Source organism: Veillonella tobetsuensis, assembly GCF_001078375.1.
Taxonomy (GTDB): Bacteria; Bacillota; Negativicutes; order Veillonellales; family Veillonellaceae; genus Veillonella; species Veillonella tobetsuensis.
The window spans coordinates 57,672-115,342 of record NZ_BBXI01000003.1; the positions used below are offsets into that span (position 1 = coordinate 57,672).

Consider the following 57,671-nt stretch of genomic DNA (forward strand, 5'->3'; position numbering starts at 1 on the left):
GCATTAACAATTGCCGGTACTGACCCGAGTGGTGGCGCTGGCATTATGGCTGATTTAAAATCTTTTCAAAGCCGTAACGTATACGGCATGGCTGTTGTTACGTCCGTGGTAGCTCAAAATACAACGGGTGTACATCATGTAGAACATTTATCCTTAGAGAGTATAGAAAAACAGTTACACGATGTGTACTCAGATATTATGCCCCAAGCCGTTAAGACGGGCATGATTGCTTTGCCGGAGATGATGGACCTTATCTATCCTTATGTGCGTAAGGGAATTCCGTATGTAATGGATCCCGTTATGATTGCTACTAGCGGTGATCGACTCGTATCGGATGAGGCGGTACATTTCTTAAAATCTAAACTGATTCCTACCGCAACGGTTATTACTCCAAATCGCAGTGAGGCAGAGGTCTTAGCCGATATGTCTATCACTTGTGAAAGCGATATCACAACTGCGGCCAATCGTATCTTACAGGACTTAGGTCCTCAAGTGGTCATCATTAAAGGTGGTCATATTGGCGAAGATGCAACGGATTATGCTTTCACCAAGGATGGTAGTGTTCGTACGTGGACGAGCCCCAAATATGATACTGTGCATACTCATGGAACGGGCTGTACCTTCTCTGCAGTGATTACGGCGGAGCTTGCAAAGGGCCGTGACGTAATGGATGCCATTGGTATTGCCAAGGACTATATTGCACTTGCCATTAAGCATAATCCTGGGCTGGGAAATGGCTGTGGTCCCGTTAATCATATGGCTTATGGACTGCTATCTAATGGACCTGAAACAATGGATAAGCTTTTGAAAAGCGATGAGAGGAGACTGTAATATGACTCATGAAAATCCATATATGACTGGCCAAACAGGGACAGAACTTAATATATTAGAAACATTGCGTCATCGAAATCCTCTCGTTATTTGTATTACCAATGATGTGGTGAGGACCTTTACGGCCAATGGTTTACTTGCTATTGGTGCATCGCCGGTGATGAGCGAATGCAGTGAAGACTTGAAAGACCTCATCGTTCACGCCTCAGCACTACTCATCAACATCGGTACTGTTACACCAGATAAGGCCGATTATTATAAAGAGGTTACCAAACTTGCAAAGGATCATGAGGTGCCTATCGTTCTTGATCCAGTAGGCTGTCATGCAGGGGCTTACCGCTTGTCTGTGGTTTTAGATTTGATTAAAACTGGTTCTATTTCATTGCTTCGTGGAAATCAAAGCGAAATTAAAGCGATTTACGATGCCCTAAGTGCTAATGATGAGAGTGACAATTCTACTACCGGCAAGGGTGTAGATGGGGCACAGATTGAGGATAGTGCCGTTATTGCCTATCGACTATCTCGTCTAATTAATTGTCCTGTCGTAGCAACGGGAGAAGAGGATTATGTTTCTGATGGAACTCGCGTATTTGCAGTACCTCACGGACATCCTATTATGACTGCTGTAACGGGCACAGGCTGTTTATTGGGCGCTGTGTTGGCGGCTTTCTTTAGTGCCTATTATCCCTTTAAAAATCAAATGCCTATGGCAGAATTCATTGCCTACGCACTAGCATACTATGGTCTTGCTGGTGAAAGGGCCGTTAAAGAATGTGGTATCAAGCCTGGTAGCTTTAGTGTGGCCTTTATGGATGCCTTATATATACTTGATGATGCAGTACTTTTATCGAAACAGCACATACGACCTATAGTAGTTCCCGATCAATTACAAGTGTATTTCATAGCTGGTACACAGGATGTAGGGCTAAACGAAGATCGATTGCTAGCTGTTGTAGAAGCGGCCTGTCGGGGTGGGGTGACCTGTTTCCAATTTAGAGAAAAGGGAACGGGTACCTTAGAAGGTAAACAAAAATTAGAACTAGCTCAACAGTTAAAACAAGTCTGTGCCATGTATAACGTACTTTATATTATCAACGATGATGTAAATTTAGCCATTGCGGTTCATGCTGATGGTGTCCATGTCGGACAGGAAGATATGAAGTTAGAACAGGTGCGTAATCTTGTAGGGCATACAGTGGTAGGCATATCTATTCACTCTGTGGAGGAGCTGCATAAGACAGATGTGGTTTATGCAGACTGTGTAGGCGTAGGCCCTATGTACGCTACAAGCAGTAAGTCTGATGCACAAGAACCATGCGGACCAGCTAGAATTACTGAACTACAAGCAGCAGGGCTAACATTACCTTGTGTTGGGATAGGTGGTATTACTTTAGATAATACGAAATCTATATTACAAGCAGGGGCCTGTGGTGTGGCCGTTATATCTGCTATCGCTCATGCAGAAAATCCTTATGAAGCAGCACAACAATTTAAAGGATTGATAGATAGCGGAAAATAATCAAAGAAATCTTTAAGCGTTTATAGAACACAAAAAAGACGATGACCGAAGTCATCGTCTTTTTATTTGAGGGTGTCTGTACATACAGTTAGGAAAATCTGCACTTGCAGTCTACATGTCTGTATTTATACTTATTATTTTTGTCTAATCTATGTTTATAGATTATAGAGCTTCAATGTGACGTTTGAAGAATGCTTGTGGGTGAGCACATACTGGGCATAATTTAGGAGCTTCTTCACCGATGTGAATGTAGCCACAGTTAGCGCAAATCCATGCTACAGGTTGATCGTTATTGAATACTTTGTGACCTGCAACGCGAGCTGCTAATGCAAGGTAACGTTCTTCGTGACGAGCTTCGATTTTACCAACTTCGCGCATTTGGTAAGCGATTTTTGCAAAGCCTTCTTTTTCTGCTTCATCAGCGAAATCTTTGTACATTGTAGTGTGTTCGTAGTTTTCGCCAGCTGCTGCATCACGAAGGTTAGCTTCGATATCAGCGGAAACATCGCCACCATGAAGAGCTTTGAACCACAATTTAGCATGTGCAGATTCGTTGTGAGCTGTTTCTTCGAAATAATCAGCGATTTCGTTCATACCAGCTTTGCGAGCTGCTGCTGCGTAGAAAGTATATTTTTGGAATGCTTGGGATTCGCCAGCAAATGCTGCTTGAAGATTTTTTTCAGTGTTTGTACCTTTTAATTCAGCCATTTTTAGATCTCCTTTGTACTTACAATATGTTTTAAATGATTACTTAATTGATATATTCATAACCACTTGGTTGTGAATGCGATAATTGGTAACTCACTTGAGTTAAGTTAAATAAAAACTTATTTGTAGATTGGTAGATAGACACTTGTCTATACATAAAAAAAGCACTTGCTTATTAACTAAATGAGTACTTACCTATATTTTGTAAAGAGGCACTTGCCTGTTATTTACAATCCAATGTTTTTGATTCGTATACTTAACGAATAATCATTGTTGACTATATTGTATCATACTAAATGAGAAATGCAAGTGTTTTTGTAAAAATTTATTTCGAAAATTTTCTAAATGATAAATGTTATCAATGTAGTAAATAAGCGGTTTTTGAAAGCCTGTTAAGTAATGGATTTATTAAAAATAGAATTACTGATAATGAGAATGAGAATTACATGGAAAATCATTATTGTTTGTGGAACTGTTTGTTTTTGGTAATAATTCTGATTAAGCTGATAGATCTTATTAGTCAAAGTGTACTTTTACCTATATTGGAGAACATATTTTAAGTATAATAAGATATATATAATAGAAATAGTATAAGGAGGCGCTATGGCGTTTATTAGATATTATGTGGGCGATGTAGTGCAAATGAAAAAAGCCCATCCTTGTGGTAGTGACGAATGGGAAGTTAAGCGCATCGGCACAGATTTTCTTATCGTATGTAAAGGTTGTGGACATCAATTGTTGATGCCTCGCCCTAAGTTTGAAAAGGCTGCAAAGAAACTTGTATCTCGTTTGCCTAAACATGAGTAGGAGGTCTTATGGTACGACTTACTGACTATGTTACGAGCGGGGGCTGTGCGTGTAAGATTGGGCCTCATATATTGGAGCGTGTATTGAAATCAGTTACATCTGTAACCAATGAACGAGTTCTAGCAGATATGACAGGGGCTGATGATGCAGGGGTATATAAAATTTCTGACACATTAGCATTGGTACAGACATTAGACTTTTTTACACCTGTAGTTAATGACCCCGTTTTGTTTGGGAAAATAGCGGCCGCTAATGCACTAAGCGATGTATATGCTATGGGAGGAACTCCGTTGACTGCCATGAATATTGTAGGGTTTCCTATATCTCTTGTTGAACAAGGCGTTTTAACAGACGTTCTAAACGGAGCAGCTTCTATCGTGGCCGAGTCTGGGGCTGCAATCGTAGGCGGTCACAGCATTGAAAACAAAGAGCCTATATTTGGTATGTCTGTAACAGGACAAGTTGACCCAAATCATATTTGGAAAAATAAAGGTGCCCAAGTAGGGGATGTACTAGTGCTAACAAAACGCATCGGCACAGGTATTATGAATAATGCGTTGAAAGCTGATTTATTTCCTACTGGTACTGCGCAGGCGGTCGCTAGCATGAGTACGTTGAATCGTGTGGCTGCTGAGGTGGCCCATAATTTTACAATTCATGCGTGTACTGACGTGACGGGCTTTAGCCTTATGGGTCATTCTGTAGAAATGGCGAGTGCCTCTAATGTAACAATTCATATCAAGACTTATGATATTCCGCTCTTTGATGATGTCATTGAGGCTGCGCAAATGGGGTTGGTCCCTGCTGCATCCTATGGTAATCGCAAGGCCATAACTGATGTACAGGTTGATGCGAATTTAGATGGGGTATGGACGGATATTTTCTTTGATCCACAAACATCAGGCGGACTTTTATTCTCTGTGCCTGCTACAGAAGGCGCGGATTTGGTGAAAGCCTTACTTGATGTGGGCGTTGAAGGTGCCACTATAGTTGGTGCCGTTGAAAGCTTTAGTGGCTTAGCGGTACGTGTAACTAAATAAGATATAGTACAATTTTGGTTTTAATAGTATATAGAGTAGTTGTGCGTTGATGCTTTCACAAAATATATAATAGTATTGAGGTAAATGATGAGTAATACGAATGAATTAACTGTAGATGTGCGTGGCAGTTTGTGTCCAAAACCTGTGATTGAAACGAAGAAGGTAAGCGATGCAAATCCAGACGCGATTATTACGACCATTGTAGATAACGAGGTGAGTCGCGATAATATAGAGAAATTTGGGAAGTCTCGTGGCTATGATGTGGCAATTGGACAAGATGGTATAGATTTTTTTATTAAACTTACGCCGAATGTAGAAACTGCACCGGAAACTGGTTGCAAACCTATGAATTATAGTGACCGCATCATTTTGATGACGAAAGATTATCTTGGTGAAGGTAGTGAAGAGCTTGGCCGTAATTTGATGAAAACCTTCTGGGTGTGTATGGTTGAAGCCGACGTGAAGCCATCTACAATTTATTTTATCAATAGTAGCGTTAAAATGGTAACCAACGATTCTGTTCATTTAGACAATATTAAAAAGTTAGCTGATCTTGGTGTTGAAATTGCTGCATGTGGCATTTGTCTCGACTATTATGGTCTAAAAGATCAAGTGGGGGTAGGCTCTATTACAAACATGTATGCGATTACAGATGCTATCGTTGGGGAAAATCTTGTTAAACTATAATACTCGTATCTATGTTGTAAATGATTAAGCAATATTATTGGAGGTGAGGCATTGGGCGATAAAAAGTTGCTTGTCGTTTTTACATCCTATTATTTTGGGGATAAAGCAGATAAGATATTAACAGAACTTTCGGTGCCTCACCAACTGATGGCTACACCGCCAGAATTGAATGATATGTGTGGTTTGTCCATTCAAATAGACTTGAATACTGTAGAACAAGTTCAGACTATCCTAAAAGAACATAAGATTAGTAAATCAGGTTTATTTTGGTATGAAAAGGGGAAACCAGTTTTAGCTTATAAAGATTAAATTGATTTTTAATATCGAAATATATCGATTTATGATAAAATTAATATATAGAGGATATTATATTGTAAGGAGATTTATATGGTTGATTTTACCTTGCCTCGCGAATATATAGACGATATGGTCGTCCGTATGGCCCATCATAGTACAGCAATCGAGGGAAATACGTTAACACAAGGGGAAACAAAGAGTATCCTATTAGATAATATGATACCCCGTAAAATGGATTTGCGTGAGTTCTATGAAGTATCTAATTATCGCGACTATTTAGTATTCTTGATGGAATCATATCAAGAAGTAATTACCATAGATATCATAAAAGAGACACAACGATTGTTACTAGCACATATCCGTGATGATAATGGGCAATTTAAGGTTGTTCAAAATATGGTTATTGGTGCTGATTTTGAACCAACAAAACCATATCAAGTACAAGAAGCTTTAAAAAACTGGTGTGATACATTGCAATATCGTTTAGAGATATCCCAAAATGATGAAGAGCGGGTGCGTGCCATTATGGAGCAACATTTGCAATTTGAACGTATTCATCCCTTTGCTGATGGTAATGGCCGTACGGGAAGAGCTCTTATTGTACACGCTTGTTTACAACAGAAATTAGCGCCTATTATCATTAACAAAGATGATAGAGGTGAATATATGACTCTGTTAAATGATGGTGATTTAAATGGCTTATATAAGTTAGGTCTTAATTTATTTTATAAGGAAAAAGAACGTATGATTCTATTTGGTCAAAATTTTGGCTAATGAGCATCATATGTTATGTATCTAGGTTAAGTTTTTGAAATTAATATAATGAAAGGTTGAATTTCAATGAGCAAATATGAAATAGAAAACGTAAAATTAACGGCCCCTAAATTGGATCGTAACGATTTAGAATATGCTATGACCTATCGTTATGCATGCAAAAAATTTGATAGCACTAAAAAGATTTCTGAAGAAGATTGGAATGCGATTCTGAATGCAGCGCGTTTGTCTCCAACATCACTTGGCTTCGAGGCGTATCAATTGTTGGTGATTCAAAATCCAGAAATCCGAGAAAAGATGAAAGCTTATGGTTGGGGTATCTTAGCAGGGCTTGAAGCTAGTCATGTAGTGGTTTTCTTAGCTCGTAAAAAGGCAGATCTTGAATTCGATTCATCATATATCCGTCATATTCAAGAAGAGGTGAAACAATTACCAGCTGAAGTTGATGCGGCATATCGCGAAAAATATGCTCAATTTACAAAAGAAGATTACAAAACATTTGAATCTGAACGTGCGGCCTTTGACTGGGCGTCTAAACAAACGTATATTGTTATGGCGAACATGATGACAATGGCTGCTTATGAAGGCTTAGATTCTTGTCCATTAGAAGGCTTCAATCAAGATGATATGACCGCACTCTTAGGTGATGAACTCGGCCTGTTCGATACTAAACACTTTGGCATTGCTGTAATGGCGGCCTTTGGTTACCGTGATGAAGAGCCTCATCGCAATAAAACACGCCGTACATTAGATGAAATTGTAACAGTAGTTGAATAGAACCTTACATCAAACAGTAAATCGAATTTCTTCATTTAATCTTTAGGGTTGAATGTTATATTATAAATATACACAAATTCTAAAATATTTATAAGGACTATTATATTTAGTAGAAATTATAGATATATTGATATATAGGAAGGAGTGATTGTATGCTTTGGTCAATTATTGTTGGTGGTTTTATCGGCTTCCTAGCTGGTGCCATCACTAGCAAAGGCGGTGCAATGGGCGTTATCGCTAAAGTTGTTGCTGGTTTAATTGGCTCGTCCGTAGGTCAGTCCCTATTTGGAACATGGGGCCCTAGTCTTGCGGGCATGTCATTAATTCCATCTGTATTAGGTGCAGTGATTGTTGTTGCTGTAGTTTCATTTTTCTTTGGAAAAAAAGGATAGCCATCTACTTATAAAAGTAGATTTTATATGGTTAAACGTGATTTTACATGAAAGGAGTCACAATTATGGCATTAGAAGATAAATTAGATCAAGTTAAAGGTGCAGTAAAAGAAAATGTTGGCAAATTAACTGATGACAAACAAATGGAAGCAGAAGGCGTTGTTGAAAATACAGTAGCAAAAGTAAAAGATTTTGCTAATACTGTAACTGAAGATATCAAAAAAACTGCAGATGATGCTAAAGATGCTGTAGAAGGTGCGATTAGTGGCCTTAAAAATGCATTGGGCAATGATGACAAATAAAATTAAATAAAAGCTTTTTGTAGCATTAAAAAAACCAGTAAATCGATTGATTTACTGGTTTTTATTGCTATTAATTTGTATTATACGTTGAAGCGGAAGTGTGTTACGTCGCCGTCTTTCATAACATAGTCCTTACCTTCTAGGCGTACAAGGCCTTTTTCTTTAGCCGCATTTTGGCTGCCGCAAGCTTGTAAGTCATCGAAGGATACGATTTCAGCACGAATAAAGCCTTTTTCAATATCGGAGTGGATTTTACCAGCCGCTTGAGGCGCTTTTGTGCCGTCTACAATTGTCCATGCACGGGCTTCCATTTCACCAGCCGTGAAGTAGTTGATAAGACCTAAGAGTGCATAACTTGCCTTGATAAGTTTAGTTAAGCCAGATTCTTCAAGGCCAAGATCTTCAAGGAATGCAGCGGATTCTTCTTCAGATAATTCAGCAATTTCAGATTCGATACGAGCAGAAACAACAACGATGCCAGCGCCTTCGTTTTTCGCATATTCCTCTACGCGTTTTACATATTCATTACCGGAGTAATCAGATACTTCGTCTTCAGAAATATTGGCTACATAAAGAGATGGTTTTGCTGTAAGCAATGTCAACTCTTTGATCATTTCTAATTCTTCTTCTTCGAGACCTTGTGCACGAACTGGTTTAGCTTCGCCAAGACCTTCGATGATGCGGTCTAACAATGGCAATTCAGCACGAGCATCTTTATCGCCAGATTTAGCGATTTTTTCAATACGTTGTTTGCGTTTTTCTACGGACTCAAGGTCAGCAAGACAAAGTTCAGTATTGATGATCTCGATGTCGCGGATTGGATCGATAGAACCTGCAACATGAGTGATGTTAGGATCCTCGAAGCAACGGATAACTTGTGCAATAGCGTCTACTTGGCGGATATGGCTTAGGAATTTATTACCTAAACCTTCGCCTTTGGATGCACCTTCTACAAGGCCTGCAATATCTACGAAGCGCATAGCAGCAGGAAGGATGCGTTTAGAATTAAACATTTCAGCCAATACAGCTAAACGATTATCTGGAACGTCAACGACACCTACGTTTGGTTCGATTGTACAGAATGGATAGTTGGCAGCTTCAGCGCCGGCTTTTGTAATGGCGTTGAATAATGTACTTTTCCCAACATTTGGAAGGCCTACGATGCCTACTTCTAAATTTGTGCTCATGGTACCACCTTTTATTAACTAATTGATTTCGTTCTTTGTGAAAGCTTCCGTAGAAACTCTATCAAATAAATATTATATCATATAGACACTATAAATTTGTACTAAAAAAGTGACACCATTAGTCACATAGGTGAATAGTAGTGTCACTGAACAAAATCCCACACATCAGTGCGGGATTTTTGTTATGTGTCTTATAGAGAATGTGCTCTCAAGTCCGCAGCGGATTGTGTAGAAATCCAAGCTGGTGGAATGTCGAATACTGTGTAGCAACCTGTGCCGCCGTGTTTAGCAAGGCGGTAGATGCCACGTGCATAAGCAACGAGGGCAGAACCAGTGAATTCAGGGTTAGAGTCGAGTTTCAAGGAGTACTCGATAACGTGACGAGTGCCATCTGTACTTTCACCAGAGCGAAGAACGAAGCCACCATGTGGAATGCCTTTGTGGTCGCGGTCGAGTTCCTCTTGGGAAATGAAGTGAACTACAGTTTCGTAACCTACGAAGTAGTTTTCCATAGTTTTGATTTCGTTTTCAATTTTAGCTTTGTCCGCATCAGGAGCAGCTACAACGTAACATTCACGAAGGTGACCTTTGTAGCCATCAACGTCAGGAGTTTGACCGTTGCGGATCTCTTCTAAGTATTGTTCTTTAGGAACAGTGTATTGACGAGCATCAACTACGCCTTCAAGGCGACGAATTGCGTCAGAGTGACCTTGGGATACGCCACGGCCCCAGAATGTGTAGGATTTGCCTTTTGGCAAGATTGCTTCAGCGTAAACGCGTTGCAAGGAGAACATGCCTGGATCCCAACCACAAGAAATCAATGTAGCAGTCTTAGCTTCTTTAGCTACTTTGTCTACATTGGCAAAATGCTCAGGGATACGTGCGTGTGTATCGAAGGAATCGATACAGTTGAAGTATTTAGTTACCATTGGTGTTTGTTCGATAAGGTCTGTTGCGGAACCGCCACAAAGAACCATAACATCGATTTTACCTTTGAAATTAGGAATATCTTCCATAGAGTAAGTAGGTACACCAGACACAGTTTCAATACCTTGACGGCGAGAGAATACGCCTACGAGCTCCATATCAGGTTGTAATTGAACGGATGCTTCTACGCCACGTGCCAAGTTGCCGTAGCCAACGATACCAATACGAATATTCATATTAGCCTCCTATATAATTTTAAAATGTAATGTAATAACTAATATAATTATTATAGCATAAAATCGTCATTTTCAATAATATTCTATAGAGTTTGTGACTATATATTAGGAGATACTATAAAGCGCTTATTGATTATACAGAGATATATCGATACATAGCGTTTTGTTATTTTCGGTAAAGAAAACATCATATGTCCCAAAATTGACACATATACCCTCTGTATAGATACAATAGAGATATGCAAACTTATTGTGCGTAGTTTGAGGAGGTTAATATGAGAAAAAAAGTAAATCTTGCTGTAATAGCTGCTTTGATTATTACAGGTGCAAGTGCGGATGTTATGGTATCTGCTACAACCGTTGAAAGCCATACTGATGGTAAATCTATTGGTCTGAATTTATGGGGCGAAAATAAACATTATACAGATGATTTAACTGTCAATGTATCTGGCCTCGGTGTAAATGGAAATAAATACCATAATAACGTTACAGGTATTTATGCCCTTGATGGATCTCAGGTTGCCATAGATAAAAATGTAAATGTAACAGTTGTAAATCCAGCACCTGCGGAAAGTGGAGAGAAGCGCAGACCAGACTTAGCACACTATTATATGAGTGGTATATATGCTGGTTATGGTGGGGTTACAAATGATGGTAATAATGATGATACCCGTATTACCGTACAAGGTAATGCCAAAGTAGATGCCATTGGCGTAGGTTTGCAAGCTAATAAGGATGGATACATTCGGATTCTAGGTGGGGCAGATGTAAAGACACATCCTTTAACGACATCTGATACATATTCTGCACTTTCAGAAGAAGGATTTGTCTATGTGAATACTGGCATGGATGGATTGAAACCAGGTGCTAAGGACGTCAATATGTATGGTAATATTGGTTTTATCAATAAAAACTATGGTATTGATAATAATCCACACAATCATGGATCAGAAATTTCATTGGGTTTAACGACGCCTAACTCTAAATTGGTAGGCGGTGTGCTTAATGAATTTGATGAAAGTAATAATAATCCATACCACGGCGGTTTGCGATTGTACTTGCAAAATGGTGCTACATGGCGTAATGAATGGTTAGGAGCTGAACGTGTGTATCCTACACAAGGTCGCCCTGACAGTGCTAACTATTTATATACCGGTAGTAAGGTAGAGCATCTTATAGGTGGTGCTACAGAAGGTAGCCGCGGCATTATCCAAGCCGTAGATGCACGGCCTATTACGATTAATAATTATGCTGATCATACGGCTATTGATTATCTAAATGGTTCACCAGCCGCAGAATATGGCAAGGGTGAAGTGGTCATTAATCATGCTGACCCCGGATCCTCTGTTACATTGCGTAGCTCTGTAGAAGCACTGAAAGAACAAGCCAATGCTGAAATTCCGGGATTAGCAGAAAATCAATTTGCTAAGAAGTTGGTATACACTGGTTATACAAAAGGCGAGAAAAATCTAGATGTAAATCTAAAGTTAGACACCGGTGTTATTAGTCCTACGTTAAATGCTAAACTTAGTGCTGACGATTTTGATAAAGATGGACGTGCGATGGTATCTGATAAAACTACTTTGACAACTAGTGAAAGTGATATCGTTTCAGGTGCTAAGAGTGCGTTAGCATCCTCTGTGATGCAGATGAGAGCTGACACAAATGATTTACAACGTCGTCTAGGTGATGTTCGTATGAACTCTGATAATCAAGGCATATGGGGCAAATATATTGGCGGTAAATCTAAAATCACAGACTCTGCTTATGTAAATCAAACGTATAATATGGCTCAACTTGGGTATGATACAAAACGAGGCAACTGGATTGTAGGTGGTGCTTTCTTGTATGGCACAAGTAACAGTGACTATGCTTTGGGTTCTGGCTCAGGTAAAACGGCGGGTCTAGCAGTATATGGTTCCAAACAGTTTAATGATGGTCGTTATTTAGATATTATTGCTAAAGGCAATCGTTTGAAAAATGATTTTACCGTACATAACAGTTTAGGAACGTCGTTGAGTGGTGACTACCGTAATACGGGTGCATCTTTGAGCCTTGAATATGGTAAACGTATCAAGAGAAATAATGGTTTCTATATTGACCCTAGTGCGGAATTGATTCTTAGCCGCTTATCTGGTGAAAGCTTCGATGCTCGTACGAATACTGGTAGCACAGTTCATATTAATTCTGATGAAGTTAACTCTGCTATAGGCCGCTTAGGCATAGGAATTGGCAAAGAAGCTAACAATAGCAATACCTTCCTTAAAGCAGCATTAGCACATGAATTCTCTGGTAAAATGAAATCCACTTATAGCATGGCAGGTGAACCAACTACTAATAGCGTAGTCAATTTGAAAGACACATGGCTTGATCTTGAACTCGGTGGTTCCTGGAGCTTCCGTCCAAATACATATTTGTACGGTACTTTTACTAAAAACTTTGGTAGTACAGTTGATACATCCTATCGTGTAGATGCGGGTATTCGCCATAGCTTCTAGCTGATATAAATCTATTATTTAGATATTACATGTAAGATTATATAAAAAGACCGATTATGGTAGCTTTCGTAATGAAAGTAGCCATAACCGGTCTTTTTTAGATATTAGAATTGTAAAGTTTTAATTCTTTCGATAGCACGAATTGTATTTTCGCGGCTGCCAAAAGCTGTTAAACGAAGGTAACCTTCGCCGTGAGGACCAAAGCCAGAACCTGGTGTAGATACGATTTGTACTTGTTCGAGCAAGATATCGAATAATTCCCAGCTAGTCATGTTGCCTGGTGTTTTAAGCCAAATATATGGTGCATCAACGCCGCCGTAAACAGTAAGTCCAATGGATTCAAGACCTTCTTTGATAATGCGAGCATTTTCTTTATAGTACGCAATGTTAGCTTGTGTTTGTTCGCGCCCTTCTTTGGAGTATACTGCTTCAGCACCGCGTTGAACGATGTAAGGAACACCGTTGAATTTAGTACATTGACGACGATTCCACATAGGATTGAGTGGTTGACGTTCGCCAGATTTAGTTTTAGCAGTTACCTCTTTAGGTACTACGGCATAAGCACAACGTGTACCAGTGAAGCCCGCAGTCTTGGAGAAAGAACGGAATTCGATAGCTACTTCGCGAGCGCCTTCGATTTCATAGATGGATTTTACAGTGTCCTCTGTGCTGATGAAAGCTTCATAAGCAGAATCGAACATTAGGATAACATCCTTTTCTTTACACCATTGAATCCATTCAGCCAAACGAGCACGACTTAAAACAGTACCTGTTGGGTTGTTTGGAGAACAAAGATATACAATGTCTACATGTTCGGACGGAAATTCTGGAGAAAAATTATTTTCTGCAGAAGTTGGGAGATATACAACCTTTTGGAAGATGCCATCAACAGATTCGCCTGTACGACCACCCATAACATTGGAATCTAGGTATACTGGATAAACAGGGTCAGTGATAGCGATAACATTATCTTCGCTGAATAATTCTTGAATGTTGCCAACATCTGATTTAGCGCCGTCAGAAACGAATACTTCATCAATGGCGATATCTACACCCAATGGTTTGTAATCGCCATTGACGATTGCTTGGCGTAAGAAGTCATACCCTTGCTCTGGACCGTAACCGCGGAATGTTTCAGCTTTGCCCATTTCTTGGACTGCTTTAGTCATAGCATCAACGATTGCTGGCACCAATGGCAATGTAACGTCGCCAATACCAAGGCGAATAATATCTGCATCTGGATGCGCTGCTTGGTACTCATTTACTTTTTTAGCAATATTTGCAAATAAATAAGAACCTTGTAGTTTTAAATAATTTTCATTAACGTTAGCCATGATGACTCCTTTCTGTATGCAACTCTCTTTTACTTATAGTAAAGGAGAAAAGGAAATATTGCAATAACTTTCTATAGAATATTGAAGTTATTTTTGACTAATTATTTTATGGTGTATTCCTATAGTAAATAATGTTCGATGGGGAAATTATTACTCGTTTTATGGCGTATAGTGAAAGTATGAAATAGTTATAATTTCTTTATAATAGATAGGGATTCTTCATTGTTTACTCATAAAATATCTATTGATATAATGAATTTATATTTAAAAACATTATTTTTGTGTAGGAGTTTTTAGTAATTATGTGTAGTGTAGTAAATTATTATTATGGGGAGGGAAATGACAATGGTAGATAATAAGAAGTCAATTGATGAGCTCTTTCTTTGTATTAAGAGGAAGGATAAATTAAAGGAATTTAAAAAAGCCTTTGGTTTGAAGCATGTTAATACAGAAGAATATTTATTAAAATTTGTAGCAAACTTTTATAAGGCTCCTATTGTAAATTACAAAGGTTATATAAAAGGATCTAAGAATCTTTATAGTGAGATTATTGCGAAAACTCTTGTATCAGAGGATCTCGTTAAAGAATGGGACAAATTGAAACCTGTAAGACCTAATCATTTTGATACAGACCATACGCCTACGCAAAATGAGTTATCAATCACCAGTCGAAAAGAAGAAATTTTAGCAAAATTATTATTCTATCAAGGTGAGGTTAAGGATTTAGGTTATATTTTTGATTACCAAACACCATTAAAAGCAGATCGAAGCGACTCTTATGGAAAAATAGATTTATTAGGCTATAACACGGATGATAAATACTACTCTGTTATTGAATTGAAATATCGTCCATCTGGTAGTGATGAAACTTTACTACGATGTGTTTTAGAAGCTTATACATATTATAAATTACTTGATTTAGATCAGATTGTATCTACTGATAGTCATGAAGGTATAAATGTTTTAAGAAATTTAAAGGGGTATAAGCATACCAAGAACGCTGAATTAGTTGTTTTATTTGATGAGAAGGCTTGTACTAAAAATGATGGCGGATATAAAACAAATTTAATGTTAAGCCTAAATCCAAAGGATATTGCTAACGCGGTTTTTCCATCCAAAACAGTTGAAAGCCAACAACATAAAGAGTGCCAAGAGTTACTTACAACTGATAAACGTGATTCTTTGCGAATCTTGTGTGAAACAATCTTAAAGCAAGAGCCTCATTTAAAACAAATTCGTTTTGCTGTATTACGTGTGGAGACGGTCGATGAATCTCCTAACATAGAGCGTTCATACCGAGCAGAAACATTACTAACTATTCCTAGCAAAGGTTAAGTATGAATATAATTATCCATCGTGGCACTCATCAAATTGGTGGTAGTGCCATAGAAATTAGTACAGCATCTACCCGCATTATACTGGATTTTGGTAACGAATTGAGTCTAGATGAAAAATACACACCTATAAATTTAGATATAGACGGTGTTACAAAAGGGTTAGCAGATTGTGATGGTATTGTGATTTCACATTATCATATGGATCATTTAGGACAACTAACCTCTGCATTACCAGAAATACCCTTATATATGGGGAAACTGAGTAAGGAAGTGGCTATGATAGCTACTGAACATCAAGATAAAGATTTATATTTACGTTTGTTAGATGCAAATACATTTCGTGGAGGCGAAGCCTTCACTATTGGAAATATACATATTAGACCTTTGGTTATCGACCATAGTGCTGTGGATAGTTATATGTTTGTCATTGAAGCAGAAGGTAAACGTGTCTTATATACAGGTGATTTTAGAATGCATGGGGTACGAGGTCATGTATTAGAAAAGCTAATTAGGACGTATATAGGTGACGTTGATGTATTAATTACAGAAGGCACCTCATTATCTCGAAATGCTCATGATGGGATATCTGAAAGAGAAGTGCTAGACGATATTTCTTCATATATTCAAGATGGAAAATATGTTTTTGTTATGTGTTCCTCTACGAATATTGACCGTATTATGGGGATTTGGCATAATATGCCGACTGATAAGGTATTAATTTGTGACGCGTATCAGAAAAGAATTCTAGATACGGTGATTGATAATGTGTACTATGATAGTTCATTGTATCGTAGACCTGATAGTCCACTAGTTCTTGATATAGGGGCATATCCTAAATATTATATGGATAATGGATTTGTTTCCTTAGTAAGAGGAACTGAATATTATATTTCTCAAATTAAAAAATTCCCTAAAGATGATGTACGTATTATATATTCTATGTGGACAGGATATATTGAGGAAAATCTGGCGTTAAAAGATTTGCTAGATACGTATCCATCTTATATATGCCATGCAAGTGGTCATGTATGTAAGGCTGATTTAGTTAAGTTTATCGATATGGTCAATCCTGATGTTATTATTCCGGTTCATACTGATAATCCTGAGAGATTAGAGGAATTAGTACCTCATAGAAATGTGTATATCGTTAATGATAATGAGACGTTTATTATATAGGACCTACTTGCTTTTATTATTAATTTAGGTTATAATAGTAGAGCTTATTAATGGTAAGCACTTCCTACCCCTATGTGTCGATAGGGGCATTAGTCCGAAAGAGGAGGTGATTTTGTATGAACAAATACGAAGTCATGGTTATTGTGAAACCAGCTGAAGAAGAAGCAACTAACGCTGTCATTGAAAAAGTGGAAGCTTTAATTGCTCGTGTAGGCGGCACAGTAGAAAAGGTAGATCGTTGGGGCAAGCGTCGTCTTGCTTACGCAGTGAAAAAATTCACTGACGGTTTCTACGTATTGGTTAATTTCGAAGCTGATCCAGCTGAAATTAAAGAAATTGACCGTGTGTTGAAAATCAACGATGATGTCTTAAGACACCTGATTGTTAAACACGATGCATAATTAAAGCCTGGAGGAGAAAAGATGAACTCTGTACAAATTCTAGGTAATTTAGCTCGTGATCCTGAAGTACGTTTTACTAAAACTGGTAGAGCAGTGGCAACTTTCACAGTAGCTGCTACTAATACTTATGTTGACTCTACAACCAATGAAACGAAAGAACAAACTGCTTTCATTAATTGCGTTGCATGGGGCAAACTTGGTGAAGCGGCAGGTAATCTTCGTAAAGGCAGTCGTTGCTTTGTAGAAGGTCGCTTGCAAACTCGTTCTTACGAGACTCAGGATGGTCAAAAACGTTACGTTACTGAAGTGGTAGCGAACTTTGTGGGCCAATCCCTTGATATGAATACTAATTCTTTCGATGGTGGGTCCAATTTTGATAGTTTCAGTACAGGCGGCGATGACGAACACATCCCGTTCTAGTGTCCGAGACTCCTACTAATTCGAAAAGGAGGATTCGCAATGAGAAGAGATAGAGGCAGAAAGCCAAGAAGAAAAGTATGCGTTTTCTGTGCAGACCATATCGATCAAATCGACTATAAAGATGTTGCAAAACTTCGTCGTTTCACGACTGAACGCGGCAAAATCTTACCTCGTCGTATTTCCGGTACTTGCGCAAAACATCAACGCAAATTGACTACATCTATCAAACGTGCACGTGCAATCGCTTTATTGCCATTCACTGCAGAATAATTGATGAATCAAGGCGGTATAACCATTTGGTTGTACCGCCTTTTTGCTATCTAATAGAAGACGGCATACGGGTCTAAATTTTTATTATAAATAATAGTTATAAATAAAAACCTTAAGTGGTAGGTTTTAATAATTCCATAGAAACAGCTATTTTCTGATATATTGCGAGTAGTTTATAAATAAATTTTTTTATAGTTTTTTATTAATATGACTATAAAAAACAGATGAAGTAGTATATAATAACAATGAATTGATTTATTTTGATGTATATTAATGTTATTTAAAAGTATGTATAAATAATATTAGAAGATAAACGTGCTTTTATTGGTGTATAAAGGGAGATTTGGAAACATTGAAAAAGGTTTTAACTTTGGCAGTGGCTTTGGCTGTAGTCAGCAGTGGTTATCTGTGTACGGTAAATGGTGCCGCAGAACCGATAACTAAAAAAGCGCCTTCCATCTCAGAATTTAATATATATGTGCCAAAAGAGCTTAATGAGCGTCAAAAGGACTTGGTTGAAATTGGCCGTTATACTGCTAACGGTGATTTAGGCTCTTTGAGAGAAACGATTATCTCTGCTATTGAAAGAGGCACCTTGACACCTCAAGAGGTAAGTATTGCCATTCGTCAGTTGTACTCTGCAGCGGGTTTAAAGCAAATGAATGCGGCTCTTGCAGCCTTTGAACAACTTCGTGAAGAACGTCCTGAGTTTGGCTTAGATTATGATAAACTTGTACCAAAACGTGTTGGTCTTAGTGCATTGCTAGGTAATCCGACTAATAGTAATAATGTGGCTGCAAAGATTAAGCTTGATGAAGCTACAGCAGCTGTTAAATATAATACATTCCGTATTAAAAAGCCAAAACCGCAAAATAAAAATCGTTCGCGCTTGGGTAAACTTGATCGTGAACTTGTAGCAGCAGCGGCATTAGGTACTCGTGTTGGTAAAACGAATGCTGTATTTGCATCCTCTAAGAAGAGCTTAACAGAGCTTGGTTTAAGTCCACAACAAATTGAATACTTAGAAAATATGTTAGCAAACTAATACAAAGCCCATGTCTTTTTAAAAAGAGCATGGGCTTTTTCATATTACTAATTGACGTGATGTAAAGGCTTTCTCTATAATAATAAGGATAGGTAACAATTAGTTATATAATATAGTACTTTCAGAATATAGATAGAAGGAGAAATGATGCGTCTTCGTAGAAAACCGTGGATTGATGAGGCTATCCACGAGTATGATTCACATATTATTTTATCAGGACAAGAGGCTTATAAAGGCAAATGGAGAGAGGCTTTTTCGCATCCCGATAGACCATTATACATGGAACTAGGCACTGGTAAGGGACGATTCATTGCGGGTATGTCTGAAGCATATCCAGATGCAAATTTTGTTGGTTTTGAGGTTCAAATCGGTGTAATTTACTATGCGGCGCAAAAGATATTTGAAGCTGAGCGAGATAATGCAAAGGTGTCTTTGTTTGATATTGCAGGCATTGAAGAAATCGTGGCACCTGGTGAAGTAGACCGATTCTATATCAATTTCTGTGATCCATGGCCTAAGGCTAAGCATGCTAAACGTCGTTTGACATATCATACATTCCTTGATCGATATGCGCGTTTACTAAAAGATAATGGGGAGGTTCATTTTAAAACAGATAATGAAGGTTTGTTTATGTTCTCCCTAGAAGAGTTCCAAAATTGTGGTTGGGAACTTAAAAATGTAACCTATGATTTACATAGTACAGATTTGCCAAATGTAAAAACAGAATATGAGGAAAAATTTAGTGCTAAAGGACAACCAATTTTCCGATTAGAAGCGGTAAAACCAGCTGCTACTAAGGAGGCGTAACATGGGGAAAAAAGGGGAACAGGTTGAACATCTTTGGGAGAAGGTGTTTAAAAATGACCTCCAAGGTATGTTATTACCCATCGTACTTATGGCGCTCATAGGGGTCATTAATATTTTTAGTGCCACCTATGTTGGGTCCATTACGACTGATGATGGATTGTGGGGCTATGCACCTAAACATGGAATGTTTTTGTTGGTTTCTGCTGTTTTTGGTGTTTTATTATATCGATATGATTATCGAAAATTACAGAATCCTACGCTATTAAGACGTATTATGTATGTTACGGCAGTATTATTAGCTGCTATATATTTTGTTGGTGTAGAGGTAAATGGTGCACGGCGCTGGATTCCGATTGGGCGCTTTTCATTACAACCTTCAGAATTTGCAAAGTTAGCAGCCTTGTTATGGACTGCCGCTAAACTAGCGGATAAACCTTGGAAGAATCCAAGATTTAAATCCATATTGCAGAGAGTAAAGGGCCTTAAACAATGGCAAGTATTCTGCTGGTTCTGGTGGGAACGCATTCGATATATGGTGTATATGTTGTTTTGGCCCCTTGCATTTGCGTTGCTTACATTTAAACAACCAGATATGGGGACTGCTGTACTCATTGTAGGATTTTCTTTTTTACTGATTTTTCTCTCTGGTTTCGAAAAGGGAATTTTTGGCATTACTTTTATATTAGCTATTATTGGTGGCGCTTATATGGCTCGTAGTTCTGATTATCGTTGGAAGCGTGTCGAGTCGTGGTTTGATCCCTGGTCCTATGCACAGGATCAAGGTTACCAAACTGTACAAGGTTTGTTAGCCGTTGGTTCAGGTGGTTTCTTTGGTCAAGGGTTTATGAATGGTACCTCTAAGTATTTTTACCTACCTGAAGCGCATACAGATTTTGCCTTTGCTGTTTGGGCACAGGAAATGGGTTTTCTAGGTAGTATATTCGTCGTGTTATTAATGGCGACATTCACCTATTTTGGCTTTCGCATTGCAAATCGGGCGCGAGATTCCTTTGGCAAATGGTTAGCTCTAGGTATTACCATTCTTATCGGTGGACAAGCATTCTTTAATATTGCCATGGTTTGCGGTATGTTGCCTGTCACAGGTGTTCCGTTGCCATTCATTAGCTATGGTGGTTCCTCTTTGATGATGAATTGTATGGCTATTGGTATTTTGGCAAGCATTGCTAGACGTGGTGTAGAGGGGGTTAAACCGGTAGGAACCAAGGAAACATTGCCGTCTCTTCGTGAGGAAACGCGTAGTCGTTTTAAACCTAGCAAACAAGTAGAGCCTAAATTGCCAGGCCGATTTGTACCGCCAGATAAAAGATAATCTATATGAGTTGTATATGTATGAGGGAAAACAATGAAAGATTTTATTGATATTCAAGAACGCCCATCGATGGGAAAATTATTGCCGCTTAGTCTACAACATTTATTTGCTATGTTTGGTTCTACGGTACTCGTACCATATTTATTGAAAGTAGATCCAGCAACAGCACTATTTATGAATGGCATTGGGACTTTGCTGTATCTCTTTATATGCAAGGGGAAAATTCCTGCTTACTTGGGCTCTAGCTTTGCCTTTATTGCTCCGGTTGGGGCGGTACTTACCGCTGGTCTTGGGTACGAAGCTGCCAAAGGTGCCTTTGTAATGTTTGGTTTATCCTTTGTTATTTTATCCATTTTAGTTCGATACATTGGTATCGGCTGGATTGATAAATTATTCCCACCAGCGGCTATGGGGGCTATTGTTGCTATTATTGGTCTCGAGTTAGCACCAGTAGCTATGGGAATGGCCGGTCTCATCGGTGATCAAAATTTAGGTATGTCTCATGATCAAGCTATTATAGTATCTATGTTCTCCTTGATTGTAACTTTATTAGGTACTGTTGTGTTCCGCGGTTTTCTTGCAGTTATTCCCGTATTAATCGGTGTAGTAGCAGGTTACATTTTATCTGCTATTATGGGTGTTGTTGACTTCTCTGGTGTTGAAGCCGCTCCTTGGTTCTCTTTGCCTCAGTTCTATGGTATGCCTGTATTTGATATTAATGCGATTATCATGATTATGCCAGCTCTCTTTGTGGTATTTGCTGAACACGTAGGCCATCTTGTTGTAACTAGCAATATCGTGGCTAAAGATCTTATGAAAGAACCAGGTCTAGAGCGTTCTTTGTTAGGTGATGGCCTTGCTAATATCTTATCTGGCTTCTTTGGTGCCACACCGAATACTACATATGGTGAAAATATTGGTGTATTAGCGATTACAAGATGCTTTAGTGTATGGGTTATCGGTGGTGCGGCTGTATTGGCTATGATTGTGTCCTTCGTAGGTAAGGTGGCCGCATTGATTCATGCGATTCCTGTTCCCGTTATGGGCGGGGTATCAATCCTATTGTTTGGTATTATCGCAGCATCTGGTTTACGTATGTTGGTGGAACGTAAGGTAGACTATACAAATCCTGTAAACATGATTCTTACTTCTGTTATCCTCGTTGTTGGCCTTAGTGGTGCTCAACTCGTAGTGGGTCCAATTATCTTAAAAGGTATGGGTTTAGCTACTGTTGTAGGCATGGGGATGAGTGTTGTACTTCTTATCTTGCAAAAAACAGGCATTGGTAATGATCAATTAAAGAAAACTGATGTATAACTAAATACATAATTAAACGCGTAGCTTTTGGCTACGCGTTTTGACTTTTGAATATATGTTTATAAAAATAGGACGGGATTATGATGATAAGTACTGTTCATTGGTAAAATATAAATGTCTATTGTATAATATATTGTGTGAAATACTTTGTGGAAGGAGGTTTATATGGATTATATTTTTTGGCTTGTTATCGGTATTATGTTGATGGCTATTGAATTAGTTATACCAGGTGGTATTGCTGGTCTCATTGGATACAGTGTGTTCATGTGGGGTGTCTTTATCGGCCTTGGTGGAACAGATTTAGCTTTATACGCAGTACTTGGTATCACAATACTCTTAGTTGTATTATTATTAACCTTCTTTAATCATTTTTCTCGGACTTGGATTGGTAAATTGTTTACCCTAGGTCAACGCTCTACTACACAACAAGGTTATGTATCTAATGATGTGCAAACTGATTTAGAAGGCAAGACTGGTGTCGCTCAAAGTACATTGCGACCTGCAGGCGTCGCACGTATTGATGATCAATTTGTTGATGTTGTTACAGAAGGTGATTTCATCGAAGCTGGTACGCCTATTGTAGTAGTTCGTGTTGTAGGAGGTCGTAATATCGTACGCCCTCAATAAGTATTATTCTAGGACTCGTGGAGGTTACTATGGATGTCGGTATTTTAATTTTGATTCCCATTCTACTGATTGGGATTATGGTGTTCTTGTATGTTGTGCCATTAGGCCTTTGGGTATCTGCTCTTGCAGCAGGCGTTAATGTTGGTATTTTTACACTCGTAGGTATGCGCTTGCGTCGTGTAAATCCATCCCAAATCGTAATGCCTTTGATTAAAGCCAATAAAGCAGGCCTTGATGTAAATGTAAATCAACTGGAAGCTCATTACCTTGCTGGTGGTGATGTTGACCGCGTTGTAGATGCTTTGATTGCCGCTGAACGCGCATCTATTCCTTTAACTTTCGAACGCTCCGCAGCTATCGACCTTGCAGGTCGTGATGTATTGGAAGCGGTTCAAATGTCTGTTAACCCTAAAGTTATTGAAACACCGATTATCTCTGCAGTAGCAAAAAATGGTATCGAACTTAAGGTTCGTGCTCGCGTTACTGTACGTGCTAATATTGACCGCCTCGTTGGTGGTGCTGGTGAAGCTACTATCATCGCTCGTGTAGGCGAAGGTATCGTAACGACTGTAGGTTCCTCTGAAGAGCATACAGATGTACTAGAAAATCCAGATCACATCTCTCGTACTGTATTGGGTAAAGGTCTTGATGCAGGTACTGCATTCGAAATCTTGTCCATTGATATCGCTGACGTAGACGTAGGACGTAACATCGGTGCACAATTACAAACAGATCAAGCGGAAGCAGATAAGAAAATCGCTCAAGCTCGTGCCGAAGAACGCCGTGCCATGGCGGTTGCTACAGAACAAGAAATGCGTGCTAAAACACAAGACATGCAAGCTAAGGTTGTGGAAGCGCAAGCTGAAGTGCCTAAAGCATTGGCAGAAGCTTTCAGAAATGGTAATCTTGGTGTTATGGATTACTACAATATGAACAATATTATTGCAGACACTAAAATGCGTGAAAATCTAGCAGATAGTGAATAGGAGTAACTATGGACTCTATTTTGTCTACTGTACTATCTATCTTTCAGCATAATCCTATATTTGTTCTAGCTATTATTGGATATATTGCGTTTTCTTTCTTGAAAGGCGGCAAATCAGAGGACTCTGATGAGTATGAAAACTCTGGTGAGGCTAGAACTTGGGAGGAGATGGAACGCGAATATGGTATTTCCATAGAACGTAATCTTGATGAGTTGTTTAATCCTGCGTTGGACCATAAGCCGTTTGAAACACAACAAAAAGAGGTTAACCCAGAGGTGGTCCAAAAGCCAGTTAAAATACAACAAAAAGATTTAAAAGAACATAATAAGCCTTTAGCAGAGGCTGTTCATACAGTGACAGCTCCTTTGGCAGAACGATTAGCCGATTTTAAACGCGATAAAGCGATGAAAGAAGGTAAGGTTCTTCTTAGTGATGTGGGGGTTACGGCAAAACCAGTAGAAATGAAAAAGGCTCGTAGATCACATCATGCTGTAAAAGAAGGTATGAAATGGGCTTTTATATTAGATAAGCCAAAAGCATTGCGACATAGAGCTCGATAATATATAAGTTCCTAAATAAGACAAGGGTTCCTAATAGTCACGGGGGTGACTATTAGGAACCCTTTTTGTATTGCAAAATATAGGGATTTACTTTCATAATCATAGTTATAAGAGGAGTTATACATTATATTCTGTAATAATAGGAGAGGAGCCGTATATATGTATCGCAGTGTACGAAATATTCCAAAGCAATTGCTCGAAAATCTATATGTCAAAGAAGGTTGGACTTTGCGAGATGTAGCTGATTATATTGGCTGCAGCGTAGATACAGTTGTACGTCGTATGGATGATTATAATATTCCGCGCCGTACTAAACGCAAAGATATTAGTAGAGCGACCCTGGTATCTTTGTATGAAGATAATCATGCCAGTATTGATACACTGGCCCATCGCTTTAATGTATCGGCAGCCACAATTTCTAATCGATTACATGAGTATGGCGTGCTTTGCACGCACCCACATTCTATACATAGTATTAATCCAGAGCGCATTAAAAAGTCTTATGAAAGTGGCAATAGTACATCCTATATAGCAAATATGACGGGGCTTACGCGGTGGAAGGTATTACATATATTACGTCATATGGGGGTCTCAATACGTGGGGGTAGAAGGAAGGTATTGCCTATTGAAGAAATGAACTATCTCTATACATATCATGGCATGAGTACGAAAGACATTGGCGTGGCTTACCAACTTCAGGCCAATACAGTGGCTTTATATTTGCGTGAGTCTGGTGTTTCCATGAGGGGAAAGCGTTTGGAGATAGACGAAAATGAGATTAGGCGTCTTCGGATGGAAGGGGTTTCTATTGCTGCCATTGCACAACAATTAGAATGTTCTACATCGGTTGTAAGAAATCGTCTAAAACGACATTGATTATAACAACCAGTTAGCTTATCAAGATATTCTATATAAAATCTGTATAAACCTCGAATTATTCGGTATAGTAATTTGTACTTAATTACTATATACTTAGATTTATATGATGATGGGAGGTTTATTATGTTAGAATTTATAACACTATTATTACCGTTTTTACTTCTCGGCTTTGTAGCAGCTGGTTTGTCTAGAATCTCTGGCGTTGCATTGTCTATGATTATTGTACCAACATTGTTAATCTGGGGGGCAAGACCTTTGGATGTGGTAGCGTTTATGTTACTTTTCGTTGTGTATAATAATTTCACTGCTGAAACACAGGATGTCCGTCTAGATTATAAGGATTTAGTATTGTTTCCTCGTTGGCGCATCGCTATTCCTATCGTGCTTACGGCGCTCATTACATTCTTATCGCCCCCAGCAGGTATTGGGGTCTTTATGGCTTGCTTTGTATTAGAGTTGATGGCTACAGTATATAAACGCATTCCTGAACGTGATCGTCCAGCAATACATCGCGTCGTTATTTTATCTATTCTTAGTGCTGTTGTAACGGCTGTAGGTGCCTATGTAGGGCCTACTATCAGTGAAGATTACTATTTTGGCTTTGCAGGGCTTGCTATTCTGTTGATTACAGCCTTTGCTTGGTATGCAGGTCGTAATCGTGATGCATTTAAGGGAATCTGGGAATTTATTTGGGTTGACTTCGGTATTTTCCTTGGTTTATTTGGTGTTGAAAGCTCCAACTATCCAGCGGGTCTAACACGTGATTATAAAACGCCTATGGATCGCATGTTACCGATGATTACTGTTGTAGGTGGTTATGCAGGTTTAATGGTTGTATTAGGTGTATATGGATTATTCTCCATCCCGTCCTTTATTACTGCTATTGGTGCTGCAATCGGTACGCGTATGTTTGGTCTCTATGAATTCCCTAAACGTGGTACCTTCTCATACTTAGCCATTGGATTTGCTGTAGCGGCTGTTGTATGCTTATATCTCGTTTCCCCAGTGCCGACTGGATTTGATGCGATTAATGCCATTATGAAGCAACCCGTTGTTCAGTAAAATGTGATTTTTATTATGGTATTACTGACGTATACTTGTTAGTGTGAAAGTGGATTTTTAGCATAAACAAATAAGGAGATGTATATTGTGAAGAATGATACCATTGAACTAGGTTCTAACGAAGTTGTAGAAACAAGACCGTTTCCGCCGTTTTTACCCAAGAATACAACGGTTATGACAATGGGCACATTTCCACCAACCTCTGAAAAACGGGCTATGGAGTTTCACTATCCTAATTTTCAAAATGATATGTGGCGCGTATATGGCATAGTTTTCTTTGGTGATAAGGACCATTTTAGAAAGGGTGAAGAAAAGGCCTTTGACGCAGAAAAGATTAAATCTTTTTTGTCTCAAATGGGCATTGCCTCTTGTCCAACTGTATTTAAAGCTGTTCGTGAACGTGGCAATGCGTCAGATGCGTTTTTAAAGGTCATAGAACCGGTGCACCTCGATGAAGTATTGGCACAGATTCCTTATTGTAAACATATAGGAACAACAGGCGGCAAGGCCACAGAGGTTTTACTTAGCTTGTTACCAGATAAGGTTAAACTACCGAAAACGGGGGAAACGATTCCTTTCGTATATCATGGGCATCAGCTTACCTTGACGAGATTGCCATCTACATCACGAGCGTATCCCTTAAGTCTTATAAAGAAGGCTGAAGCTTATAAGAAATTCTTTGATGCTTGTGGATTGAAAACTAAATAAAGTACATATATACATAAACACCTTTGTTAGTTGTTAAAATGCTTTTTCTTTGTCATAACAACTGTCAAAGGTGTTTTGTTATTAAAAATTTATATGAGCTTCTAAAATGGGAAAAGCTATATTAACAATAATATAAAACTAATAGTTATAAATAAAATTGATAACAATAATAATTTTTTAAAACTTGTTTTTTGAAATGATAAGTCTATAATAACCAATGTCATTATGTGGTTGACAATTGTTTTAGAAAATGGAGTTGATACTATGGATAAGGCTAAAGAGGCCTTATGGACAAGATCATTTGTCCTCGATACTTTGATTAATTTCTTAGTATTTTTAATTTATTATTTGCTAATCGTTATTATAGCTGTAGTTGCTAAAGAGAATCTTCATGCCACAGCGAGCCAGGCTGGTTTAGCTGTTGGTATTTATATTATTGGTACCGTAGTGGCACGTCTCTTAGCGGGGCGTTTTATCAGCGTATTAGGCTGTCGTAAGATGCTCTATTTAGGCTTGTTAATTTATTTGGCTTCAACAGCCATGTATTTCTACACACCTAATTTAGCAATGCTCGATAGCGTTCGTTTCTTAAATGGTTTTGCCTACGGTATTACATCAACTGCAACGAGTACTATTATTGCTGCCATTATCCCTCCATCTCGTCGTGGTGAAGGGATTAACTATTATGGCTTATCTACATCACTTGCCGCTGCAGTAGGCCCATTCTTAGGTATTTTGATGCTTCATAGTCTTGGCTATGACTTTATCATCGCATTCTGCGTTGCCCTTATCGCTATTTGTGGCATTGGGGCCGTAATTATGAAGTTTAAGGAACCTAAGCTTGGTATTGAGTCCGAAGCTCATAAGGGCATAAAGATTTCAGATTATATTGAACCACGTATGAATTCTATTAGCCTTGTTTCTGTGCTTGTAGGCTTTGCATATTCTGGTGTTATTGGCTTTATGGCGGCCTATACAAAAGATTTAGACCTAATTATGGCCGGCACCTTCTTCTTCGTTGTATATGCCGTAGTTATTACGATAACAAGACCTTTACTTGGTATTCTGTTCGATATGAGAGGGGAAAACTTCGTTCTCTATCCTTGCTTCGTATCCTTAGCGCTTGGTATTTTCTTGCTATCCATTGCTCACTCTACATGGTTGGTTCTTTTATCTGCCGTATTTGTTGGCCTTGGATATGGTACATTCATGTCTAATGGTCAAGCGGTAACCGTTAAAATCGTACCAGTACACCGTATCGGTGTTGCTACATCAACATATTTTATTGCCTTGGATGTAGGTCTTGGTTTTGGTCCGTATATCTTAGGTGCCATTAAGGAAGTCGTAGGTTATACGAGTATGTTCCATGTAACTGTTGTGGTTGCTCTTATAGCATTGGTTGCGTATTATTTACTCTACGGCCGTTATGTAGGGACTGATAAAGATCTTTCTTTAAAAGCTCGTGCTGAAGAAGAACAAATTAGAAATCGTAAACGCAATGGGCAAGTTGCTTAAAAGGTTGTGTTAATAGATTGTTATTATAATAATAGGCTAATAAAAATGACTATTCGAGTAGATGTTCGAATAGTCATTTTGCTGTCTTATAGTATTATTTTTCGATATTTACAATATTAACGATTACTTCCACAGCTTTTTTCATATCGTCGATACATGCAAATTCATGACGACCATGTAGGTTTTCTACACCTGTGAAAATATTTGGTGTAGGGATACCCATGAAGGAAATTTTAGAACCGTCCGTACCGCCTCGGATAGGATCACAAAGAGGTGTAATACCAGCTTTTTCCATTGCTGCTTTAGCTACGTTTACACATTCCATATTGTCTTTGATAATATCGTACATGTTATAGTATTGATCTTTAACAGATACTTCACATACTTCACGGCCGTAAATTTCGTTTAAGGTTTGACCTGCTTGTAAGAAGAAGGCTTTTTTTGCCTCGAATAATTCTTTGTCGTGGTCGCGGATGATATAGTTCATTTTACCTGTATCTACTTGTGTTTCCATACTCATGAGCATAAAGAAACCTTGACGACCACAGGTGTGTTCAGGAACGGCCGCACCTGGTAATAGAGCATCGAATTGCATAGCTAATTTAGCACAGTTAATCATAATGCCTTTGGCTGTACCTGTGTGAACAGAGACACCTTTAAGGATGACTGTACCGCCAGCAGCATTAAATGTTTCATATTCAAGTTGGCCGAGGCTTTCACCGTCGATAGTGTACGCATAGTCAACAGGGAATTGTTTTACATCAAAGTGATCTGCGCCAGTACCGATTTCTTCGTCTGGGCCAAAGGCACACATGATTTTACCGTGCTTGATTTCTGGATGAGATACGAGGTAGGCAAGGGCTTCCATGATTTCGCAGATGCCAGCCTTATCGTCGCCGCCGAGAAGTGTTAGACCATCGGTTACCACTAAGGATTTACCGATATAGTTTTTTAGGTTAGGAAAGTCTGCACGACGTGTGAAGATTTGATGCTCTTCGTTGAGGCAAATATCGCTACCATCATAGTTTTCAATGATACGTGGTTTAATGTTTTCTGCATTGTAATCGGCTGTATCCATATGGGCGATAAAGCCAATAGAAGGGGCAGGGGCCTCTGTATTAGCGTTAAGGGTACCAATAACAAAGCCATTCTCACGGTTGTAGATAACTTCGTCCAAGCCGATTGCTTTTAAATCTGGAACAAGTACGTTTGTAGCAAAGTCTACTTGCGTTTGAGTACTAGGAATTGTTGTGCTTTCCTCGTTAGAACGTGTATTTATGCTTGTATAGCGTACAAAACGTTCGACCATTGGTTCCATAATGAGCCTCCTTGTGAAGATATAATGAATATATGAATTTGACTACAAATTACTGTAAAATAGATAGTCATACTATATCCTCATTGTAGACCACTAATAGACAAAATGCAAAGAAATTGGTGTATAACGTGTAAAAATATTCTTGTTATGCATATAAAGTAATTGAATCGAGCATATGACCGTGATACTATAAAGGTGAATAGATATACGTTTGTACTTTTTATGTTAGGAGGTTTTACTATGTCGGACGAAACTCGTTCAATTCCGCCCGTAGAACCAGTCTTAGATCCTAAGAAGGATTACGTAGAGATTAACTCATATGTAGTATTCTGGGGCCTATTCTATGCGGCAATTTTTACACTGGCTGTTGGCTATCTATGTTTGAAAATCGGTCAAACAGTAGATGCCTTCGCTCCAGTATCTGTACTCGCTATGGGTACAGCAGTTATTTTGAAACGGCAAAATGCATTTGCCGAAACGGTTCACATTCAGGCTATCGCTAGTTCTAGTACGAACACCTTAGCCGGTGCCATGTTCTTTTTGCCTGCATTATATATCTGGAATGTAACAGATGTATCCTTTGTGCAAATGGCAATTCCTATTATCCTCGGTGGCGTACTTGGTGTTTTATTATGCGTTATGTTCCGTCGCTACTTCGTTGAGGAAATGCACTATGTGTATCCGTTCCCAAGTGGTCGTGCTGCTGCTGAAGTACTAATGAGTAATGAAGGTAGCAAAGCGAAACTTATGCTCGGTTCTGGTCTCATCGCTCTTGTGTATGACTTTATTCTTAACAGCCTTGGCTGGTGGGAAGAGGTTATACGTACCACAACATTCAAATGGGGTTCGGCCTTGGCAGACCAAACCAAGCTAACTGCAGCAGTTGATACGGATGCAGCGTTACTTGGTCTTGGTTACTTCACAGGTCTTCGCTATGCCGCAATTATTGCAGCTGGTTCTTTCTTCTCCTGGTTTGTATGTATTCCTATCGTATATTATTTAGCGCCTGAACATATCATGCAAATTGGTGGTCAAGCTGTTCCGTTAGCAGATGCTCCAATTCGTAAGGTATTCCTTGATTATGTTCGCCATATTGGTATCGGTATGCTCGCTATGGCAGGTATTATCGGTCTACTCAATATGTCTAAAGTTGTAGCTAGTGTTGTTAAAAATGCAGTGCTTGATATCTTCAGCTCCAAATCTGTAGATGTTAACTTGCTCCGTACACAACGCGACGTGCCTACATCTTGGATTGGTGCTGGCATCTTGTTATGTACAGTTCTATTCGCAGCATATTTCCACTTTATGTATGCTGAAAGCTTCTCTCAAACAATGGTAGCATTCTTAATTGTTCTTATCATGTCCTTCTTATTATCTGTAGTAGGTATTAGCTCTATCGCGTATACTGGTACAGAACCAGTATCTGGTATGACAATCTTTATGATTATCATCTCCGCAGTATGCTTAACAGCAGCAGGCATGACTGGCAAAGTAGGTATGATTGCTGTCCTCATGATGGCATCCTTCATCGGTACAACTATCGGTATGGCTGGTAACTTCATGTCCGAGCTTAAAGTAGCGCATATGACAGGTGCGACACCTAAAAAAATGGAACAATGGCAAATCGTTGGTACCATCCTTTGTGCAGTCCTTTCCGTAGGTGTTATGATCCTTCTAAACGATGCATATGGCTTCGTAGGAGATCATGCATTAAATGCTCCTCAAGCAAATGCTATGGCGGCTATCATCGAACCTATGATGACTGGTGGTAGTGCACAATGGCCTTTATACATGGCAGGTGCATTATTTGCTATTATTTTGTGGATGGTAAAGGTTCCACCGTTGGCATTTGCTCTTGGCACATATTTACCAATGGAAATCAACACACCACTACTTATCGGTGGTTTGATTGCATACTTCGTACAAAATAGCACGAAAGATAAAGAATTAGCAGATCTTCGCTTCTCCAAAGGTAGCACAATTGCATCTGGTCTCGTAGCCGGTGGTGCTATTGGCTCTTTGTTCAGTGCGGTGCTTCGCATTGCCGGTATTGATGTATTTGCAGAAGCATGGGTAGAAACACCTGAAGCAACATACCTCAGTATTGTAATGTATTTATTACTTTGCGTATTCTTGTACAAAGTAGCTATGTACGTAAAAGTTAAAAAAGCTAAATAATCAATCACGGTGCTTCTAATAAAATAGAGGAAAACACCTTCATCGAGTTCAATATGATCTTGATGGAGGTGTTTTTGATATAGCTAAAAACTATACTTATATAAAACCTATTTGTATAGTCGGAATTATTGACCTAGTAAATAGAGGGTGATATGATACATATATAATACCTCTATGGGTATTATTTTATTATGCTTATTTATAGGCAAGTTACTTAGAAATAGAATAGAGGGCTCTTTGGATTTTAAAAGAAGTCTTAAAATAAGGTTAGATATGAAACTAAAAAAAATTGCAGCCCTATTAGGGGCTTTTACTATTGCTAGTAGTTTATTTATTGCTGGTTGTGGTAGTGATACAACTCGTAATGATAAGGTATGGCGTGTTGGTACTGATGCCACCTATGCTCCATTTGGATTTAAAGATAAAGATAGCGGAAAGTTGGATGGCTTTGATATCGATATAATTAATGCCGTTGCCAAAGAAGAGGGGATTGAAGCGGATATTCAAAATTTAAACTTTGATGCCCTGTTACCAGCACTACAAAGCAATACAATTGATATTGCAATTTCTGATATGACAATCTCTGAAGATCGCGCTAAATCAGTAGATTTTAGTAATCCCTACTATATAGCAGGTAATGGGCTTGTTGTAAATATTGATAATACTACTATTCATAGCTTTAAGGATCTAGAAGGTAAACGCATCGGTGTTTCTATTGGCTCAACTGGCGCTGAGATTGCTAGCAAAATTCCAAATGCGGATGTACGACAATTTAATATTATTGTTGATGCCTTTTTGGAATTAGAGAATAAAGGCGTAGATGTAGTTATCAATGATACACCGGTAAACGAATATTATGTTAATGGGAAGGGTAAAGGTATCGCAAAGGTCACTGGAGAGGACTATGATGCGGCACCACTTGGTATTGCTGTAAAAAAAGGCAATACAGAATTGTTAAAGAATATTAACGATGGACTCGCAAAGATTAAAGCAAATGGTAAGTATGCAGAGATTTATAAAAAGTGGTTTGGTAAAGAACCACCTGTAGAAGATTTGAAATAGGTGATAGAATGGCTAAACGAAAAGCATTTTTGAAGATTGTAAAGGAAAATGGACCTCTTGTACTAGATGGTGCATTCGGTACAGAATTAGAGCGTCATGGATGTAATATTCATGATGAGTTATGGTCGTCTAAGATGCTTATTGAAAATCCAGAAATCATCAAAAAAGTGCACATTTCCTACTTGGCAGCCGGTGCAGATATTATTGAAAGTTCTGGTTATCAAGCAACTGTAGCCGGATTTAAAGCTCATGGGTATGGTACAGAAGAAGCATTAGATTTGGTGAAGTTATCTGTTCGTTTAGCCGTGCAAGCACGTAATGAATTTTTAGAAGCTAAAGCGAATGATGCGCTTACATTGCGTGGCATTACATTAGGTGAACAATTGCCAGATGGCAGTGTCCGTTACTTCTCTGAAGGGGCCTTACCAAAACCATTGGTAGCCGCCTCTGTCGGACCATATGGTGCTTTCTTGGCAGATGGATCGGAATATCGTGGCGACTACGGTGTACAAACGGAATATTTAGAAGTGTTCCATATTCCTCGCATTGCATTATTCTGCGAAGAAAACCCAGATGTGTTAGCTTGTGAAACTGTGCCGTGCTATGATGAGGCCATCGCCATTGCCCGTACCTTGTGTGATCCCCTTACGACAAAAGGCATTCCCGCATGGATTTCCTTTTCCTGCAAAGATGAACATCATATCTCAAGCGGGGAGACCATCATTAAATGCGCTGAAATGATCGATAAGGTGCGTCAAGTGACGGGCATAGGGATTAACTGTACAGCGCCGGAATATGTAGAATCCTTGATTAAAGATATTAGATCTGTCACAAATAAGCCAATTGCTGTATATCCAAATCTTGGTGAAACCTATGATGGAGATACTAAAACGTGGTCAGGCGGACAACAAAGCTTCATTGATTATATTGATATATGGCGCAAAGCTGGTGTGAATATAATCGGTGGATGTTGCCGAACAAATCCTGATATCATTCAAGAAGTAGCAAAACAAATACATGTAAATTAAATGATAGGGACTGTTTTTGTACAGTCCCTTTTTTAGCATAAAAAAAGAAGGTTATCCATCGGATAACCTTCTTTTATGTGGCGGAGAGACAGGGATTTGAACCCTGGGTACGGGATAACCGCACACATGATTTCCAATCATGCTCCTTCAGCCGCTCGGACACCTCTCCATATATTCTGTTGTGTAACAGGTACTTGTATAGTATATGAAAAAGTTAGATTTATGTCAAGAAAAAAATAGGAAAATTATAGTAGTTTCATAAGAGTTTTAAAAAGCCGTCCCACAGGACGGCTTTTGGTATGTATATTATAATACTTCTTTGATTTCTTGTGCATCGATGGATGCTTTGATATCGTCTGCCATTTTTTCGATTGATGGGATATCTTCTTCTTTCAAAGAGGATTTGATATCAAGTGGTTGGGATACGATTTCAATGTCTTTGAAGTCGTTTTCGAAGTGAGCCACCATAGTTTTCATAGCAGCGGAAGCCCAGGAATGGTTACCAATGATGGATACCTTATGATTTTGGAAGTTAAGTGCTTTTAACTCGTGAATAAAGTTTTCCATAGTAAGGTATAGGTTCAAGTTATAAGTTGGTGCAATTGTTACCAAGTTTGTATATTTCCAAGCATCAGCGATGATATAGGAGGCATTCGTTTTGGAAACATCGTAGATTTTAATATCTGTAACACCCCGTTTAGACAATTGTTTAGCCAATTGTTGAGCGATGTCACGAGTATTGCCATACATGGAACCGAAGGCGATAACAACACCTTTTTTCTCAGCTGTGTAGCTGGACCAGTGTAAGTATTTGTGCAAGATATATTTAATCGTTTCAGGTGTACGCCAGATTGGACCATGAAGTGGAGCAATACGTTTGATTTCAAGGCCGGAAACCTTGCGAATTGCATTTTGTACTTGAGGACCGTATTTACCAACGATGTTTGTGTAGTAACGACGAGCTTCATCTTCATAGGTTGCTATGAAATCAGTTTGGTCAGCAAAGATGTTGCCATTGATTGTACCAAATGTACCGAATGCATCAGCAGAGAACAATGTACCTGTAGATTTTTCATAGGTACAAGTTACTTCTGGCCAGTGAACCATAGGCATTGTGTAGGATACAAGAGTATGTTTACCTAAGCAAATTTCGTCGCCTTCTTTTACTGTGTAATATTGATCAGGCTTTGGTGTGCGGTAGAATTGTTCGAACATGCGGAATGTTGTTGCATTACCAACCATTTTACAATTTGGATAGCGTTCCAATGTTTCTAACAATGTTTGACAGTGGTCAGGTTCCATATGGTTTACAATGATGTAATCAAGATCACGACCATTTAAAAGGTGGGATAAGTTGTCAAAATATTCTTCGCGAATTTCTGCATCAACAGAGTCTACAACGCAAGTTTTTTCATCATCGATGAAATAGCTATTGTAGCTTACACCATTTGGAATAGGGAATAAGTTTTCAAAACGTTCAGTTCTCCAGTCATTACTACCAATCCAGTAGATATTATGGGTCATTTTTTGAGCACAATGCATAGTAATATCCTTTCCTTACACATATGTATATACATAACTAACCTCATCCATGTGATGACGGTTTAATTAATTATATTGACATCTTATAATACAGTTTTTTTCGAAAAAAATCAATATATCGATATATGTCAATGTGTTATAACTGTGATAACTTTCACATATTAGAATGTATATTGTGAAAGTTTGTAAATATAGCCCATTCCGAAGAATGGGCTATATAGATTATTTAAAGTATTTCACACCAGACGTGAAGATTGGCATTTCTAAATTGCCTGGAATATTTTTACTAATATCTGCACCACAACGTTCGGAGTGCGCCATTTTACCAAATACGCGCCCATCAGGGCTATAAATGCCTTCGATTGCAGCTACGGATTGGTTTGGATTGAATCGACCATCCATGGATGCAATGCCGTCAAAGTCAACATATTGTGTAGCGATTTGACCAGTTTTATTGAACTCCAATACTTGTTGAGGTGATGCGATAAAGCGACCTTCCCCATGAGAAATAGGGACAGTATAGATTTCACCAGCCTTAGCCTCGCACATCCAAGGTGATTTTGTGGAAATAACCTTGGTGTTAACCATACGGGATAAATGACGACCGATAGTATTGTATGTCAAGGTAGGGTGATCTTCAGTTAATGTTTCGATGTGACCACCAGGTAAAAGACCTAATTTAATCAACGCTTGGAAACCATTACAGATACCAAGAACGAGACCGTCTTGTTTGTAGAGAAGGTTTTCAAGGCCTTCTGCAAGATATGGATTGCGGAATAGGGTGGCCATGAATTTACCGGAACCTTCAGGCTCGTCACCGCCACTAAAGCCACCAGGGAACATAAGAATTTGAGACTCTGCTAATTTAGCTTTGATTACGTCAATCGACTCTTTTAATTGTTCCGGTGTTTGGTTACGAATGAGTACAATATCTGCTACAGCGCCAGCACGTTCAAAGGCACGAGCGGAATCGAATTCACAGTTAGTACCTGGGAATACAGGAATAAGAACCTTTGGTTTTGCACCTAAGGATGTACTGCGAGGCTTTGTGTGTTGATCGTGAATATAGGCTACAGCTTCACCAACGCCAGATTTTGCTTGTAATGGGAAGATATCGGCTAATGGTTTTTCATAGGCTTGCTCTACTTCTGCAAGTGTTACAGATTGATCATTCCATTCGATAACAGGTGTATCTTGAGTAATAGCAATAACACGTACATCAGATAACTCAAGCAAATGGTTAACCGCTGTAATGTCTACCTCTACGATGAAAGAGCCAAGAGCAGGTTGGAAAATTGCACGTTCTGCATATTTGTCGAACTTAACGCCAATCTTATTACCAAGCGCCATTTTTGTAATCGCTTCAGGAATACCACCTTCGTCGATGACATACGCAGAGTACACGCGACCTTTTTCAATTTGTTCTTGTAAAATATCGCAGTTTTCTTTGAAGTGATCCCAGTCAGGCGTGTCATTGTATGTACGAGGTACATCAAAGTATACGAGACGATGGTTAGGACCTTTCAAATCTTGGCTTACGATATTCTTAACAGGTGCTGTTACAGCTGCAAAGGATACGAGGGTAGGAGGTACAGTTAAATCCATAAATGTACCGCTCATGGAATCCTTGCCGCCAATGGCGCCGATTTCAAGCTCTTTTTGCGCTTTGTATGCACCGAGCAGAGCTGCTACTGGTTTGCCCCAAGATTCTTTAGAGTGTAAACGTTCAAAGTATTCTTGCAATGTTAAGTATGCATCTTGACGGCGACCACCAAGTGCTACAAGTTTCGCAACAGATAAAAGCACGGCGTATTGTGCGCCATGATATGGGCTCCAAGCGGATAATTCAGGTACAAAGCCATGAGTCATAATGCTAGCTGTTGTCGTTTCACCATGAAGGACAGGTAATTTAGCAACCATGCCTTGTGTAGGTGTTTTTTGATATTTACCACCAAATGGCATGAGCACTGTGTTAGCACCAACGGTGCTATCAAAACGCTCTGCTAAACCTTGTTGAGAAGCAGTATTTAATGTAGATATAGCATTGAGCCATTGTTCCTTAAAGTTGTCGGCACTTGCAGAGCCACGACGGAAATAGGACTTGTCTGCTGGTGCAGTAACAATAGCTTCTTTTTGTTGGCTAGCGCCATTCGTATTTAAGAAATCACGGCTAATATTTACGATTGTATCGCCACGCCATGTCATGATAAGGCGATTAGTATCGGTTACATCGGCCACTATAGTACATTCAAGATTTTCCTCGTCGCAATATTTCATGAACGCATCTACATCATTTGGTGCAATCACACAAGCCATACGTTCTTGGGATTCGGAAATAGCGAGTTCTGTACCATCAAGACCGTCGTATTTTTTAGGTACTAAGTCAAGGTTGATGGTAACGCCATCTGTTAGTTCACCGATGGCTACGGAGACACCACCAGCACCGAAATCGTTACAACGTTTGATGAGTGTCGTTACTTCAGGGCGACGGAATAGACGCTGTATTTTACGCTCGGTAAGGGCGTTGCCTTTTTGGACCTCTGCACCACATGTAGCGAGAGATTCTAAGGTATGTTCTTTAGAGGAACCCGTAGCACCGCCACAACCGTCACGACCTGTTTTACCACCTAATAATACGATGATATCACCTGGTGTCGGTACTTCACGACGCACTTGCTTGCGAGGCGCAGCACCAATAACGGCACCAATTTCCATGCGTTTTGCTACATAGCCAGGGTGATAGTATTCTTTTACTTCACCAGTGGCAAGACCAATTTGATTACCATAAGAGGAATAGCCACGAGCTGCATCGACAGTGATTTTCTTTTGCGGTAATTTACCTTCTAACGTATCTGCCAAAGGTGTGCGAGGATTACCGCTACCAGTAATACGCATTGCTTGATATACATAAGAACGGCCACTTAATGGATCGCGGATACAACCACCAAGGCACGTAGCAGCGCCACCAAACGGTTCAATCTCTGTTGGGTGATTATGTGTTTCGTTTTTAAATAGCAAGAGCCATTCTTCTTCTTTGCCGTCTACATCGACAGGGACGATTATGGTACATGCATTGATTTCTTCTGATTCATCAAGATTAGTAAGACCTCCTGCATGACGCAATTCTTTTACAGCTAATGTCGCCATATCCATAAGAGAACGAGCTTTTACCTTTGTTGTATATAATAAATTACGACCTTCTGTGTACTCTTCAAGAGCTTCCTTGATTGGTTCTGTGAAACGGCTATCTTCGATAGTGATATCTGTTAACTCTGTCATAAATGTAGTATGACGGCAATGGTCGGACCAGTATGTATCGAATAGACGGATTTCTGTAATCGTTGGATTACGTTTTTCCACATTCTTATATTGTTCTTGAATTAATTGGATATCCGCCAATGTCATAGCGAGTCCGTATTCGCTAATCATATGTTGTAGATCATCCTCGGTCATTTCCGTAAAACCATTGATGATAGCTACATCTTTAGGCTCTTCTAGGTTAAGTGCCAATGTATCTGGCAGTTCGAGACTGGCCTCTCTAGAATCTACAGGGTTAATGTAATATTGTTTGATGGCAGCTTTTTCTTCTTCCGTGAAAGTACCTTCGATGATGAATACTCGGGCACAGCGAACAGTATGACCTGTTGTAAGTGTGAGCATAGAAATACATTGCTCTGCACTGTCTGCACGTTGATCGTATTGTCCTGGTACATATTCGATAGCAAAGACAAAAGCATTTGCTGGAATATCTAATGTTTCTGCTACTAGATCAACAGGTGGTTCAGAAAAAATCAAATGTTTAGCCTTTTGTAATGCCTCATCGCTAAGATTTTCTACATCATAACGTTCATAGATTTGCACGGCTGTAGCTGGTACATGTAATTCTTGCTGTAATGTAGCTAATACATGTGCTGCTTCATTAGCGAAAGCATCACGTTTTCTTACAAATAGTCGTTGAATAGCCATATAGCCTCCTGTAATATGCAGAATAAATATGTTCTGGTGTTGACAAGATAAGTATAGTCGGTCTAGACTTATAAGTAAAGATAATCTTACTTATATAAAGATTAATGCTACTTATAAATATGAAGTTTTCATGAAGGTCATAAGACCAAAATTTCATAAACCGTAACAATAGTATCTTGTTTTGAGTAAAAAGTAGAATATTAATAATGTATTACTATACTATTAGTATATAACAGAGGAGGATAAAATGGCAGTATCAGCAGATCTATATAGATCATTTTTAGGAGTTGGGTTGTATTTGTCATTTTCTCGCGCTGCAAAAGAGCTAGGTGTTTCGCAGTCCGCAATCAGTCAAAGTATCAAACAATTGGAAGGGGAATTAAAAATGCCTCTTTTTGTGCGCACTACTAAATCGGTAGCATTTACGCCAGAAGGCAAGGAATTATTCGATACAGTAGCCAAAGCGTTTTCCATTCTAGATAATGGGATTACGCAATTACAAGAACGGGTGAATCAAGCTTACGAAAGCTTGAATATTGCCGCCACAGATACACTATGTCGTCATTTCTTGTTGCCCTATTTTCATAAATGGCAATTGCAAGAAAATCAAATTGGCTTGCATATCATAAACAGACCGTCCCCAGATTGTGTGGAAATGGTCATTAATAAAGAAGTGCAGTTAGCTGTAGTTAATGACTACGAAGGTTTGCGTAGCAATACACAATTAGAAGTTACTACCTTGGCGAGCATTCAAGATATCTTTGTGGGCGGTCATGAATATAAAGGGGCAGGTTTCTTTGATCAAGGACGTTTGCTTAGCGAGCCGATGTTGTTGTTACAAAAAGGAACTGCTAGTCGTACCTTCTTTGATGAAGTAACACATGGCGCATGTAGCAAGCCGCGTTTTGAATTGAGCAGTGTCGATGTTCTCCTCGACTTGGTGGAAATCAACATGGGGATTGCGATGTTACCAAGTAATGTGGTACAAGAAAAAATGCAGGAAGGTTCTGTGGTGAAAATCGACACAGACATTCCGGTACCAACACGAGACATTGTTCTTGTTCGCTCTCGTCTCGTACCTCAATCAGAAGGGGCTGCTAGATTTACGAATTTATTGGTCAATCGCGAAGATAAACGAGATAAAATCTTATAATTATGAAAGAAAAACACACTTTACTCTTTTTTTAGATAAAGTGTGTTTTTTTGTTGACCCTAAGTGATGATTTACGTTAGAATTTAAAGATAGTTATGCGGAGGTAAAACGAAATGGAATTATTAAAACAACGCATTCGTGAAGAAGGTATTGTCTTAAACAATCGTGTATTAAAAGTTGATAGTTTTTTGAACCATCAAATCGACCCACAATTATTTAAAGCCATTGGCAAAGAAATTGCTGATCGCTATTGCGATGCTGGTGTACAACGTATTGTTACCATCGAAGCATCTGGTATTGCCTTGGCATTGATGGCCGCTCTTGAACTAGATGTGCCATTGGTATTTGCCCGTAAGAAAAAATCAATTCTTATGGTCGATGACGTATATCATTCTGTTGTATATTCTTATACAAAAGAAGAAAACTACGATATTACAATTTCTAAAAAATTCTTGCCAGCAGGCGAAAAAGTTTTGATTATCGATGATTTCTTGGCATCTGGTGAAGCGGCTATGGGGCTTGCAAAGCTTGTAAAGGATGCAGGCGATGAAGTAGTTGGTATGGCAATTGCTATTGAAAAATCATTCCAACCAGGTCGTGAGCGTTTAGAAAATGCAGGCTTCCGTGTGGAATCCTTGGTACGTATCAAAGAATTTAAAGATAATGAATGTATTTTTTTAGAAGACTAATATCAAAGGATTCTTTGGGAGAGAGGTAAAGCTAATGAATAGTAAAGCTGAGAAATTTGATGTACTTGTAGCTGATATAGAGCAAACAGGTAATAAATGGTTTACAAAAGAAGTTATTGAAGGCGATGAATATGGTACGGTTGTATATCATGGTCGTTTAGAAATTCATGGTAATTCCTTACCTGTATTTATCGTGTTAGATAACTCTGTGTTCTCCTACATTCGCGTTGCCATTACAACTACAAGCATTACAGCTGCGGCAATTAAAAAAGTATTGCCAAAATTGAATGAACTTAATCAACAATATAAAGTAACAAAATATTATGTCAACGATGAAGACAGCAATATTTATGCGGATATTTCTGTGCCAACTACAGATGATACTTTTGAACCAGCTGTATTGGTTAATCTCATGTTAGAGGTCATCAAACCTCACTTAGATGAAGTGCATCCAGATCTTTTGAAAATCGTTGGACAAGCAAAATAAGAGGTAATTATGAATCCTAAAGCATTAGCTTTTGACAAATTTATGAAGGCGGAAGAAATTACGGCTTTTGAACGTAAAGATTTTGAGGATGAAGATGGTACAGTTGTGTATCGTTCCTATATAAAATCACCACTTTGGGATATGCCGTTGTTCGTAATTTTAGATAATAGTATTTACAGTGTGATTCGTCTAGTTCTTGGACCTGAAAAGGTAACTGCACAGAATATGGCGGCTATCAATGCGTTGATTAATCGCGAAAATGCAACGTATAAAAACTATAAATTCTATATTGACGAACAAGACTCTACATTGTATTTAGACTGCGTTTATATGTGTGCAAATGATGAGTTTATACCAGAATTGATGTACGCATTAATGACATCTATTGTGGATTATATTCCTCAGTCTGTGGGCGATCTAAAAAATGCTTTTGAAAGCAATATACAATAAAATATAATACTCTGATTCTCTAATGAGCTCATGTTGAGCCTTGAGAACTATACTGAAAGAGACTCTATACTGCTGTATGGGGTCTCTTTTTTGAATCAAGGACGATTCGTATATAATAATTATTATTCGTAATATACTGTTCGATTGTAAAATATATTAAAGTATTATTCGGAATATATCGAACAATAATAAAAACTAATATAAATATTATTCGAAAAATGATTGACCAATAGAATTTGGTCTGCTACAATTTAATTACAGATAAGGAGGTGTTATCATGAACAAATATATTAACCTAACATTCGTTAATACTATGACTGTTTCTGCTAACGCTATCAGTGTGTAAACTCGGCTATTTAAGGTCGAGTTTTTTTTGTTGAGGAGGAACAATGAAGGTTGGCATTATTATGGGCAGTAAATCTGACCTAGAGACGATGAAAAAAGCATCTGCTATACTAGATGAATTTAATATTCCTTATGAAATGGTTATCGCTTCTGCACATCGTACACCGGAGGCTGTTAAGTCCTTTGTGGAGCGTCTAGAAGCAGAAGGAGCAATCGCCTTTATCGCTGGTGCTGGTGCGGCAGCTCACCTGCCGGGCGTAGTGGCAAGCTTTACTACGGTACCGGTTATTGGTATCCCTCTTAATGCAACCGCATTAAAAGGCATAGATTCCCTTTTGGCAATTGTACAAATGCCGTCTGGTATGCCGGTAGCTACGATGGCTGTAGATGGTGCTAAAAATGCAGCACTATTTGCAGTACAAATCGGTGCTACTTTCAACAAGGAACTAAAAGAAAAATATGTTGTCTATCGCAAAGATATGGCTGACAAGGTTTTAGCAGATAATGCTGCATTACAAGCAGAGTTAAATAAATAATTATTACATAGGAGGATTACTATCATGGCTAATATCGATTTGGAAAAATTAACACTTTTATACGAAGGCAAAGCAAAACAAGTGTATCAAACAGATGACAAGGAAACATATATTGTTCACTACAAAGATGATGCCACTGCATTTAATGGTGAAAAACATGATACTATCCTTGGTAAAGGCGTATTGAATAATAAAATTTCCTCATTCTTCTTTGAATTATTGAAAAAAGAAGGCATTCCAACACATTTCGTTCGTCGTGAAGATGACCGTAACCAAACAGTATTGATGTTGAACATTGTTCCTCTAGAAGTTATCGTTCGTAATATTGCTGCTGGTTCTATGGCTAAACGTTTTGGCATTGAAGAAGGTACGCCTCTTAAACATCCAATTCTTGAATTCTGCTACAAAAATGATGAACTTGGCGATCCATTTGCCAACGAATCTCAAATCACAGCTCTTGGCTGGGCTACGCAAGAACAATTGGATAGAATTTCCGAAATTACTATGAAGGTTAACGATATCCTTAAAAACTTCTTGGCTACTAAGAATGTAACATTAGTCGATTTTAAACTTGAATTTGGTACACATAATGGAGAAGTATTGCTTGGTGACGAAATTTCTCCTGATACATGCCGTTTCTGGGATGCAACAACAGGTGAAAAACTCGACAAAGACCGTTTCCGTCGCGACCTTGGCAATATCGAAGAAGCTTATAAAGAAATGTTATTCCGCTTAACGGGCGAACGTGCATAACCTGGGGGTTATTGATGAACTACGATCCAATTTTTGACAAATGGCATGAAGAATGTGGCGTCTTTGGTGTGTTTGACCGCACTGTTGACGTTGCACGATATGTATACTGGGGATTGTTTGCCCTTCAGCACCGCGGACAAGAAAGCGCAGGTATAGCTATTACCGACGGCAATGAAGTGGCCCTAAAAAAAGGCATGGGTTTATTGACCGAGGCTATCAAGGAATTACCAACATTGAAAAGCCATATGGGGACTGGTCATGTTCGGTATTCTACAACAGGCTCTAATAACCCACGTAATATTCAACCTCTTGTAATCCATTATCAAGGTGGCCAAATTGCGGTAGCCCATAATGGCAATTTGACGAATGCCCTAGGCATCCGTCGTCAACTTGAAGCAGATGGTTCCATTTTTCAAACAACTATGGATTCAGAGGTTATCGTTAACTTAATTGCTCGTTCTAAGGCTGATACGCAAGAGGAACGCATTGCTGATGCGGCACGTCAAATCGAAGGTGCCTTCTCGTTGGTTATTACTACTAACGACTCTCTCGTGGGGCTTCGCGATCCTCAAGGCTTTAGACCTCTTTGTTTGGGCAAGACTGAACATGGCTATGTGTTATCTAGTGAAAGCTGCGCCTTTGATGCTATAAAAGCTGAATTTATTCGCGATATTGACCCAGGTGAGATGGTTGTTATCGATGATCGTGGTGTACGCAGCACAATCTATGCAGAACCTCAAAAAATTGATAAAAAACTTTGTGTCTTTGAATATATTTATTTTGCGCGCTCCGATAGTAAAATTGATGGCCAATCTGTATATGAAACACGACTCAATATGGGACGTGAACTATATAATGAAACTAAATATGATGCAGATATCGTCATGTCTATTCCAGACTCTGGCACGACGGCTGCTCTTGGATATGCTCGTGCATCGGGCATCCCTTTCGCAGAAGGTTTGATTAAAAATCGATACAGTGGACGTACATTTATTAAACCTAATCAAGAAGAACGGGAACTAGCTGTGCGCATGAAACTAAATGCTATGCCAGAGGTTGTAGGCGGTAAACGTATTGTATTAATTGATGACTCTATCGTGCGTGGTACCACAAGCGGCCTTATCGTTAAGATGTTAAAAGAGGCAGGCGCTAAGGAAATCTATATGTGTGTTAGCTCGCCAGCTATCGAATATTCTTGTCACTATGGTATTGATACGTCGGTTCGTAAAGAATTGATTGCGGCCACACATACAATTGAAGAAATTAGAGATTATATTAAGGCAGATAAATTGCATTATCTATCTAGAGAGGGCTTATGCCGAGCTGTTAGTGGCGTACCAGAAGCGGATTTATGTTTCGCTTGTTTCAATGGCGATTACAGGGTAGATGTGCCTACAGAACAAGAGGAAGGGGTCAAATATGTGCTCGAATAAAACAGGATTAACCTATCGTGATGCAGGTGTAGATATCGATGCCGGTAACAAAGCCGTAGAGTTAATGAAGGAATCAGTAAAACGAACATACACGCCTGGCGTTGTAGGTGATTTAGGCGGCTTTGGGGGCCTCTATTCATTAGCAGGCCACTCCATGCAAGAACCTATGCTCGTATCTGGCACAGACGGTGTTGGCACAAAATTGCGCCTCGCTATCATGATGGATAAACATGATACGATTGGACAAGACTGTGTTGCCATGAGTGTAAATGATATTCTTGTGCAAGGGGCAACGCCTCTGTTCTTCTTAGACTATGTAGCGGTTGGTAAACTTGATCCAGTGCAAGTCGCTGATATCGTACGCGGCGTCGCTAATGCTTGTGAAGAATCAGGTTGTGCTCTCCTTGGTGGGGAAACAGCTGAGATGGCTGGTTTCTATGGTGAAGGGGACTATGATGTAGCAGGTTTTGCCGTAGGTATTGTAGATCGTCCTAAACTGATTACAGGTGAACATATTAAATCTGGTGATGTCATTCTTGGTTTGCCATCCTCCGGTATTCATTCCAATGGGTTCTCCTTGGTTCGTAAAATCGTTTTCGACCATAAGGGTTTCTCTATAGATCAAGACATTCCAGAATTTGGTAAAACCCTTGGCGAAGAACTATTAACTCCAACACGCTTGTATCCTAAAGCTGTATTACCATTGATTAAAGAAAAATATATCAAAGGTATGGTTCATATCACAGGCGGTGGTTTCTATGAAAACATTCCACGCGTACTACCAAATGGCGTAACTGCTGAGGTAGATTGTGATACATGGCCACGCCTTCCTGTGTTTACTAAATTGCAAGAATGGGGCAATGTGGATTGGCATGAAATGTACCGTACGTTTAACATGGGTATCGGTATGATTCTCATCGTCGATGCCGATGATGTAGATACGGTGAAAGCTAATCTTGAAAGCCGAAATGAAGCTGTATATGAAATTGGTCGTATCGTTGCAGGCGAAGGTCCTGTTGTCGTAAAAGGGGCGGTATTTAATGACTAATTCCGTATCTAAAAAGCGTCTTGCTCTATTTGCCAGTGGTAGAGGCTCAAATGGCGAAGCCTTGTACAAGGCGATGCAAGAGGGGCTTATCAATGGAGAGTTTGTCGTTATTATTACAGACCATGCAGATGCAGGTATTGTAGAACGCTCTAAAGGATGGGGCATTCCACTTATTGCTATTGGACGTAGTCAATTTGATTCAAAGCAAGCCTTTGAACAAGCTCAATTGGATGCTCTTGAGCCGTATTGTGTCGATGGCATTGTATTGGCCGGCTATATGCGTATTGTAGGGGCCGGCCTTATTGCTCGTTATGAGCATAAGATTTTAAATATTCATCCTGCTCTATTGCCATCCTTTCCAGGGCTTCATGGTCATCAACAGGCTATTGATGCGGGCGTAAAAGTAACTGGTTGTACCGTTCATTTTGTAGATGCCGGTATGGATACAGGTCCTATCATCATGCAAAATACAGTTCCTGTATATCCAGATGATACAGAGGATACTTTGTCCGAACGATTATTGCCCGTAGAACATGCGACCTATCGTGAAGCACTTCGCTTGTTCTGTGAAGATGCATTACGCATAGACGGACGCGTTGTACATTATATTTAGGAGGAATGATGATTCAAAACGCATTACTTAGTGTTTCTGATAAAACAGGTATTGTTGACTTTGCAAAAGGTCTTGTAGAGTTAGGGGTGACCATCTATTCTACAGGTGGCACGTTGAAAGCTATTACTGATGCAGGCATTCCTGCAAAGGCTGTAGAATCTCTTACCGGTTTTCCTGAAATGATGGATGGTCGTGTAAAGACGTTACATCCAAAGGTACATGGTGGCATCTTAGCGATTCGTGATAATGCAAAGCATCAAGCCGCTATGGAAGAACACGGTATTTTGCCAATCGATTTAGTGGTAGTAAATTTATATCCTTTCCGCGAAACGATTGCAAAACCAAATGTTTCATTAGAAGATGCTATTGAAAACATCGATATTGGGGGACCAACTATGGTGCGCTCTGCGGCTAAAAATAATGCGTATGTAGGCATAGTAGTTAACCCTGATCACTATGATGAAATTTTAGAAATGCTTAGAACAAATGGTGCATTGACGCAAGACTATCGTTTTGCACTTGCTAAAGAAGCCTTTGCTCATACAGCTGCTTATGATACGGCTATTGCTAATTATATGAGTGGTGTTATTGGAGAAGGTCCTACACCGCCTGAATATTTAAGTGCCTATGAAAAGGTAATGGATCTTCGGTATGGCGAAAATCCGCATCAAAAAGCGGCCTTCTACAAAGAAATTGGCTCCGCTCATGGCATGGGAGCATTAAAACAACTACACGGTAAGGAATTATCTTATAACAATATCGTCGATATGGAAGCTGCGTGGAATATGGTGTGGGAATTTACTAATCCTGCTGCTTGCATTATTAAGCATACGAATCCTTGTGGTGCTGCAACGGCAGCAACATTACATGATGCCTATGTTAATGCGTACGAAGCCGATTCTGTATCCGCCTTTGGTGGTATCGTTGCGTTAAATCGCGAAGTTGATGCGGCCACTGCCGAAGAAATGAGCAAGATTTTCTTAGAAGTTATCATGGCGCCAGCTTTCACAAAGGAAGCTCTAGATATTTTGGAAGCGAAGAAAAATATTCGTCTCATCGAGTTATCTAAGCCTGAATCTGGCCAAGTGACTGTGAAAAAGGTGTCTGGCGGTATGCTTGTACAAACGGAAGATGACATCATAGAGGACCGTGCTAATTATAAGGTTGTTACAAAGGTACAACCTACGGAAGAACAATGGAAAGCTCTTGAATTTGCATGGAAGCTTGTAAAGCATGTAAAGTCCAATGCTATCTTAATTTCTAACGAGAAACGAACACTAGGTGTTGGAGCTGGTCAAATGAATCGCGTTGGATCTGCAAAAATTGCCCTTGAGCAAGCTGGAGAGGCTGCAAAAGGGGCTGTTCTTGCATCTGATGCATTCTTCCCGTTCGGCGATACTGTAGAAACGGCTGCAAAACATGGTATTGCTGCTATTATCCAACCAGGTGGTTCTATTCGTGATGAAGAATCCATCAAGGCTGCCGATGAAGCTGGAATTGCGATGGTATTTACAGATATTCGTCACTTTAAACATTAATAGAGTATAGTTATAAAGTTGTAACCTCAATGCTATGTTGCAGTCCTGTTAGTAGGTGATGTATCAAGTGTTGAGGTTACTATGTCTATATTGTTTGGGAGGTATATATGAAGATTTGTGTCATTGGCAATGGTGGTCGTGAACACGCTATTGCTTGGCGTTTATCCATCAGCCCTAGTGTAGAAAAGGTGTATGCTGTACCTGGTAGTGCGGCTATGAGCAATTGTGCAGAATTAGTTGGCATTGATTGGTCACAAACAGATCTTCTTATTAGATTTTTAAAAGATAATAAGATTGATCTTGTTGTGGTTGGCCCAGAGGCTCCACTGGTAGCCGGTCTTGCAGATAAACTAAATGCGGTAGGAATTCCTGTATTCGGTCCATCCAAGGCGGCTGCTCAACTAGAGGGGTCTAAGGTATTTGCTAAAGAGCTTATGAAAAAATATGATATTCCTACTGCCGCTTATGGCGTATTCTCAGATGTAGATGAAGCAAAACAATTTATTGCTAAAACAGGGGCCCCTATTGTGGTGAAAGCAGATGGCCTAGCAGCTGGCAAGGGTGTTGTAGTAGCAATGACTGTTGAAGAAGCTAATGCAGCAGTTGATGACATGCTAAGCGGAAACCGCTTTGGTGAGGCTGGAAGTACCGTTGTTATCGAAGAATTTATGGAAGGTGAAGAAGCGAGCCTTCTTGCCTTTGTAGATGGTAAGACCGTAGTTCCTATGATCGCATCTCAAGACCATAAGCGCATCTTTGATGGTGATAAAGGTCCTAATACAGGAGGTATGGGTACCTATGCACCAGCACCTGTTTTAACCGATGCATTACGCGATGAAGCTATGAAATCTATCTTAGAACCGATGGTAGCAGCTATGGAACAAGAAGGTATGCCATATGTGGGATGCCTTTATGCAGGGCTTATGATTACAAATGAAGGTCCTAAAGTTGTGGAATTTAATGCACGTTTTGGTGATCCAGAAACACAAGTTGTACTGCCATTATTAGAAGGTGATTTAGGTCAAATCATGATGGCCTGTGCTACTGGTACATTAAAGGTGGATATGGTGAAATGGAAAGATTCCTCTGCAGCCTGTGTAATACTTGCATCAAAGGGCTATCCTGAAACTTCTTCTAAGGGTGATGTTATCTTAGGTGAACTTGTACAATATGATACATCTATTATTTTCCATTCTGGTACTAAATTAGAAGGTGAACACTATGTAACCAATGGTGGTCGAGTTCTCGGTGTTGTTGGGCTTGGCAAGGACCTTCGGACAGCTTTAGATCGGGCTTATGAACGGGTGAATCATATTACTTTTAAAGGTATGCAATATCGTAAGGATATTGGGGCAAAAGCTTTCAAATAATATAGAATCCTCTACACAGTATGTGCTATGCATAAGGTGTGGAGGATTTTTATTTTCTACAATTTACTACGTACCTATGATATAATAATATCGATATAAAGAGAGCCCACCAACGTGGATGGCGTTAGGCGCATCTCTATAATTTTGAAACTGATTGATGACGCCTAACGTGTAGAAGTGAAGTAGTACTTCTGCACGTTAGGTGTTTTGCTATAGTCTATTTTATTCTGTAATAGCGATATACAATTATGATATATAACAAAGAACCGTTACAACTGAATAATCCAGTAGCTTTTTGGCTTAATTTCCCCAATGAGGAACGCGTTTTTTGGGTGGATCGTCAAAGTGACCGTATCGTTGTAGGCGCTAAACGTCTGGCTACAGTTCAAGATGATGAGGACCGCCATAATTATGCTTATGTATTTTATGGGGATACTTTTTTTGAGCAATCAAAGGACCCTAAATGGGCTGGCATGGGCCATGAAATGATTGCTTTCACCCATTACTACATTGTAGAAAATGGGGAATCCTTTTACTTGCATGCTGGTGAAGGTGTGAAAATTGAGGATTTTGCTGTGCCTCGTATTCGTCATGACTATAAGGAAACTAGCGATGATAAGGCGGATTGGGATCGTTTAATGACAGCTATTGCCAATGGTATCAACGGTGGAGAAATGACGAAGGTTGTTTCCTCTCGTGAGGTGGAATTCACTAGTGAAACACCATATAATGTAGCCAGCATTTTAGCGAACTTAGTAGATAATAATCCGAATTGCTTTATCTTTGGCTATGAGAAGGATAGGCGCACCTTTGTGGGGGCCTCTCCTGAAATTTTGGTGCGTCATCGTGGTAGTGAAATTCTTAGCTATGCATTGGCTGGAACCGCACCAAAGGACGGCCCTAATGCGTGGACTAAGGAACAGTTGCTAAGTGATAAGAAAAATCTCTTTGAACATAATATCGTCCGTGACCGTATTGTAAATACGATGAAGCAAATCACTCCAGACGTTACGGTGGAGGAAACTGGCATTATGGAGCTAGCTCATCTCTATCATTTGCGTACCATTATTACTGCAAAAGATAGCACAAAATCTCTCGTAGAATGGGCAAAATTACTACATCCAACACCGGCTCTTGGTGGTGAACCACGAGACAAGGCGATGGCTCTCTTAGAAACATACGAAGCTCATGAGCGCGGTATGTACGCTGCACCATTTGGCTTTATGAAGGATATGGGGGATGGCATTGTTGTCGTTGCCATTCGTTCTGCCTTGATCATGGATAATATTCTCTATGCCTATGCAGGATGTGGTGTTGTAGCTGATTCTGATGCGGATGAAGAATATATAGAGACTAATAATAAAATGCGCACCATATTGGATGCGTTATAAACATTTCCACATCTAACAGTAGGGGTGTTTGAAAGGAAATAGGATGAACGAATATATTGCTGCCTTGGTGGATGAGTTCCATCAACTCGGCGTCCGTCATGCTGTGTTTAGCCCTGGTTCTCGTTCTACAACGATGGCCATGCTCTTCACTGAACATGAAGGATTCACAACATATATGAATATAGATGAGCGCTCTGCTAGCTTTATGGCTCTCGGTATTGCAAAGGCTCATAGGGTACCAACTGTACTCGTGTGCACCTCTGGTTCGGCTGTGGCCCATTATTTGCCAGCTCTTTTAGAGGCTCAATACAGTGGGGTGCCGTTAATTATACTCTCTGCAGATAGACCGCATACCTTGCAATATGTAGGGGCACCTCAGACGGTGGATCAACATAAAATCTTTGGTTCTGCTGTAAATTACTACGAAGAATTAGCAGTGCCTCAAGAATCTCATTACTATACATACCCTCGTCAGGTAGCTCGCAAGGCTTACATGAAGGCGATGGATATAAAAAAAGGTCCTGTACATATCAATGTACCTCTTTTTGAACCTTTAGTACCTGAACTAGACTCCAAACATTTTGAAGGGGGACGTAGTCCTTATCAAGTGGTACAGGCAAACTGGATTGGAGAATCCTTTAATGCTAATCCGCTGCTTGAAAAATTTAAACGCATACTTATCTTAGCTGGACCACAGGTTGATGTAGACGAGGCGCAAAGTATTTTTACTTTTGCAAAGAATTTACAAGCCCCTATATTGGCGGATTCATTATCTAATGTACGACGTTGTAATGCAGAAAATACAACAGATCCTGAGAATGACGTAATTATCTCTACATATGATGCTTTTTTAACAGATAAGGATGTCTGGACACTCGTAAAGCCTGATTGCATTATTCAGTTTGGCCAAATTGTTGTGTCTAAACGAGTACAACAAATGCTTGCTAGCTGGGATGGTGTGGAATATATTGAGGTCAATCCTACATCAGACTGGATGAATCCAACAGGGATGACTACAATACATATGCAAGCTAATATTCCTGTGTTTATAAATCTGTATGGCATAAAACAAGGATCTAGTGAATATCTAAAAAAATGGCAATATTTAGAACATGTAGCCAAGCAGCAACTCAGTCTTGCTGAACAAGAGAGCACATGTTTTGAAGGCCGCACCATTCAGGAATTACAAAAATTTATTCCAGAGGATAGTCAAATCTTAGTAGCCAATAGTATGACAATTCGAGATTTTGATTATTTTTGGTTCTCTGGTAAATCTAGCGCTGTTCTTTATGGCAATCGTGGTGTTAATGGTATCGATGGTACTATATCAACTGCATTAGGTCTTGCTACAAATGGCAAACCCACATATTTGGTGACAGGGGATTTATCCTTTTTTCATGACATGAATGGTTTAGCTGTCGCTAAAACACATGGGCTTAATTTGACCATCATATTGCACAATAATGATGGAGGCGGAATTTTTGAATATTTACCGCAAAAGGGTACCAAGCATTTTGATTATCTGTTCTCCACGGAACAAGGCTTAGATTATGATGGGGCTGCTCGTCTGTATGGTTGTGGCTATACTAAATTAACTTATCCTGATGAACTTCAGGCGGCTTTGGCTGCGTCTAGTATAGAACAGGGGGTTCATATTATTGAAATCCCTACAAGCCGTGAAGGTAGTTGTGACTTACACAAAACATATACAACTATTTCTATTGATATGGAGGTGTTACAATGAGCCAATATGCTTGTAATATTGTAGAAAACTCCATATATAATCCAACGCTTCGCATGTATATCGACCTTGGTGAGTATCGATATGGGGTGACGCTAGCTGGTGCCGGTAAACCTCTTGTGTGTTTACATGGTTTTTCTGAGTCTGGTTATACCTGGGATGGCATCGTTGTGCCAGGCTATCAACTTATCCGTATCGATACGATTGGACATGGAGATTCGGATATTCCAGAGGATGAGACTGCTTTTTCTATTCCTACTATGCTCAACGATTTGCATACGGTGATTTCTGCCGTGGCTGGTGAAAGCTATTCTCTCATGGGATACTCCATGGGGGCACGAATAGCTTTACTATATGCTCTTGAGTATAGTTCTGAAATTGAAAACCTCATCTTAGAAAGTGGTTCATTTGGTATTGAATCAGACGTAGAGCGACAAGCGCGTAAAGCTGCTGATGAACAATTAGCACTAGCTATTGAAGATAATGATGGAGAGTGGTTTGCTGCTAAATGGGCTGACATTTCTATTTTTGAAAGTCAACATCAGCTTTCACCAGTTGTACAAGATAAGTTGTTTCAACGTCGGGCCCATAATAGTCCTTATGCATTAGCAGCTACATTGCGTGGCTCGGGGCAAGGTGTAATGCCCTATGTGGGTCATCGATTACAAGAATTATCCATGCCATCTTTATATATTAGTGGCGCACTAGATACAAAATATACTACAATAGGAGAAGAACTGTTTAGTAATGTACCAAACTGTGAACATGTTATCGTCAATGGGGCGGGACATAATGTACATTTAGAAAAGCCGGGTCCGTTTATGACGGCCTTAGCAGATTTTTTATATAAGGAAAGGTAACATTCATGAGCAAATTTGATTGGAAAGTATTGGATCGTAATTATGAAGATGTAATTTACGAAACATACAATGGTATTGCAAAAATTACTATTAACCGTCCAGAGGTGCGCAACGCGTTCCGTCCTAAAACAGTTATGGAATTAATCGACGCTTTTACAGTAGCTCGCGAAGATAACGAAGTAGGCGTAATCGTGTTAACTGGTGCTAACCACGGTAAAGGCGAAGATAAAGAAGCATTCTGTTCTGGTGGCGACCAAAGCGTGCGCGGTCACGGTGGTTATGTAGGTGACGATAATGTGCCTCGCTTGAACGTTCTCGATTTACAACGTTTGATTCGCGTTATCCCTAAACCTGTTATTGCCATGGTTAACGGTTTTGCTATCGGTGGTGGTCATGTATTGCACATCGTATGTGACCTTACTATCGCTTCTGAAAATGCTAAATTCGGTCAAACTGGTCCTCGCGTAGGCTCCTTCGATGCTGGTTACGGCGCAGGCTATTTGGCTCGTATGATCGGTCATAAACGCGCTCGTGAAGTATGGTTCTTGTGCCGTCAATACACTGCTGCTCAAGCGTATGAAATGGGCATGGTTAACACAGTTGTACCATTCGACAAGTTGGAAGAAGAAACAGTTCAATGGTGTAATGAAATCCTTGAATTGTCCCCAATGGCATTGCGTATGTTGAAAGGTGCCTTCAACGCCGATACTGATGGTCTTGCAGGCTTACAACAATTTGCAGGGGATGCTACATTGATGTACTACACAATCGATGAAGCAAAAGAAGGTCGTGACGCGTTCAAAGAAAAACGCAAACCAAACTTCAAACAATTCCCTAAATTCCCTTAATCGGACTATGGTTATCAGTCCTTATGTGTGGACCTGAACCCTTTACATAATAAGCAGTGCGCCTCTATATGAGGCGCCTTTCTTATACGTATATGTTTTATAGTATTATGGCTAGCTAAGAGGTGAGATGATGGAATGGTTACGACATGGAAAACAGTACTATCCGAATCGTATATGTATGAATAATTACACCTATCAGGATATATATAGTGCTGTTGTGAACGTGGCGACGCGATTACAAACACTGTCAGATACACGTATCGCTATAGTGTCGGATAACTCCGTAACAATGGCCGTTTATCTCTTGGCAGCCATGCTAGTCCGCAAAGAGGCACTCTTATTAAATGTTCATCTTACAGCGGGCGAAATAGAAAAACAGTTATGTGAGCTGCATATTACAACCGTGTTACATAGTGCTAAGCGACGGACACAAGTCCCAGCATCCGTAATAGCCATTGAGTTTGAATCCGTGGAAGCTATGTTGTGTGATATAGCAGAGGATACCTTTGATTGGACCTTTGCTGAGCATGACATAGCTGCTATTATGAATACCAGTGCTACAACAGGGCAGTTTAAATCAGTGCCGCTTCGTTGGAGTCAAATTAAGTCTCATGTACAAGCATCACAAGCGGTGTTGGGTAGAACAGAGCAGGACAATTGGTTCATGGTGTTGCCGTTGTTTCATGTAAGCGGATTATCCATCTTGATGAGATCTTTGTATAATGGTACGGCTATGACTATTATGGAATCCTATGACGAAGAACAAGTACTGCAATATATTCATGATGGTCGCATTAATATGATGTCTCTGGTACCTACCATCTTAAAGAAGTTAGAACCGCGCATTACTCACCATCAATTGCGTGTCATCTTATTGGGCGGTGAATTTATACCGCGACCTCTAGTTGATGCATGTATAGCAAAGCAGTTACCAATTTATAAAACCTATGGTATGACGGAAACTTTTAGTCAAAGCGTGACCATGCCTGTATTATCAAATCTAAATAAACTCGATTCGGTAGGTAAACCCTTGCCGAGGATGACTGTACATATCGTAAATCCTGATGTCGATGGGGTTGGGGAAATCCATTTAAATGGGCCCATGGTTATGAGTGGTTATATCAATCGCGAGCCGATTCATGGCGATTTTAATACCGATGATATGGGTTATGTCGATGAAGATGGGTTTTTATACATCTTAAACCGCCGTACAGATTTGATTATTTCTGGAGGCGAGAATATCTATCCGAAGGAAATTGAAGATACTGTGTATGCTATGCAAGGTGTGAAGGAATGTGCGGTTATTCCTGTAGCCGATACGAAATGGGGGCAGGTGCCCGCACTATTTGTTGCTTTTGATGATATAGATGCATTAGGTGCCGATTTGAAAATGATCGTGCGAGACTATCTTTCTAGTAAGCTAGCCAAATACAAGGTGCCTAAATACATTACAATTATGGATGCATTGCCACGTAATGGGACAGGTAAGATTATGCGTAAGTCGTTGGCCGCCCATCTCGATATGACTGCGTCAAATGGAGGTTCTCATGAATGATGTATTGAACTTTAAATCCATAACGACGTATCGTGTGGCTTTGCCGTTAAAGTTTGAATTTAAAACGGCTAAGGGTACTGTTCGTGTTCGTGAAAGTATCATCGTTCGTATCGAGGATCAACAAGGCTATGTTGGATACGGGGAATGTGTCGCTTTCACAGACCCTTTTTATACGGCGGAAACTGTTGATTCCGCATGGAAACAATTGGTGGATACCTATATTCTAGAGTTGCGCTTGATGCGGCCAAAACCATTAATGGCCTATATTCGGCAGTTACAATTTTGGTTAAAGCGCGATAATATGCCCATGACGATAGCAGGCCTTGAAAATGCTTTAATTAATCTAGATTGCAACCGAAAAGGCGTGAATTCTGTGTCGTATATCATGGGGCAGCCTTTAGAATCAACTATTTCCAATGGCATCGTCATTGGTGACGTGTCCATGGATGAACTATTAGGTATCGTGGAACAGCATGTAGCCAATGGTTGTAAACGAATTAAACTCAAGGTATCGCCTCGTGATGGTTATGAACGGACACGACTTGTGCGTGATGCTTATCCAGCTCTAGCATTAGCTGTTGATGCTAATCAAAGTTATACCTATGACCAGCTAGATATGGTGGCTGCCTATAATGATTTGCATTTGCTCTGCATAGAGGAACCCTTTAGCATGACGAATTTGACTACCTATAAAGCGTGGAAGAAATCGTTGCTTAATTGGCCTATTACGACCGCTATTTGTTTAGATGAGTCGATGTTATCCTATGATGACTTATCTTATGCAATCGAATATAGATTAATAGATGTACTCAATGTAAAAGCAGGTCGTCTTGGGGGCTTAATACAGACGCGAGCCGCTATTTTACGATGCCGCGAAGCAGGTATTCCCTACTGGATTGGTAGTATGGTTGAATCAGGAATCTCAAAGATATTACATGTTCAACTTGCTGCCTTAGGTGATACCTATATGGCAGGGGATTTATCTGATTCTAGTCGCTATTTTGAACATGA

The 57,671-nt window shown here is 39.5% G+C and carries 54 protein-coding genes and 1 tRNA gene (2 of these 55 cut by a window edge); 47 read left to right on the forward strand and 8 right to left on the reverse strand.

Annotation, left to right across the window (positions count from 1 at the left end):
• Together thiD and thiM are read left to right on the forward strand one after the other, a co-directional pair.
• A protein-coding gene (gene thiD / locus VEI_RS01430; protein WP_059361524.1) for a bifunctional hydroxymethylpyrimidine kinase/phosphomethylpyrimidine kinase crosses the window boundary here: on the forward strand, positions 1-831 show its 3' portion. It extends 15 nt beyond the left edge of the window; 831 of the gene's 846 nt are visible here — the last part of the coding sequence; its start codon lies off the left edge, out of view; the stop codon is at positions 829-831.
• Between the two features lies 1 nt (position 832).
• The gene (gene thiM, locus VEI_RS01435; protein ID WP_059361525.1) at positions 833-2,350 is read left to right on the forward strand and encodes a hydroxyethylthiazole kinase; all 1,518 of its coding nucleotides are present in this window, start codon (positions 833-835) and stop codon (positions 2,348-2,350) included.
• A 162-nt stretch (positions 2,351-2,512) separates the two neighbouring features.
• On the opposite strand, the gene rbr is transcribed toward thiM, so the two are convergent.
• Complete coding sequence (gene rbr, locus VEI_RS01440) at positions 2,513-3,058, reverse strand: rubrerythrin (RefSeq protein WP_059361526.1); 546 nt, start codon at positions 3,056-3,058, stop codon at positions 2,513-2,515.
• Positions 3,059-3,661: 603 nt separating this feature from the next.
• Between rbr and VEI_RS01445 the strand changes: the two genes are divergently transcribed.
• The 8 genes from VEI_RS01445 to VEI_RS01480 all read left to right on the forward strand — a co-directional run bounded on the left by VEI_RS01445 (position 3,662) and on the right by VEI_RS01480 (position 8,134).
• Positions 3,662-3,865, forward strand: coding sequence for a DUF951 domain-containing protein (locus tag VEI_RS01445; RefSeq protein WP_059361527.1), 204 nt, complete (start codon positions 3,662-3,664; stop codon positions 3,863-3,865).
• Positions 3,866-3,873: 8 nt separating this feature from the next.
• Positions 3,874-4,905, forward strand: coding sequence for a selenide, water dikinase SelD (gene selD / locus VEI_RS01450; protein ID WP_059361528.1), 1,032 nt, complete (start codon positions 3,874-3,876; stop codon positions 4,903-4,905).
• 87 nt (positions 4,906-4,992) lie between these two features.
• A complete protein-coding gene (gene yedF, locus VEI_RS01455) occupies positions 4,993-5,592 on the forward strand; it encodes a sulfurtransferase-like selenium metabolism protein YedF (protein WP_059361529.1) in 600 nt (199 codons plus the stop codon).
• Between the two features lie 51 nt (positions 5,593-5,643).
• Positions 5,644-5,901, forward strand: a complete 258-nt coding sequence (locus VEI_RS01460; RefSeq protein ID WP_059361530.1) for a DUF3343 domain-containing protein — start codon at positions 5,644-5,646, stop codon at positions 5,899-5,901.
• Between the two features lie 78 nt (positions 5,902-5,979).
• Positions 5,980-6,663, forward strand: coding sequence for a Fic family protein (locus tag VEI_RS01465; RefSeq protein WP_059361531.1), 684 nt, complete (start codon positions 5,980-5,982; stop codon positions 6,661-6,663).
• Positions 6,664-6,729: 66 nt separating this feature from the next.
• Positions 6,730-7,440 carry an NAD(P)H-dependent oxidoreductase gene (locus tag VEI_RS01470; protein WP_059361532.1) on the forward strand — a complete coding sequence of 237 codons (711 nt, stop codon included), beginning with the start codon at positions 6,730-6,732 and terminating at the stop codon, positions 7,438-7,440.
• A gap of 152 nt (positions 7,441-7,592) precedes the next feature.
• On the forward strand, positions 7,593-7,832 hold the full coding sequence (locus VEI_RS01475; protein ID WP_059361533.1) for a GlsB/YeaQ/YmgE family stress response membrane protein: 240 nt from the start codon (positions 7,593-7,595) through the stop codon (positions 7,830-7,832).
• Between the two features lie 65 nt (positions 7,833-7,897).
• The gene (locus VEI_RS01480; protein ID WP_059361534.1) at positions 7,898-8,134 is read left to right on the forward strand and encodes a CsbD family protein; all 237 of its coding nucleotides are present in this window, start codon (positions 7,898-7,900) and stop codon (positions 8,132-8,134) included.
• Positions 8,135-8,214: 80 nt separating this feature from the next.
• Here VEI_RS01480 and ychF read toward each other — a convergent pair whose 3' ends face one another.
• Positions 8,215-9,321 carry a redox-regulated ATPase YchF gene (gene ychF, locus VEI_RS01485; RefSeq protein ID WP_059361535.1) on the reverse strand — a complete coding sequence of 369 codons (1,107 nt, stop codon included), beginning with the start codon at positions 9,319-9,321 and terminating at the stop codon, positions 8,215-8,217.
• Between the two features lie 191 nt (positions 9,322-9,512).
• Positions 9,513-10,484: a diaminopimelate dehydrogenase gene (locus VEI_RS01490; protein WP_059361536.1), complete on the reverse strand. Its 972-nt coding sequence runs from the start codon at positions 10,482-10,484 to the stop codon at positions 9,513-9,515.
• Positions 10,485-10,759: 275 nt separating this feature from the next.
• Between VEI_RS01490 and VEI_RS01495 the strand changes: the two genes are divergently transcribed.
• On the forward strand, positions 10,760-12,982 hold the full coding sequence (locus tag VEI_RS01495; RefSeq protein ID WP_059361537.1) for an autotransporter family protein: 2,223 nt from the start codon (positions 10,760-10,762) through the stop codon (positions 12,980-12,982).
• Between the two features lie 104 nt (positions 12,983-13,086).
• On the opposite strand, the gene VEI_RS01500 is transcribed toward VEI_RS01495, so the two are convergent.
• Complete coding sequence (locus tag VEI_RS01500) at positions 13,087-14,316, reverse strand: LL-diaminopimelate aminotransferase (RefSeq protein WP_059361538.1); 1,230 nt, start codon at positions 14,314-14,316, stop codon at positions 13,087-13,089.
• A gap of 345 nt (positions 14,317-14,661) precedes the next feature.
• On the opposite strand from VEI_RS01500, the gene VEI_RS01505 reads away from it, so the two are divergent.
• From VEI_RS01505 to VEI_RS01580, 16 genes are all read left to right on the forward strand, one after another.
• Entirely contained in the window at positions 14,662-15,651 is a 990-nt protein-coding gene (locus tag VEI_RS01505; protein WP_059361539.1) for a hypothetical protein, read from the forward strand.
• Between the two features lie 2 nt (positions 15,652-15,653).
• Positions 15,654-16,829, forward strand: coding sequence for an MBL fold metallo-hydrolase (locus VEI_RS01510; RefSeq protein ID WP_059361540.1), 1,176 nt, complete (start codon positions 15,654-15,656; stop codon positions 16,827-16,829).
• Positions 16,830-16,945: 116 nt separating this feature from the next.
• Positions 16,946-17,230 carry a 30S ribosomal protein S6 gene (rpsF, locus tag VEI_RS01515; RefSeq protein ID WP_005377647.1) on the forward strand — a complete coding sequence of 95 codons (285 nt, stop codon included), beginning with the start codon at positions 16,946-16,948 and terminating at the stop codon, positions 17,228-17,230.
• A gap of 21 nt (positions 17,231-17,251) precedes the next feature.
• Positions 17,252-17,650, forward strand: a complete 399-nt coding sequence (locus VEI_RS01520) for a single-stranded DNA-binding protein (RefSeq protein WP_005382135.1) — start codon at positions 17,252-17,254, stop codon at positions 17,648-17,650.
• Positions 17,651-17,689: 39 nt separating this feature from the next.
• Positions 17,690-17,920 carry a 30S ribosomal protein S18 gene (gene rpsR / locus VEI_RS01525; protein ID WP_004693795.1) on the forward strand — a complete coding sequence of 77 codons (231 nt, stop codon included), beginning with the start codon at positions 17,690-17,692 and terminating at the stop codon, positions 17,918-17,920.
• A 352-nt stretch (positions 17,921-18,272) separates the two neighbouring features.
• Entirely contained in the window at positions 18,273-18,965 is a 693-nt protein-coding gene (locus tag VEI_RS01530) for a hypothetical protein (protein WP_059361541.1), read from the forward strand.
• A 147-nt stretch (positions 18,966-19,112) separates the two neighbouring features.
• A complete protein-coding gene (gene trmB, locus VEI_RS01535) occupies positions 19,113-19,772 on the forward strand; it encodes a tRNA (guanosine(46)-N7)-methyltransferase TrmB (RefSeq protein WP_059361542.1) in 660 nt (219 codons plus the stop codon).
• A gap of 1 nt (position 19,773) precedes the next feature.
• Positions 19,774-21,102, forward strand: coding sequence for an FtsW/RodA/SpoVE family cell cycle protein (locus VEI_RS01540; protein ID WP_059361543.1), 1,329 nt, complete (start codon positions 19,774-19,776; stop codon positions 21,100-21,102).
• A 33-nt stretch (positions 21,103-21,135) separates the two neighbouring features.
• Positions 21,136-22,419, forward strand: a complete 1,284-nt coding sequence (gene uraA / locus VEI_RS01545) for a uracil permease (protein WP_059361544.1) — start codon at positions 21,136-21,138, stop codon at positions 22,417-22,419.
• Between the two features lie 165 nt (positions 22,420-22,584).
• Positions 22,585-23,046, forward strand: coding sequence for an NfeD family protein (locus VEI_RS01550; protein ID WP_059361545.1), 462 nt, complete (start codon positions 22,585-22,587; stop codon positions 23,044-23,046).
• 29 nt (positions 23,047-23,075) lie between these two features.
• Positions 23,076-24,032, forward strand: a complete 957-nt coding sequence (gene floA, locus VEI_RS01555) for a flotillin-like protein FloA (protein WP_059361546.1) — start codon at positions 23,076-23,078, stop codon at positions 24,030-24,032.
• An 8-nt stretch (positions 24,033-24,040) separates the two neighbouring features.
• Positions 24,041-24,592, forward strand: a complete 552-nt coding sequence (locus VEI_RS01560; RefSeq protein WP_059361547.1) for a hypothetical protein — start codon at positions 24,041-24,043, stop codon at positions 24,590-24,592.
• A 159-nt stretch (positions 24,593-24,751) separates the two neighbouring features.
• The gene (locus VEI_RS01565) at positions 24,752-25,468 is read left to right on the forward strand and encodes a helix-turn-helix domain-containing protein (protein WP_059361548.1); all 717 of its coding nucleotides are present in this window, start codon (positions 24,752-24,754) and stop codon (positions 25,466-25,468) included.
• A 126-nt stretch (positions 25,469-25,594) separates the two neighbouring features.
• Positions 25,595-26,533 (forward strand): hypothetical protein, encoded by a 939-nt coding sequence (locus VEI_RS01570; protein ID WP_059361549.1) that lies wholly within the window; start codon positions 25,595-25,597, stop codon positions 26,531-26,533.
• 78 nt (positions 26,534-26,611) lie between these two features.
• A complete protein-coding gene (locus VEI_RS01575) occupies positions 26,612-27,241 on the forward strand; it encodes a hypothetical protein (RefSeq protein WP_059361550.1) in 630 nt (209 codons plus the stop codon).
• A 264-nt stretch (positions 27,242-27,505) separates the two neighbouring features.
• A complete protein-coding gene (locus VEI_RS01580) occupies positions 27,506-28,756 on the forward strand; it encodes an MFS transporter (RefSeq protein WP_059361551.1) in 1,251 nt (416 codons plus the stop codon).
• Between the two features lie 94 nt (positions 28,757-28,850).
• Here the strand turns inward: VEI_RS01580 and pepT are convergent, their stop codons facing one another.
• The gene (pepT, locus tag VEI_RS01585; protein WP_059361552.1) at positions 28,851-30,074 is read right to left on the reverse strand and encodes a peptidase T; all 1,224 of its coding nucleotides are present in this window, start codon (positions 30,072-30,074) and stop codon (positions 28,851-28,853) included.
• A gap of 240 nt (positions 30,075-30,314) precedes the next feature.
• Between pepT and VEI_RS01590 the strand changes: the two genes are divergently transcribed.
• The 3 genes from VEI_RS01590 (at position 30,315) to mmuM (ending at position 34,342) form a co-directional block, all read left to right on the forward strand.
• Positions 30,315-32,252 (forward strand): OPT family oligopeptide transporter, encoded by a 1,938-nt coding sequence (locus tag VEI_RS01590; protein ID WP_059361553.1) that lies wholly within the window; start codon positions 30,315-30,317, stop codon positions 32,250-32,252.
• Positions 32,253-32,525: 273 nt separating this feature from the next.
• Complete coding sequence (locus VEI_RS01595) at positions 32,526-33,314, forward strand: basic amino acid ABC transporter substrate-binding protein (RefSeq protein ID WP_059361554.1); 789 nt, start codon at positions 32,526-32,528, stop codon at positions 33,312-33,314.
• Between the two features lie 8 nt (positions 33,315-33,322).
• Complete coding sequence (gene mmuM, locus VEI_RS01600; RefSeq protein ID WP_059361555.1) at positions 33,323-34,342, forward strand: homocysteine S-methyltransferase; 1,020 nt, start codon at positions 33,323-33,325, stop codon at positions 34,340-34,342.
• Between the two features lie 78 nt (positions 34,343-34,420).
• Here mmuM and VEI_RS01605 read toward each other — a convergent pair.
• The 3 genes from VEI_RS01605 to VEI_RS01615 form a co-directional block, all read right to left on the reverse strand.
• A tRNA-Ser gene (locus tag VEI_RS01605) sits at positions 34,421-34,511 on the reverse strand.
• A 137-nt stretch (positions 34,512-34,648) separates the two neighbouring features.
• Positions 34,649-35,884, reverse strand: coding sequence for an FprA family A-type flavoprotein (locus tag VEI_RS01610; protein ID WP_059361556.1), 1,236 nt, complete (start codon positions 35,882-35,884; stop codon positions 34,649-34,651).
• A gap of 222 nt (positions 35,885-36,106) precedes the next feature.
• On the reverse strand, positions 36,107-39,850 hold the full coding sequence (locus VEI_RS01615; protein WP_059361557.1) for a phosphoribosylformylglycinamidine synthase: 3,744 nt from the start codon (positions 39,848-39,850) through the stop codon (positions 36,107-36,109).
• Positions 39,851-40,097: 247 nt separating this feature from the next.
• Between VEI_RS01615 and VEI_RS01620 the strand changes: the two genes are divergently transcribed.
• The 17 genes from VEI_RS01620 to menC form a co-directional block, all read left to right on the forward strand.
• Positions 40,098-41,003 carry a LysR family transcriptional regulator gene (locus tag VEI_RS01620; protein ID WP_059361558.1) on the forward strand — a complete coding sequence of 302 codons (906 nt, stop codon included), beginning with the start codon at positions 40,098-40,100 and terminating at the stop codon, positions 41,001-41,003.
• A gap of 113 nt (positions 41,004-41,116) precedes the next feature.
• Entirely contained in the window at positions 41,117-41,692 is a 576-nt protein-coding gene (locus VEI_RS01625; RefSeq protein ID WP_059361559.1) for a xanthine phosphoribosyltransferase, read from the forward strand.
• A 34-nt stretch (positions 41,693-41,726) separates the two neighbouring features.
• Positions 41,727-42,179, forward strand: coding sequence for a hypothetical protein (locus VEI_RS01630; RefSeq protein ID WP_059361560.1), 453 nt, complete (start codon positions 41,727-41,729; stop codon positions 42,177-42,179).
• Positions 42,180-42,188: 9 nt separating this feature from the next.
• Positions 42,189-42,629 (forward strand): hypothetical protein, encoded by a 441-nt coding sequence (locus tag VEI_RS01635; protein WP_059361561.1) that lies wholly within the window; start codon positions 42,189-42,191, stop codon positions 42,627-42,629.
• A gap of 389 nt (positions 42,630-43,018) precedes the next feature.
• The gene (purE, locus tag VEI_RS01640; RefSeq protein ID WP_059361562.1) at positions 43,019-43,510 is read left to right on the forward strand and encodes a 5-(carboxyamino)imidazole ribonucleotide mutase; all 492 of its coding nucleotides are present in this window, start codon (positions 43,019-43,021) and stop codon (positions 43,508-43,510) included.
• Positions 43,511-43,534: 24 nt separating this feature from the next.
• Positions 43,535-44,263 carry a phosphoribosylaminoimidazolesuccinocarboxamide synthase gene (gene purC, locus VEI_RS01645; protein WP_072073192.1) on the forward strand — a complete coding sequence of 243 codons (729 nt, stop codon included), beginning with the start codon at positions 43,535-43,537 and terminating at the stop codon, positions 44,261-44,263.
• 14 nt (positions 44,264-44,277) lie between these two features.
• Positions 44,278-45,696 carry an amidophosphoribosyltransferase gene (gene purF, locus VEI_RS01650; protein ID WP_059361563.1) on the forward strand — a complete coding sequence of 473 codons (1,419 nt, stop codon included), beginning with the start codon at positions 44,278-44,280 and terminating at the stop codon, positions 45,694-45,696.
• Positions 45,683-46,744, forward strand: coding sequence for a phosphoribosylformylglycinamidine cyclo-ligase (gene purM / locus VEI_RS01655; protein ID WP_059361564.1), 1,062 nt, complete (start codon positions 45,683-45,685; stop codon positions 46,742-46,744). The genes purF and purM overlap by 14 nt, the downstream gene beginning before the upstream one ends.
• Positions 46,737-47,357 (forward strand): phosphoribosylglycinamide formyltransferase, encoded by a 621-nt coding sequence (purN, locus tag VEI_RS01660; RefSeq protein WP_059361565.1) that lies wholly within the window; start codon positions 46,737-46,739, stop codon positions 47,355-47,357. Before purM ends, purN begins: the two co-directional genes overlap by 8 nt.
• Positions 47,358-47,365: 8 nt before the next feature.
• Positions 47,366-48,895, forward strand: a complete 1,530-nt coding sequence (purH, locus tag VEI_RS01665) for a bifunctional phosphoribosylaminoimidazolecarboxamide formyltransferase/IMP cyclohydrolase (RefSeq protein ID WP_059361566.1) — start codon at positions 47,366-47,368, stop codon at positions 48,893-48,895.
• 107 nt (positions 48,896-49,002) lie between these two features.
• Complete coding sequence (gene purD, locus VEI_RS01670) at positions 49,003-50,265, forward strand: phosphoribosylamine--glycine ligase (RefSeq protein WP_059361567.1); 1,263 nt, start codon at positions 49,003-49,005, stop codon at positions 50,263-50,265.
• A gap of 248 nt (positions 50,266-50,513) precedes the next feature.
• Positions 50,514-51,656 carry an isochorismate synthase gene (locus tag VEI_RS01675; protein WP_059361568.1) on the forward strand — a complete coding sequence of 381 codons (1,143 nt, stop codon included), beginning with the start codon at positions 50,514-50,516 and terminating at the stop codon, positions 51,654-51,656.
• A gap of 43 nt (positions 51,657-51,699) precedes the next feature.
• Positions 51,700-53,400, forward strand: a complete 1,701-nt coding sequence (gene menD, locus VEI_RS01680; RefSeq protein WP_059361569.1) for a 2-succinyl-5-enolpyruvyl-6-hydroxy-3-cyclohexene-1-carboxylic-acid synthase — start codon at positions 51,700-51,702, stop codon at positions 53,398-53,400.
• Positions 53,397-54,257 carry a 2-succinyl-6-hydroxy-2,4-cyclohexadiene-1-carboxylate synthase gene (gene menH, locus VEI_RS01685; RefSeq protein ID WP_059361570.1) on the forward strand — a complete coding sequence of 287 codons (861 nt, stop codon included), beginning with the start codon at positions 53,397-53,399 and terminating at the stop codon, positions 54,255-54,257. The genes menD and menH overlap by 4 nt, the downstream gene beginning before the upstream one ends.
• Before the next feature lie 5 nt (positions 54,258-54,262).
• Positions 54,263-55,105 (forward strand): 1,4-dihydroxy-2-naphthoyl-CoA synthase, encoded by an 843-nt coding sequence (menB, locus tag VEI_RS01690; protein WP_059361571.1) that lies wholly within the window; start codon positions 54,263-54,265, stop codon positions 55,103-55,105.
• Between the two features lie 127 nt (positions 55,106-55,232).
• A complete protein-coding gene (gene menE, locus VEI_RS01695) occupies positions 55,233-56,660 on the forward strand; it encodes an o-succinylbenzoate--CoA ligase (protein WP_059361572.1) in 1,428 nt (475 codons plus the stop codon).
• Positions 56,653-57,671, forward strand: partial view of an o-succinylbenzoate synthase gene (gene menC, locus VEI_RS01700; protein WP_059361573.1) — the 5' portion only. It continues 124 nt past the right edge of the window; 1,019 of the gene's 1,143 nt are visible here — the first part of the coding sequence; the start codon lies at positions 56,653-56,655; its stop codon lies off the right edge, out of view. The genes menE and menC overlap by 8 nt, the downstream gene beginning before the upstream one ends.

What these genes read in the sequence shown, in the direction of transcription:
- thiM (WP_059361525.1), top strand. Translation starts at nt 833, where the DNA reads ATGACTCATGAAAATCCATATATGACTGGCCAAACAGGGACAGAACTT.
- rbr (WP_059361526.1), bottom strand. Translation starts at nt 3,058, where the DNA reads ATGGCTGAATTAAAAGGTACAAACACTGAAAAAAATCTTCAAGCAGCA.
- VEI_RS01445 (WP_059361527.1), top strand. Translation starts at nt 3,662, where the DNA reads ATGGCGTTTATTAGATATTATGTGGGCGATGTAGTGCAAATGAAAAAA.
- selD (WP_059361528.1), top strand. Translation starts at nt 3,874, where the DNA reads ATGGTACGACTTACTGACTATGTTACGAGCGGGGGCTGTGCGTGTAAG.
- yedF (WP_059361529.1), top strand. Translation starts at nt 4,993, where the DNA reads ATGAGTAATACGAATGAATTAACTGTAGATGTGCGTGGCAGTTTGTGT.
- VEI_RS01465 (WP_059361531.1), top strand. Translation starts at nt 5,980, where the DNA reads ATGGTTGATTTTACCTTGCCTCGCGAATATATAGACGATATGGTCGTC.
- VEI_RS01470 (WP_059361532.1), top strand. Translation starts at nt 6,730, where the DNA reads ATGAGCAAATATGAAATAGAAAACGTAAAATTAACGGCCCCTAAATTG.
- VEI_RS01475 (WP_059361533.1), top strand. Translation starts at nt 7,593, where the DNA reads ATGCTTTGGTCAATTATTGTTGGTGGTTTTATCGGCTTCCTAGCTGGT.
- VEI_RS01480 (WP_059361534.1), top strand. Translation starts at nt 7,898, where the DNA reads ATGGCATTAGAAGATAAATTAGATCAAGTTAAAGGTGCAGTAAAAGAA.
- ychF (WP_059361535.1), bottom strand. Translation starts at nt 9,321, where the DNA reads ATGAGCACAAATTTAGAAGTAGGCATCGTAGGCCTTCCAAATGTTGGG.
- VEI_RS01490 (WP_059361536.1), bottom strand. Translation starts at nt 10,484, where the DNA reads ATGAATATTCGTATTGGTATCGTTGGCTACGGCAACTTGGCACGTGGC.
- VEI_RS01495 (WP_059361537.1), top strand. Translation starts at nt 10,760, where the DNA reads ATGAGAAAAAAAGTAAATCTTGCTGTAATAGCTGCTTTGATTATTACA.
- VEI_RS01500 (WP_059361538.1), bottom strand. Translation starts at nt 14,316, where the DNA reads ATGGCTAACGTTAATGAAAATTATTTAAAACTACAAGGTTCTTATTTA.
- VEI_RS01505 (WP_059361539.1), top strand. Translation starts at nt 14,662, where the DNA reads ATGGTAGATAATAAGAAGTCAATTGATGAGCTCTTTCTTTGTATTAAG.
- VEI_RS01510 (WP_059361540.1), top strand. Translation starts at nt 15,654, where the DNA reads ATGAATATAATTATCCATCGTGGCACTCATCAAATTGGTGGTAGTGCC.
- rpsF (WP_005377647.1), top strand. Translation starts at nt 16,946, where the DNA reads ATGAACAAATACGAAGTCATGGTTATTGTGAAACCAGCTGAAGAAGAA.
- VEI_RS01520 (WP_005382135.1), top strand. Translation starts at nt 17,252, where the DNA reads ATGAACTCTGTACAAATTCTAGGTAATTTAGCTCGTGATCCTGAAGTA.
- rpsR (WP_004693795.1), top strand. Translation starts at nt 17,690, where the DNA reads ATGAGAAGAGATAGAGGCAGAAAGCCAAGAAGAAAAGTATGCGTTTTC.
- trmB (WP_059361542.1), top strand. Translation starts at nt 19,113, where the DNA reads ATGCGTCTTCGTAGAAAACCGTGGATTGATGAGGCTATCCACGAGTAT.
- VEI_RS01540 (WP_059361543.1), top strand. Translation starts at nt 19,774, where the DNA reads ATGGGGAAAAAAGGGGAACAGGTTGAACATCTTTGGGAGAAGGTGTTT.
- uraA (WP_059361544.1), top strand. Translation starts at nt 21,136, where the DNA reads ATGAAAGATTTTATTGATATTCAAGAACGCCCATCGATGGGAAAATTA.
- VEI_RS01550 (WP_059361545.1), top strand. Translation starts at nt 22,585, where the DNA reads ATGGATTATATTTTTTGGCTTGTTATCGGTATTATGTTGATGGCTATT.
- floA (WP_059361546.1), top strand. Translation starts at nt 23,076, where the DNA reads ATGGATGTCGGTATTTTAATTTTGATTCCCATTCTACTGATTGGGATT.
- VEI_RS01560 (WP_059361547.1), top strand. Translation starts at nt 24,041, where the DNA reads ATGGACTCTATTTTGTCTACTGTACTATCTATCTTTCAGCATAATCCT.
- VEI_RS01565 (WP_059361548.1), top strand. Translation starts at nt 24,752, where the DNA reads ATGTATCGCAGTGTACGAAATATTCCAAAGCAATTGCTCGAAAATCTA.
- VEI_RS01570 (WP_059361549.1), top strand. Translation starts at nt 25,595, where the DNA reads ATGTTAGAATTTATAACACTATTATTACCGTTTTTACTTCTCGGCTTT.
- VEI_RS01575 (WP_059361550.1), top strand. Translation starts at nt 26,612, where the DNA reads ATGTATATTGTGAAGAATGATACCATTGAACTAGGTTCTAACGAAGTT.
- VEI_RS01580 (WP_059361551.1), top strand. Translation starts at nt 27,506, where the DNA reads ATGGATAAGGCTAAAGAGGCCTTATGGACAAGATCATTTGTCCTCGAT.
- pepT (WP_059361552.1), bottom strand. Translation starts at nt 30,074, where the DNA reads ATGGAACCAATGGTCGAACGTTTTGTACGCTATACAAGCATAAATACA.
- VEI_RS01590 (WP_059361553.1), top strand. Translation starts at nt 30,315, where the DNA reads ATGTCGGACGAAACTCGTTCAATTCCGCCCGTAGAACCAGTCTTAGAT.
- VEI_RS01595 (WP_059361554.1), top strand. Translation starts at nt 32,526, where the DNA reads ATGAAACTAAAAAAAATTGCAGCCCTATTAGGGGCTTTTACTATTGCT.
- mmuM (WP_059361555.1), top strand. Translation starts at nt 33,323, where the DNA reads ATGGCTAAACGAAAAGCATTTTTGAAGATTGTAAAGGAAAATGGACCT.
- VEI_RS01610 (WP_059361556.1), bottom strand. Translation starts at nt 35,884, where the DNA reads ATGCATTGTGCTCAAAAAATGACCCATAATATCTACTGGATTGGTAGT.
- VEI_RS01615 (WP_059361557.1), bottom strand. Translation starts at nt 39,850, where the DNA reads ATGGCTATTCAACGACTATTTGTAAGAAAACGTGATGCTTTCGCTAAT.
- VEI_RS01620 (WP_059361558.1), top strand. Translation starts at nt 40,098, where the DNA reads ATGGCAGTATCAGCAGATCTATATAGATCATTTTTAGGAGTTGGGTTG.
- VEI_RS01625 (WP_059361559.1), top strand. Translation starts at nt 41,117, where the DNA reads ATGGAATTATTAAAACAACGCATTCGTGAAGAAGGTATTGTCTTAAAC.
- VEI_RS01630 (WP_059361560.1), top strand. Translation starts at nt 41,727, where the DNA reads ATGAATAGTAAAGCTGAGAAATTTGATGTACTTGTAGCTGATATAGAG.
- VEI_RS01635 (WP_059361561.1), top strand. Translation starts at nt 42,189, where the DNA reads ATGAATCCTAAAGCATTAGCTTTTGACAAATTTATGAAGGCGGAAGAA.
- purE (WP_059361562.1), top strand. Translation starts at nt 43,019, where the DNA reads ATGAAGGTTGGCATTATTATGGGCAGTAAATCTGACCTAGAGACGATG.
- purC (WP_072073192.1), top strand. Translation starts at nt 43,535, where the DNA reads ATGGCTAATATCGATTTGGAAAAATTAACACTTTTATACGAAGGCAAA.
- purF (WP_059361563.1), top strand. Translation starts at nt 44,278, where the DNA reads ATGAACTACGATCCAATTTTTGACAAATGGCATGAAGAATGTGGCGTC.
- purM (WP_059361564.1), top strand. Translation starts at nt 45,683, where the DNA reads ATGTGCTCGAATAAAACAGGATTAACCTATCGTGATGCAGGTGTAGAT.
- purN (WP_059361565.1), top strand. Translation starts at nt 46,737, where the DNA reads ATGACTAATTCCGTATCTAAAAAGCGTCTTGCTCTATTTGCCAGTGGT.
- purH (WP_059361566.1), top strand. Translation starts at nt 47,366, where the DNA reads ATGATTCAAAACGCATTACTTAGTGTTTCTGATAAAACAGGTATTGTT.
- purD (WP_059361567.1), top strand. Translation starts at nt 49,003, where the DNA reads ATGAAGATTTGTGTCATTGGCAATGGTGGTCGTGAACACGCTATTGCT.
- VEI_RS01675 (WP_059361568.1), top strand. Translation starts at nt 50,514, where the DNA reads ATGATATATAACAAAGAACCGTTACAACTGAATAATCCAGTAGCTTTT.
- menD (WP_059361569.1), top strand. Translation starts at nt 51,700, where the DNA reads ATGAACGAATATATTGCTGCCTTGGTGGATGAGTTCCATCAACTCGGC.
- menH (WP_059361570.1), top strand. Translation starts at nt 53,397, where the DNA reads ATGAGCCAATATGCTTGTAATATTGTAGAAAACTCCATATATAATCCA.
- menB (WP_059361571.1), top strand. Translation starts at nt 54,263, where the DNA reads ATGAGCAAATTTGATTGGAAAGTATTGGATCGTAATTATGAAGATGTA.
- menE (WP_059361572.1), top strand. Translation starts at nt 55,233, where the DNA reads ATGATGGAATGGTTACGACATGGAAAACAGTACTATCCGAATCGTATA.